This is a genomic window from Chitinophagales bacterium, assembly GCA_041392475.1.
In the GTDB taxonomy this organism is placed as follows: domain Bacteria; phylum Bacteroidota; class Bacteroidia; order Chitinophagales; family UBA2359; genus JAUHXA01.
In genome coordinates this window covers 726,541-784,211 of the sequence record JAWKLZ010000003.1, presented here as the reverse complement: position 1 = coordinate 784,211, position 57,671 = coordinate 726,541, and the positions used below count along the sequence as shown (strand labels likewise).

Annotated in this window: 43 protein-coding genes (2 of these 43 only partly in view); 22 read left to right on the top strand and 21 right to left on the bottom strand. The window is 39.5% G+C overall.

Annotation, left to right across the window (positions count from 1 at the left end):
* Together R3E32_25950 and R3E32_25945 are read right to left on the bottom strand one after the other, a co-directional pair.
* Positions 1–556, bottom strand: the 5' portion of a protein-coding gene (locus R3E32_25950) for an adenylate/guanylate cyclase domain-containing protein (protein MEZ4888199.1). Its footprint begins 533 nt before the window's first position; only the first 556 of its 1,089 coding nucleotides appear in the window; its start codon is at positions 554–556; the stop codon falls past the left edge of the window.
* Between the two features lie 67 nt (positions 557–623).
* Complete coding sequence (locus R3E32_25945; protein MEZ4888198.1) at positions 624–1,235, bottom strand: hypothetical protein; 612 nt, start codon at positions 1,233–1,235, stop codon at positions 624–626.
* Positions 1,236–1,348: 113 nt separating this feature from the next.
* Between R3E32_25945 and moaA the strand changes: the two genes are divergently transcribed.
* The 3 genes from moaA to R3E32_25930 all read left to right on the top strand — a co-directional run bounded on the left by moaA (position 1,349) and on the right by R3E32_25930 (position 4,676).
* Positions 1,349–2,347, top strand: a complete 999-nt coding sequence (moaA, locus tag R3E32_25940) for a GTP 3',8-cyclase MoaA (protein ID MEZ4888197.1) — start codon at positions 1,349–1,351, stop codon at positions 2,345–2,347.
* A 167-nt stretch (positions 2,348–2,514) separates the two neighbouring features.
* Complete coding sequence (locus R3E32_25935; protein ID MEZ4888196.1) at positions 2,515–3,192, top strand: DUF2461 domain-containing protein; 678 nt, start codon at positions 2,515–2,517, stop codon at positions 3,190–3,192.
* 554 nt (positions 3,193–3,746) lie between these two features.
* On the top strand, positions 3,747–4,676 hold the full coding sequence (locus R3E32_25930) for a fasciclin domain-containing protein (protein ID MEZ4888195.1): 930 nt from the start codon (positions 3,747–3,749) through the stop codon (positions 4,674–4,676).
* Positions 4,677–4,889: 213 nt separating this feature from the next.
* Here the strand turns inward: R3E32_25930 and R3E32_25925 are convergent, their stop codons facing one another.
* Both R3E32_25925 and R3E32_25920 read right to left on the bottom strand, forming a co-directional pair.
* The gene (locus R3E32_25925) at positions 4,890–5,618 is read right to left on the bottom strand and encodes an isoprenylcysteine carboxylmethyltransferase family protein (protein MEZ4888194.1); all 729 of its coding nucleotides are present in this window, start codon (positions 5,616–5,618) and stop codon (positions 4,890–4,892) included.
* A gap of 229 nt (positions 5,619–5,847) precedes the next feature.
* Complete coding sequence (locus tag R3E32_25920) at positions 5,848–8,697, bottom strand: S8 family serine peptidase (GenBank protein MEZ4888193.1); 2,850 nt, start codon at positions 8,695–8,697, stop codon at positions 5,848–5,850.
* 411 nt (positions 8,698–9,108) lie between these two features.
* Here R3E32_25920 and R3E32_25915 point away from each other — a divergent pair, with 411 nt between their 5' ends.
* The gene (locus tag R3E32_25915) at positions 9,109–9,624 is read left to right on the top strand and encodes a DUF1566 domain-containing protein (GenBank protein MEZ4888192.1); all 516 of its coding nucleotides are present in this window, start codon (positions 9,109–9,111) and stop codon (positions 9,622–9,624) included.
* 248 nt (positions 9,625–9,872) lie between these two features.
* Here the strand turns inward: R3E32_25915 and R3E32_25910 are convergent, their stop codons facing one another.
* The 3 genes from R3E32_25910 to R3E32_25900 all read right to left on the bottom strand — a co-directional run bounded on the left by R3E32_25910 (position 9,873) and on the right by R3E32_25900 (position 17,422).
* Positions 9,873–11,444: a hypothetical protein gene (locus R3E32_25910; protein MEZ4888191.1), complete on the bottom strand. Its 1,572-nt coding sequence runs from the start codon at positions 11,442–11,444 to the stop codon at positions 9,873–9,875.
* Positions 11,445–11,612: 168 nt separating this feature from the next.
* The gene (locus R3E32_25905; GenBank protein MEZ4888190.1) at positions 11,613–12,869 is read right to left on the bottom strand and encodes a transposase; all 1,257 of its coding nucleotides are present in this window, start codon (positions 12,867–12,869) and stop codon (positions 11,613–11,615) included.
* Between the two features lie 137 nt (positions 12,870–13,006).
* Entirely contained in the window at positions 13,007–17,422 is a 4,416-nt protein-coding gene (locus R3E32_25900) for a GEVED domain-containing protein (protein MEZ4888189.1), read from the bottom strand.
* 290 nt (positions 17,423–17,712) lie between these two features.
* On the opposite strand from R3E32_25900, the gene R3E32_25895 reads away from it, so the two are divergent.
* From R3E32_25895 to R3E32_25880, 4 genes are all read left to right on the top strand, one after another.
* Positions 17,713–18,756 (top strand): hypothetical protein, encoded by a 1,044-nt coding sequence (locus R3E32_25895; GenBank protein ID MEZ4888188.1) that lies wholly within the window; start codon positions 17,713–17,715, stop codon positions 18,754–18,756.
* Positions 18,757–18,776: 20 nt separating this feature from the next.
* Positions 18,777–20,264 carry a hypothetical protein gene (locus R3E32_25890; GenBank protein ID MEZ4888187.1) on the top strand — a complete coding sequence of 496 codons (1,488 nt, stop codon included), beginning with the start codon at positions 18,777–18,779 and terminating at the stop codon, positions 20,262–20,264.
* A complete protein-coding gene (locus R3E32_25885) occupies positions 20,261–21,601 on the top strand; it encodes a hypothetical protein (GenBank protein MEZ4888186.1) in 1,341 nt (446 codons plus the stop codon). Before R3E32_25890 ends, R3E32_25885 begins: the two co-directional genes overlap by 4 nt.
* Positions 21,602–21,662: 61 nt before the next feature.
* Positions 21,663–22,865 carry a ThiF family adenylyltransferase gene (locus tag R3E32_25880; GenBank protein ID MEZ4888185.1) on the top strand — a complete coding sequence of 401 codons (1,203 nt, stop codon included), beginning with the start codon at positions 21,663–21,665 and terminating at the stop codon, positions 22,863–22,865.
* 234 nt (positions 22,866–23,099) lie between these two features.
* Here R3E32_25880 and R3E32_25875 read toward each other — a convergent pair whose 3' ends face one another.
* Genes R3E32_25875 through R3E32_25865 form a run of 3 tightly spaced genes read right to left on the bottom strand, consistent with a single transcriptional unit; the run spans position 23,100 to position 26,723 of the window.
* A complete protein-coding gene (locus R3E32_25875; protein MEZ4888184.1) occupies positions 23,100–23,750 on the bottom strand; it encodes a hypothetical protein in 651 nt (216 codons plus the stop codon).
* Positions 23,751–23,780: 30 nt separating this feature from the next.
* A complete protein-coding gene (gene dcm / locus R3E32_25870; protein MEZ4888183.1) occupies positions 23,781–25,058 on the bottom strand; it encodes a DNA (cytosine-5-)-methyltransferase in 1,278 nt (425 codons plus the stop codon).
* A gap of 27 nt (positions 25,059–25,085) precedes the next feature.
* On the bottom strand, positions 25,086–26,723 hold the full coding sequence (locus R3E32_25865) for a DUF6029 family protein (GenBank protein MEZ4888182.1): 1,638 nt from the start codon (positions 26,721–26,723) through the stop codon (positions 25,086–25,088).
* Between the two features lie 89 nt (positions 26,724–26,812).
* Between R3E32_25865 and R3E32_25860 the strand changes: the two genes are divergently transcribed.
* The 4 genes from R3E32_25860 (at position 26,813) to R3E32_25845 (ending at position 29,823) form a co-directional block, all read left to right on the top strand.
* Positions 26,813–27,364 (top strand): TlpA disulfide reductase family protein, encoded by a 552-nt coding sequence (locus R3E32_25860; GenBank protein ID MEZ4888181.1) that lies wholly within the window; start codon positions 26,813–26,815, stop codon positions 27,362–27,364.
* Positions 27,365–27,496: 132 nt separating this feature from the next.
* A complete protein-coding gene (locus R3E32_25855) occupies positions 27,497–28,783 on the top strand; it encodes an acetyl-CoA C-acyltransferase (GenBank protein ID MEZ4888180.1) in 1,287 nt (428 codons plus the stop codon).
* Between the two features lie 50 nt (positions 28,784–28,833).
* On the top strand, positions 28,834–29,547 hold the full coding sequence (locus tag R3E32_25850; protein ID MEZ4888179.1) for a hypothetical protein: 714 nt from the start codon (positions 28,834–28,836) through the stop codon (positions 29,545–29,547).
* Between the two features lie 96 nt (positions 29,548–29,643).
* Positions 29,644–29,823, top strand: a complete 180-nt coding sequence (locus tag R3E32_25845) for a hypothetical protein (GenBank protein ID MEZ4888178.1) — start codon at positions 29,644–29,646, stop codon at positions 29,821–29,823.
* Positions 29,824–29,828: 5 nt separating this feature from the next.
* Here R3E32_25845 and R3E32_25840 read toward each other — a convergent pair whose 3' ends face one another.
* From R3E32_25840 to R3E32_25830, 3 genes are all read right to left on the bottom strand, one after another.
* Positions 29,829–30,239 carry a response regulator gene (locus R3E32_25840; protein MEZ4888177.1) on the bottom strand — a complete coding sequence of 137 codons (411 nt, stop codon included), beginning with the start codon at positions 30,237–30,239 and terminating at the stop codon, positions 29,829–29,831.
* A gap of 91 nt (positions 30,240–30,330) precedes the next feature.
* Positions 30,331–31,413, bottom strand: coding sequence for an ATP-binding protein (locus tag R3E32_25835; GenBank protein MEZ4888176.1), 1,083 nt, complete (start codon positions 31,411–31,413; stop codon positions 30,331–30,333).
* Positions 31,410–32,561 carry an FIST C-terminal domain-containing protein gene (locus R3E32_25830; protein ID MEZ4888175.1) on the bottom strand — a complete coding sequence of 384 codons (1,152 nt, stop codon included), beginning with the start codon at positions 32,559–32,561 and terminating at the stop codon, positions 31,410–31,412. Before R3E32_25830 ends, R3E32_25835 begins: the two co-directional genes overlap by 4 nt.
* A gap of 228 nt (positions 32,562–32,789) precedes the next feature.
* Between R3E32_25830 and R3E32_25825 the strand changes: the two genes are divergently transcribed.
* Positions 32,790–34,412 carry an ABC transporter substrate-binding protein gene (locus R3E32_25825; protein MEZ4888174.1) on the top strand — a complete coding sequence of 541 codons (1,623 nt, stop codon included), beginning with the start codon at positions 32,790–32,792 and terminating at the stop codon, positions 34,410–34,412.
* Between the two features lie 205 nt (positions 34,413–34,617).
* Here R3E32_25825 and R3E32_25820 read toward each other — a convergent pair whose 3' ends face one another.
* On the bottom strand, positions 34,618–36,294 hold the full coding sequence (locus R3E32_25820; GenBank protein ID MEZ4888173.1) for a M12 family metallopeptidase: 1,677 nt from the start codon (positions 36,292–36,294) through the stop codon (positions 34,618–34,620).
* Positions 36,295–36,552: 258 nt separating this feature from the next.
* On the opposite strand from R3E32_25820, the gene R3E32_25815 reads away from it, so the two are divergent.
* The gene (locus R3E32_25815; protein MEZ4888172.1) at positions 36,553–37,524 is read left to right on the top strand and encodes a T9SS type A sorting domain-containing protein; all 972 of its coding nucleotides are present in this window, start codon (positions 36,553–36,555) and stop codon (positions 37,522–37,524) included.
* 169 nt (positions 37,525–37,693) lie between these two features.
* On the opposite strand, the gene R3E32_25810 is transcribed toward R3E32_25815, so the two are convergent.
* Positions 37,694–38,263: a hypothetical protein gene (locus R3E32_25810; GenBank protein ID MEZ4888171.1), complete on the bottom strand. Its 570-nt coding sequence runs from the start codon at positions 38,261–38,263 to the stop codon at positions 37,694–37,696.
* A 1-nt stretch (position 38,264) separates the two neighbouring features.
* Positions 38,265–39,518 (bottom strand): AAA family ATPase, encoded by a 1,254-nt coding sequence (locus R3E32_25805; GenBank protein ID MEZ4888170.1) that lies wholly within the window; start codon positions 39,516–39,518, stop codon positions 38,265–38,267.
* Between the two features lie 186 nt (positions 39,519–39,704).
* On the opposite strand from R3E32_25805, the gene R3E32_25800 reads away from it, so the two are divergent.
* Positions 39,705–40,808 carry a transposase gene (locus R3E32_25800; GenBank protein ID MEZ4888169.1) on the top strand — a complete coding sequence of 368 codons (1,104 nt, stop codon included), beginning with the start codon at positions 39,705–39,707 and terminating at the stop codon, positions 40,806–40,808.
* 110 nt (positions 40,809–40,918) lie between these two features.
* On the opposite strand, the gene R3E32_25795 is transcribed toward R3E32_25800, so the two are convergent.
* The 3 genes from R3E32_25795 to R3E32_25785 all read right to left on the bottom strand — a co-directional run bounded on the left by R3E32_25795 (position 40,919) and on the right by R3E32_25785 (position 44,485).
* Entirely contained in the window at positions 40,919–41,110 is a 192-nt protein-coding gene (locus tag R3E32_25795) for an AAA family ATPase (protein ID MEZ4888168.1), read from the bottom strand.
* A gap of 139 nt (positions 41,111–41,249) precedes the next feature.
* Positions 41,250–42,545 (bottom strand): serine hydroxymethyltransferase, encoded by a 1,296-nt coding sequence (gene glyA / locus R3E32_25790; protein ID MEZ4888167.1) that lies wholly within the window; start codon positions 42,543–42,545, stop codon positions 41,250–41,252.
* Between the two features lie 173 nt (positions 42,546–42,718).
* Positions 42,719–44,485: a PDZ domain-containing protein gene (locus R3E32_25785; GenBank protein ID MEZ4888166.1), complete on the bottom strand. Its 1,767-nt coding sequence runs from the start codon at positions 44,483–44,485 to the stop codon at positions 42,719–42,721.
* Positions 44,486–44,712: 227 nt separating this feature from the next.
* Here R3E32_25785 and R3E32_25780 point away from each other — a divergent pair, with 227 nt between their 5' ends.
* From R3E32_25780 to R3E32_25770, 3 genes are all read left to right on the top strand, one after another.
* A complete protein-coding gene (locus R3E32_25780) occupies positions 44,713–47,298 on the top strand; it encodes a PDZ domain-containing protein (GenBank protein ID MEZ4888165.1) in 2,586 nt (861 codons plus the stop codon).
* A gap of 39 nt (positions 47,299–47,337) precedes the next feature.
* Positions 47,338–48,057 (top strand): response regulator transcription factor, encoded by a 720-nt coding sequence (locus tag R3E32_25775; protein ID MEZ4888164.1) that lies wholly within the window; start codon positions 47,338–47,340, stop codon positions 48,055–48,057.
* 91 nt (positions 48,058–48,148) lie between these two features.
* Positions 48,149–49,246, top strand: coding sequence for an AI-2E family transporter (locus R3E32_25770; GenBank protein MEZ4888163.1), 1,098 nt, complete (start codon positions 48,149–48,151; stop codon positions 49,244–49,246).
* On the opposite strand, the gene R3E32_25765 is transcribed toward R3E32_25770, so the two are convergent.
* Positions 49,243–50,235, bottom strand: a complete 993-nt coding sequence (locus tag R3E32_25765; GenBank protein ID MEZ4888162.1) for a glycosyltransferase — start codon at positions 50,233–50,235, stop codon at positions 49,243–49,245. The genes R3E32_25770 and R3E32_25765 overlap by 4 nt on opposite strands.
* 368 nt (positions 50,236–50,603) lie before the next feature.
* Here R3E32_25765 and R3E32_25760 point away from each other — a divergent pair, with 368 nt between their 5' ends.
* Complete coding sequence (locus tag R3E32_25760; GenBank protein MEZ4888161.1) at positions 50,604–51,875, top strand: DUF6569 family protein; 1,272 nt, start codon at positions 50,604–50,606, stop codon at positions 51,873–51,875.
* Between the two features lie 44 nt (positions 51,876–51,919).
* On the opposite strand, the gene dnaB is transcribed toward R3E32_25760, so the two are convergent.
* Positions 51,920–53,470, bottom strand: coding sequence for a replicative DNA helicase (dnaB, locus tag R3E32_25755; GenBank protein MEZ4888160.1), 1,551 nt, complete (start codon positions 53,468–53,470; stop codon positions 51,920–51,922).
* Positions 53,471–54,029: 559 nt separating this feature from the next.
* On the opposite strand from dnaB, the gene R3E32_25750 reads away from it, so the two are divergent.
* The 3 genes from R3E32_25750 to R3E32_25740 form a co-directional block, all read left to right on the top strand.
* Positions 54,030–54,836: a helix-turn-helix domain-containing protein gene (locus R3E32_25750; GenBank protein MEZ4888159.1), complete on the top strand. Its 807-nt coding sequence runs from the start codon at positions 54,030–54,032 to the stop codon at positions 54,834–54,836.
* Positions 54,837–55,044: 208 nt separating this feature from the next.
* Entirely contained in the window at positions 55,045–56,352 is a 1,308-nt protein-coding gene (locus R3E32_25745; GenBank protein ID MEZ4888158.1) for a trehalase family glycosidase, read from the top strand.
* Positions 56,349–57,671, top strand: partial view of a sodium/solute symporter gene (locus R3E32_25740; GenBank protein MEZ4888157.1) — the 5' portion only. It continues 243 nt past the right edge of the window; 1,323 of the gene's 1,566 nt are visible here — the first part of the coding sequence; it begins with the start codon at positions 56,349–56,351; the stop codon falls past the right edge of the window. Before R3E32_25745 ends, R3E32_25740 begins: the two co-directional genes overlap by 4 nt.

Sequence of the window (57,671 nt, the reverse complement as noted above, 5' to 3'; positions counted from 1 at the left end):
TATCACAAAACAGCACGGCAATATGACGCTGTTCTCCTTCAAACATGGTTTCCTCCGACTCAGACAAGGCCTTTTGGACAACAGGTTCTGGAACATACTTCATAAACAAGCGAAGTATCTTTTCCTGCTCTGCCACTTTGTGACGCAAAGCTTTTACCAACTGTTTGTTTTTTTGCTGCAATTCAAAGAGTTGCTTGGCATTTTCAATGGTCATTCGCAGCTCCGTTTCATTCCACGGCTTGGTCACATATCGAAAAACCTGACCTTTGTTGATAGCATCAATAATCGCCTCAACATCACTAAATCCAGTGAGAACCATTCGAATAGTTTCGGGATATTCGGGTAGGATATGTTCTAAAAACTGTACCCCAGTCATTTGAGGCATACGTTGGTCGCTAATGACCAAGTTTACCATATTGTCACGCATCTTCTCTATTCCTTCTTGTCCACTTTGTGCTGTTAATACATTGTATTCTCGCCGAAAAGCAGCTTTGAAGGAAACAAGATTATGGTACTCATCATCCACATACAGTATGGTAAAATCTTTTTTGCCCATGTAATTTGTAAATATTAAGTTATATCTATTACTTGAATAATAAAGATACAAGATATTATACAAAAAATTAAATCATCTTACTTTCTGCTGACACTACCGAATCATTTATGGATAGCTGTTTAGTAGCAAGTTGCGGACAGGCAAACACAAACCCAGGAGGAAGGTTCCATAAACAAAAACGGGTATCTACTTTCCCAAAATACTCTTCAAACTTCTTGTAAGTATTTCGTTTATAAGACAACTGAACAAATATACCTCCAGGCTTCAAACGTTTTTGTACGGCACGAAGAATTTTTTCATTCAGTTCATCACTAAGCCACACCAAAGGAAGCGCAGAAATCACATAATCAGCTTGTTCAAATCCATATTCATCCAAATAAGCCTCCAAATGCTCTGCCGAATCATGAATAGGATAAAGTCTGGAATCACCTATTTCTTTCATCAATTGGTAAAAACGGTCATTGATTTCAAATGAAAGCAATTTGGTATCTTTTCCCATATTATTGAGCAAGCCCTTTGTGATGCAAGCATTCCCTGCGCCTAACTCCACAATACATTTAGCAGTCGTAAAATCTATAGGAGCGATCATCTTTTTCACCAATGCTTTGGAACTAAATGTGACTGTGCCAACTGTTTTGATGTTTTTGAGGGCTTCAATGATTAACAGAATCTGATTCATATAAAAAAAATAAGTCGGTTAATGACAAAAGAACTGCAAGTTAGGAAAAAGCTATTGAGTTTAAACAATATTTCGACAAAGACTTTACAAATAGTATTATCTTGGCTAAAAATATGGATATGACAATTTATGATAATCACAAACGTCCAATCAATTATCTTCGATTGGCGGTAACAGACCGATGCAACTTGCGATGCTTCTACTGTATGCCCGAGGAAGGTATTGATTATGTGGAGCGAAAAGAACTAATGAGCTACGAAGAAATGCTAAGGTTGGTAAGTGTGATGACACAAATGGGTATTGATAAAGTGCGTATTACAGGCGGAGAACCTTTCCTCCGAAAAGATATGATGCCTTTCTTGTACTCCATTAGCCAATTGCAGGGATTGAAGAAAATCAACATTACCACTAACGGTACACTCACTGCCCCATTGATTCCAGAATTGAAGAAAATGGGTATTCATTCCATCAATTTAAGCTTAGATACCTTGAATCGGGAGCGTTTCTTCGAAATCACCCGACGAGATGCACTGCCGCAAGTGATGGAAACCTTTGAAGCACTCTTACAACATGAAATTACCACCAAAATCAATGCAGTGGTGATGGAAGGAAAAAATACAGATGATTTGATTGACATGGTAGAACTCACCAAAAATCATCCTGTTGGCGTTCGTTTTATCGAAGAAATGCCCTTCAATGGCACAGGCGCACACTACCAAACGCTTCAATGGAATCATATCAAAATTTTGCAACACCTTCAAGACCATTACCCTACCCTGCAAAAACTACCCGATCCGCCTTCATCAACGGCTGCCAACTATCAGATTCCCGGCTACAAAGGCACAGTTGGAATCATTGCCGCTTATAGCCGTACTTTTTGTGGTACCTGCAATCGGATTCGGGTCACACCACAAGGACTACTGCGTACATGCCTGTATGACAACGGTATATTTAACCTCAAAAATTTGATGCGAAGCGGAGCAACCGATTTACAAATTCAGACAGCACTCCTTGAAGCATTGGGTAATCGAGCCAAGAACGGTTTTGAAGCCGAACAGAGGCGTTTTGCAGGTGCGCCTGTGCAGGAAAGCATGGCAACGATTGGAGGATAGTAAAATTTTTCTTATTGATGCTCCTTTGGATGAAGGAGCAAAAATGCATGAGGTGAGAATTTAATTTATTGATAACCAATTATTTAAAATTATTCACATCAATTTCTTATATATCAAATCATACTTCCTACTTCTTTCGTCCAAAATCTAAAAATATTATAATCTCCATGCAAACAACTCATATTTCCCCTTCTACACTTCAATTCCTCTCTGACCTCTCCGAACACAACAATCGAGAGTGGTTCGCTGAAAACAAAAAACGCTTTGAAGCTGCAAAAGACAACATGAAAGCCTTTGGAGAAACCCTACTAAACAAAATGCAGCAACACGATAAAATCGAAAACATGAAGCTCTACCGCATTTACCGTGACGTGCGATTCTCCCAAGACAAAACACCCTACAAAAACTCCCTAAGCGGTAATTTCACCCGTGCAACAAAATGGCTAAGAGGAGGTTATTACTTCCACATCGAACCCAACAACCCTTTCATTGGTGGAGGTTTTTGGAATCCCAATACAAAAGACTTAAAGCGACTCCGACAAGAATTTGCAGCCGATCCCGAACCGCTTAGAGCAATTATTCAATCCAAAGACTTCAAAAAAGCATTTGGCACTTTGGAGGGTGAACAATTGAAGACTGCGCCCAGAGGCTACGACATAGACCATCCTTCGGTGGATCTTTTGCGCTACAAACAGTTTTTAGTCTCCCAAGCTTTCACAGACAAGGAATTACTTTCTTCCGATTTTGTAGAGAAATTGTCAGATGGTTTCAAAGCCATGCGACCGTTTTTTGACTACATGAGTGAGGTCTTGACAACAGATGAGAATGGGGTGCCGATTGAATAGTTTTGGTTCATCGAAGATTTTAGTGGAATGAGACTTTTGTAGTTTCCTTTTGAGAGCGTACTGATTTTCAAACATTCCATATCTTTAAGAATAAACTACAAAAGTCTTTAACTCCTCCACTAAAAATATCCATGAGTCATAGTTTTTCAAAGTGTCTTTTTTTTGAAAAAATGAATTTTTCCTAAAAATCTCATTTTCAAATCATTAAGCCATAAAGCAGATTTATTTTTTCACTTTTTTTCATTTAATCCGAAATTGCCATCCACTTGACTTGAACACCAGAATTTTTTCGGTTTTTGAAGAACAATGTTTTGATTCATCTGTTGGTAACTGGTTTGCCATTTATGAATCAAACAAATGAGCAAAATAAACATTCATTAATATTTGAATAAAAAATACAAACGAATGATGTTTCACCACATTCGTTTATCAAAAAACAAGGTGCAATAATCTTCATATCTCTATTCCCATGACAATCTACTTATTGCACATGAACTAATTTTAAAGGTTTCGGTTGTACTATCATTATTTTAACACAATCAAAACCACAAACAATGTTTAGATTATTTCCGAGCATAAAAATGCTATTAGTTCTATTTACCTTATCTTTCATGGCAGTATCTTGTGATGACGACGATGATATGCCTGAAGCGCAAGAAACCATTGTTGATATTGCATCTGGAGATGCACAGTTTAGTACCTTAGTAGCGGCATTGACCAAAGCCAACCTTGCAGGAACATTGGCAGGCAATGGCCCCTTCACTGTTTTCGCACCGACCAATGATGCTTTTGCAGCCTTATTGAGTGACTTGGGTGTCAATAGTTTGGATGATTTAACTGCTGAACAATTGACTCCAATTTTGTTGTACCACGTAGTGAGCGGCGATGTGCGTTCGAGTAGCTTGATGGATGGCTATGTCCCCACTCTGAGTGATGGGCCTAACGGCACAAAAGTAAGTCTATTGGTAGATACCAATGGAGGCGTTAGTTTGAACACTACTACCAATGTGACCACAGCAGATGTAGCAGCCTCAAATGGTGTGATTCACATTATTGACAAAGTATTGTTGCCTCCAAGTGTGGTCAGCACTGCCATCAACAACCCAGCATTCAGCACTTTGGTAGCAGCAGTAGTAAAAGCAGACCTCGTTGATGCTTTGAGTGCAACAGGTCCTTTCACCGTCTTTGCACCGACCAATGATGCTTTTGCAGCTTTGTTGAGCGATTTGGGCGTATCGAGTTTGGATGATTTGACAGCCGAACAATTGACTCCCATTTTGTTGTACCACGTTGTCAGTGGCAACAATGTTTCTACGGGCTTGAGTTCAGGCACAGTCCCTACTTTGAATACCAACGCTTCTTTGAGTATTGATGTAAGCAATGGTGTGGCAATCAATGGCGATACAAAAGTAATCATTCCAGATGTTCAGTCCACCAATGGTGTCGTTCATGCGATTGACAAAGTATTGGTCCCTGCTAAATAAAAAGAGCAATTATTAGTACAGTTAATATTTCATTTTAAGAATTGATTTTTTTTTTACGGCCCGTATGCACTTTGTATACGGGCTTTTCTCATTTATGAAAATTGGCGTACAAAATATAATGTGTTCATGTACTCCTTAACTGCTACAAAAAAGTAATCCGACACTTCAATTCGAAATGTCGGACTGCTCAATATATAAAATAACTAATGTCATTTATTTAATAAAGGGAATAATCATTGGCACCTTTTGAGCATACTTATGATAAGTCTCTCCAAAATATTGTTTTAAATCTTTTTCTTCAAATTTGATTCCTGTAAAAATATAAAAGGTCATACCTAATGCCATTGCCAAATGGGTAAGTGTCATGGAAGGAGTAGCCCAAAATGCAATAAGAAATCCAAGATACAAAGGATGTCGAACCACCTTGTAGAATAAAGGGGTTTTGAAGGTAGACGCAGTGTATTTTTTGCCTATCAATTGCTCAAGAACTTGTTGAAGTCCAAATAGTTCAAAATGATTGATTAAAAACGTACTGAGCAACAAAATCCCCCATCCTAAAAACGAAACTCCATGCAAAACATAGTAGAGAGTAGAATCTGCTTCAACTTCCCAGATAGTACCCCCCATTGGTTGCCAAAACCACATCACCACAGCAAGCATAATAGTAGAGATCAACACAAAGGTACTACGCTCAATGAATTGTGGAATATAGCGAGTAAGCCAGTTTTTAAAGCTTTGGCGTGCCATGCCACTGTGCTGAATGCCAAATAACAAAACCAAAATAACATTGATACAAAGTGCTTGAAAAAAGGGCAACTCGGGTGTTCCGTCAATCGTAGAAGGAACAATGAAATTTCCCATAAAGCAGATGAGATATAAAAATGTACCAAAGAAAAATAAATAAGAAAGAACACCGTACAAAAAAAAGAAAATGCGTTTCATGTTTTGAGATTTTTTAAGTGAAACAATGAATTGATTGCAATTTCTTTTGATGAACTAGGATAGAAAGTTTGGAAAAATAGAGTAGAATATAAAAATATTTTTTTCCAAAATAAAAAAAGCGAAGTTGATTTACCCAGAAATCAACTTCGCTTTTGAAGTAGAAAATCCATTCCAACACAATTATGAAACAGGCTTTGAATTTTCTATAGAGAGTATTGAAGTGTAAGTTCTACATCTTCAACACCTTCTTCGTCACCACCTGTTCACCTATCTGCAATTGCAGCAAATACGTACCCGCAGGAAGTTCATTTGACAAGCTCCAATCCAATTGATGCGAACCCGCTTTTTGAATCTCATTTTTCAATACTTCAATGCGCTGACCTTCAATGGTAAAAAGGCTGATACGCACTTGTTTTGTTTGCTTCAATTCGTAACTAAGCTGCAAATAATCGTGGAAAGGATTGGGAAACAACTGCAAAGCATCAAGCGTAGCAACAGGAATTTCTTCAATAGCAGAAATCACCCCAGCATGTTCCCAAACATACTGCGCCGTATCTGCTGCTGCTGCCAATTCTTCAAAACCATGTGCGCCAATCAAAGCAAAACCCACCTCTGCCGTTTCATTGGGCGCAATCTTGAAAGGCCCTGCCGAACTGTATGTCGAAATATCTGTGGCATCAATATCCTGTGTCTGAATCCCTTCTGTCATAAACTGCCATTTTTCGGAGTCGGTAAAATTGTTGTAGAGTTCCGTCGGATTGTTGAGCGTACGGTAGGAATAACCAACCTCCGAAGATAGCATTTTTGTTGCCCCAATATATGTTTTTCCGCCCACCGTATTGTAAGCATAGCCTAAGCGTCGGTCTTCATCCAAGCGTCCAAAGTCATTGAAGTCTGTGCCGATGTCCCAATCAAAAAACAGTGCAAGATGAAGATTGTCAATCGTATCAGGCGTTTCGTTTTTCATTGTGTATTTCAAAATCACATAGTTCTGTCTGCTCGAAATCGTGTCTGCAAAACTTTCTTGTAAAATAGACACGCCAATAGGATTGCTCGCCAAAGAATCCACAATCACAATCGAACTCTCTTGAAGGTAATTTTCGCCGGGACTAATCAATCTCAATACATTACCATCCAATGCCTTGAATTCTTTATTGGGCGTATTGGTCAAACCTCTGATACAATCCGAAATTTGGTTGGCACTCGTTGCCATCACCAAACCACCTTCAAACAACAAGTTTTGGTTGTTCCAAGAAAAGCCATCTCCAGGAGCCTGCCCCGAAAAACCTGCAAAACCCAAGTTGCCTTGATTGCTCACCGACATACGCAATGGGCCTGTATCGTGTGCGATAAACTTTGGAGGAGAAATGGTCAGTTTCAGCAAATCGTAGTCCACATAAACGCCATTGGTCAAGTCTATTTTGAACAAAACCTCCTGTCCACGAGGCGCATTCGCTGCAATGTTGAAAGTAAATGAAGTCGAAATCAACTGATTGGTTTCGATGATTGGAATCGCATCTGCATGGTTGATAAAGTTGATATTGGTATCATCAGTACTCAAAAAAACCGCCACACTGTTGGTCGGAGCCAAGCGGTTCACAAAGGTCAAAAACAAAGTAATAGACTCACCCGCATCCATTTCACCATCACCACCACTATCCAAAACAAAGTAACTATGCAAGCGAATGGCTGGCGATTCTTCCGAAACAGCCCTCTCTGCATTCACCCGTCCATTGCCGAGCAAACCCGCCAAATTCGATGAATTCGCTCCTTCAATAGGGTCGCACGTCACCCGAATCTGCTCGCCTACTTGTTGTGCCGTCCAATCGGGATGCGCTGCTTTCACCAAAGCCGCCAAACCTGCTACCACAGGAGAAGCCATCGAAGTACCTGTATTGAATCCATAAGTATTGTCTGGATAGGTACTTAAAATGCTAGAACCGGGGGCAAACACATTGACAGACAAACCATAATTGGAGTAACCTGCAATGTTGTCAGAAGCATCCTGAGTTGCGCCTACCGAAAGTGCATTGGTATAATTACATGGATAAAAAGGCGTTTCATCGTTGGAATCACCCACATTGTCTGACCCTCCATTTCCCGATGCGGCAACCACCAAAGAATTGTTGGCAGCTGCAAAGTCAACCACTTCTTCTTCAAACAAAGAAGGCGCACCACTTCGCCCCCAACTGCAATTGATGACATCTGCTTTTACTATAGTAGCATAGCCAATGCCCTCATAACCAAAGGAAATTCCCGAACTTGAACCGGGAGTCGACACATTCACACCAATCAATTGGGGATTCCAACTGATGCTTGCTACACCAATGCCATTGTTGGTCACTGCTGCTGCAATGCCCGATACGTGTGTACCGTGACTCGATCCTCCGGGCTTAGGATTGTTGTTGTTGCTCTGAAAATTCCATCCTCTGATGTCGTCCCTATAGCCATTGTTGTCGTCGTCTTTCAGGTTGTTCGGAATTTCGTTGGGATTCGACCATATATTGGCCAACAAATCCTCATGTTCCCAATCCGTACCACTGTCCACAATCGCTATCCGCACATCCCCATTTTCAGCTTTCGCAATGTCCCAAGCAGCCTCTGCCTTGAGCGCATTCTTCAAATAGCTCTGCGAAAGGTATTGAGGATCATCAGGCGTTTCCTGCAAATAAGACATGTATTTTGGTTCGGCATACGCAACGGTGCGAAGGTCTGCAAAATCCTTGGCAAGGCTTTGAGGTGTTGCACTATGCGTAAACTTCAAAAAATGCAATTTTGCCATTTCCTCCGCATTCACCAAACCCGATTCCCCCACTTTCGGAAACACGGCTTCTATGCTGCTAATTCGGTGTTTTTTGAGCAATTGATTGAACTGTGGATCAGAAGTTTCTGGGGTCTCATAGTTGGTTACAGCAATACTTTTTTGCAGTTTGACTACAATCACTCCTTCAATAACTTCTGCCTGATTCTCAGTTTGTTTTTTCTTGTAGTCGGGCAACAATTGAAGGTTTTGAAAGCCATAGAATACAAGACTCAAGAAAATGAATGCTACTAAAAAAGGGTAGAATTTTTTGTTCATGTTGGATTTGTGTTTTTATTGATGGATATTGAAGTGGGCAAAAATAACAAACAGATTTGGATTGTTTTGTCGTTTGTTTATCCAAAGGCTTTGAATGATATAGTAGAAAACAAAAATTTTGAAAATTTCTGTTTTCTTGCTTCAGGTCTAAAAAACACTTCCTGATAAAAAAACAAAGTCCAATTATCTTCAATGAAAAGATAAACCATTTTAGGTAAATTAAAAATTCAACTGCAACACTTGTCCCGTATTTTAATCGGGATTCAAACAATACTCTATAAGCGAGTGAATTAGATTTTAGAAATGCCTAATTTAATATTTTAGTTTGCCTTAGGTTTTTTCATTTTTTTTAAAAAAAATGAAAAAACCTTCAAACCGATGTACTCAAATCGTCTATTGAAAAATAAGAGGATGGGAATTCCATTCTATTTATTTTTAACCTGCCAAATACCAAGCCTTATTCAAAAACTGGTGAATGGCACATTTTTTAATCTTTTAATTATTTTTATCATGAAATACAAAATCGGTGATTTAGCCCATGGGGGAATCGTGTTTTATGTAGACGAAACTGGCGAGCACGGCAAAGTAGTAACTCCCAATGATTATGTCTATGAGAGTGAACTCTTTAGTATGGACTTTGATGATGGGGATGATACTTTTCTCTGGGAGGATGCAAAAGAATTGTGTGCAAAACTTAGAGAAGGTGGTTTTGATGACTGGAGGCTTCCGTCAAGAGAAGAATTGAATTTAATATATACCAATCTGTATAAAGCGGGTCTTGGTAACCTTACTGATTATATCTATTGGAGTTCAGAGACGAGCTACATCATGAACGGCGATTATGGGTGGTATCAGGACTTTGAAGATGGCAAACAGAACTACTTCCATAGAGCCATCGCCCATGTCCGTGCTGTTCGGGTTTTTTAAGCATTTATCAATATAAACGAAAAAGTCTGTCACCATATCAAACAGAAAACCGAAATCTTCGATATTTCGGTTTTCTAATGCTCATCTATGCACTCATTGCAAACGAGCGCAAGTAAGCAACTCTCCTTCTGATAGATTTTTAAATGAAACTACAAAAGTCGTACATTGGGAAGTTATTCTATTGGCGTTCCTAAAGGATGCGACTGAAATGTTAAGTAATTTCCTTTATACTGTACAATTCTATTTTTTCACCATTTCTGCACCTTCAAAACCTCACAATCCCATCTCCCTTCTCTACACATTTCCAAAAAATACATCCCGCTCACCCAATCTTTCACCTCCAAAACAAGCCGTTCAGGGCTGTATGCAGTCACTTCTACCTTCAATGGTTCTCCCAAAATGTTGTATAAAACAAAAGAATCACTTGCCCTAAAACGCTTTTCAGCATCCAAAACAAAAATCCGATTTCCTTCCATCGGATTCGGATATACCTTCAATGTCGCCTCTTTTACCTTTCCTTCTGCAATACCCGTACTGCCATCATCCACCTGCAAAATCCACGCCTTGTGACTACCGTGCTTTTTACCTCCTCCAATATCACCATCCGTCGAGTCGGTATGCCCTGCCAAACAAAAGTTCCCGTTTGCCGACAAAGCCAAGGCATTGCCAACATCATCCCCCGAACCACTGATCCCAAATTCCCAAATCACCGAACCATCTTCTGGAAATGCTTTGTAGAGCAACACATCACTCAATGTTGAAGATTGCGCCAAACTCACACTCGTTCCCAATACCAACAGTACGCCATCACCCGATTGCAGCAAATCATAAGCCGTTTCTACCACACTCGTTCCCAAAGTTTTCTGCCAAATAAGACTTCCATCCATTGCCGTTTTGATGAGCCATAAATCTCCCTGTCCTCGGTAGTCTGTCACTTGCCCATTGGAAGACAAGGTTTCGCCCAAAATCGCAATTTCTCCATTCTGCAACAACACAGCTGCAATCGCTTTGTCGGAAGAAGAACCACCATAGTTTGTTTCTTGCAATAATTCACCCGAATTGACTGCAATTTGCACACTCCAAAAATCGCTAAATCCTTTGTTATCGGTTATGTCGCCATCCTTTGATCGGGTGAAACCCACTGCAAGGATTCGGTTACTTTGGATTTCAAATTTTACTGCATTGAAGACTTCTTCTTCACTTCCGCCATAGGTTTTCGACCACATCAACTCCCCCATTTCGTCCACCACCAAAATACAGGCATCTCTATCTCCTCGATTTTGGGTAAAATCTCCATCCTCCGAAAAAGTATAACCCCCAATCGCATATTGCCCCTCTCCTATTGCAGTGAGGTCTATGCCGACATCTTTGCCGCTTCCTCCAAAGAGTTTCGACCAAAGCAGTTCGCCTTTCGCATTGATTTTGACCAACCAAATATCCGAATCTCCATGCGCTGCACCCAATTCGTTTTCAGTCGAAAAACTCGTACCCAATAACAAATAACCGCCATCTTCGGTCGCTTCAATAGCATTGAAAACATCTGTATCGTTTCCTCCAATGGCTACTTCCCACAGTAAATTACCTTCTCCATTCATCCGCAAAACCCATGCATCTTGTCCACCATTGTTGGCTGCAATGTCTCCATCTGAGGAAGTCGTAGAACCCACGGCCAAATAACCGCCATCATATAAGTTTAGAAAATCATTCATTCTGTCGTCACCTGTACCGCCGTATTGTTGCTGCCATGCGATTATAGGATATTGTTGGGCAGAGAGTAGAAATGGGAAAAAAGCGAGAAATAAATAAAATAAAAATTTCATGGTCTGTGTTTTTATTGAAGCAACAAATTTACAAACAAAAAAAGGGGAAACCTTGCGGTTTCCCCTTTACAAATGAATACTTTAATCCAAGTTTTCGGATGACTGCCACACCATCGCATGTAACTTAGTTATACACTACTTAAAAAGTCCTTGTGACTGCTCCCGCCACTAACCTAACGGTATAGTGGGGGCATCATAGGCATATAGCCCTAAACTCTCCAGTCCGAGAGTCAATATGTTTATGGCTGCATTGTGGTCACGGTTTGCCGTAAAACCACACTCATTGCAGCTATGTGTTCTAACTGATAAGGCTTTCTTTACTGTTGCGCCACAACCACTACACTTCTGACTTGTGTACTGTGGCGCAATAGCTACGACTACCTTTCCAAGTTCCTTAGCCTTATTTTCCAAGATTACACGAAAGGAGTACCAACCTGCATTTGCAATAGATTTACTAAGTCCCGATTTCGCTTTTCTGCCGTTGCGAGTAAAATTACCTTCTTCGTCTTGCTTAGGCTTGGCTTTGCGAATCATGTTTTTAATAGCCAAATCTTCAATAGCTATCAAATCATAGTGTTTTAACAACCAATTCGCTACTTGATGATGAAACTCTTGCCGTTGCATTTTGACACGGTAATGCGCTTTCTGAACCGCTTTAAGTAGTTTGTAATATCTTGCGCTTCGTTTCTTAGCCTTGGATAACTTGCGCTGCACCTTAGCCAAATGCTTTTCTCGTTTTCGGTAAAACTTGGGTAGTGGTTCTGATAAACCGCCACTGGTATAAACAAAATCATTCAAACCCATGTCTATTCCTACTGAATGTGTTAGCAAGTCCTGTTTAGGCACTTCTTTAACAGCTTTTTCAAACTGAAAGGTGAAACAGGTAAACCACTTGCATCCATCCTTGATGATGGACATGGTTTTCACGACTGCTCCTTTGGGGAGTTCTCGGTGCCGTTTTATTTTGACAAAGCCTATTTTTGGAACAGGGATATGGTTATTCGCTTTTTCTTTACCGATTTTGCGATTCATGGTAGAAAAGTAACTTGGCATATTTCTGCCGTAATCGGTATAGTTCAAGCTATTCCACTGTCCTTTTTTCTTGTATTTAGGAAATCCTGTATCGGTGTTTCCCTCTTTCTTGGATTTAAAAAATGTAATGAGTGCTTTGTGTAGTCTTCTATTGGCGTCTTGCAGCACCATGGAATAAACATTCTTAAACCACGGCTTTTCTTCCTTTAGTTTAGGCAGTAGGTTTTGTTGTTCAATCATCGAAGGAAAGGTTTTGCTATCCTTGTACTGCTTCATCATTCCGCCTAAATGCCAATTCCAAACATACCGACTCATATTCATGTGGTTAGTCATCCTACTTTCTTGTTTTTGGGTAGGATAAATTCGGTATTTGTATGTTTTGGTGATTAGCATAAGATGGTGTAAATTTACATAAAATAGATGTCATTAAAAAATACATCCAATCACAAGGTCAATAATGACGTAGCTAAATTCCTCCCTCCACTAACCTTCGGTATAGTGGGGGAATCCTTTAGCTGTTTTGTTGAGTTTTATCCTCCATTTTCACTTGAAGGTACGGTATTGTTGTTTCCCTCCTCTGCATCTTCTCCAAAAATATAGATAAATCCTTGATAATGTTGAGAACATCCACTTTGAGTACTGCTAATAGATAAGTTGAAGAAATATTCTCCAGACTCTTTGTAATGGTGTACAGGGCTTGTTTCCTCCGAAAATTCGCCATCACCAAAACTCCAAAAGAAGGTGTCGTATTTTCCCATTGAATAGTTGATAAAGTCTGCTTTTTCACCCGAAACAGTGTAATCAAAGGCTACATCAATATCACAATTGGGTTCGGTTGGATCTGCTTTCTGAATGTTGTCTCCTTCAGACGACATTTCCACCGTTGAAGTAAGATTGTTCACTAATACAACTGAATAATCTTCGACTTCGCCATAGGTATAAGCTCCGCAACTGTTTGGAATACCACCATTGTACTTCATTGCAACCCGCATGAGGGTGACACCATTCATGGCAGTTGCAGGTATTTTGATAGATCCTACTACTTTATTTTTGTTGCTAGCAGGTTCAAATACCAGTTCACCAGCATCGGTAAAATCACCATCTCGGTTGTAGTCTATCCATACTTTCCATGATTCGTTGTACGCTGCTCCTTTGAAGCCTGGAGTCAGTCCCAAAGAATAAGATTGATCGGCTATCAGTTCGGTAGATAAGTTGGTGAAATCACCATATCCATTGTTGCTAGCAGTCGCATTGCTAATGTCGCCGAGTTCAACTTTTGCAATCCATTCATAGCTGGCGTTTTGGCTTTGCATATCGCAGTAACCATCGGGCATTGGATTGGAATCTGAATTTCCTCCTCCATTGTTGCCACCTGCTCCCCGAATATTCAACTCATAATCCTCCACTTCTCCATAGTTGTAGTTTCCACAATCACTTGCAGTTCCGTTGTATTTCATGGTAATCCTCATACGTGTAGAGCCTATTGAAGCATCGGCAGGAATGGTAATTGCGGCTGTTACCGTATTTTTGCTTGGGCTACTCGAACTAAATGCCAATTCTGCAATATCACTAAAATCACCATCTCGATTGAAGTCAATCCATACTTGCCAAGATTCGTTGTAAGCTGCTCCTACATAGCCTGGTTGTAGGATAATTGTCTGGCTGCTTCCAGCATCTACATCTGTTGAAAGGTGTGTGTAATTTCCATATCCATTGTCATTTGAAGAGCTATTGTTGATACTTCCAATGCTTACCTTTTCAATCCATTCGTAATTTGAATTTTGAGACTGTGCATCGCAGTAGCCATCTGGAGCAGGGCCACCACCTGCCGAAGGTGTTGGTTCGGTTTGGCCTCCTCCGCTGATGATATTTACCGCATAATCTTCGACTTCGCCATAGGTGAAACTTTCACACATGTCTGCTGCTGCGTTGTATTTCATCGAGATACGTACTCTTGTCGTTCCTATTGAGGCATTCGTTGGAACTTTGATTCCTGCTGTCACAGGCGTATTGTTCAATCCTCCTGCATCAAAAGCCAATTCTCCATCATCGCCAAAATCACCATCTCGGTTGTAGTCTATCCAAACCTTCCAATATTCTCGGTAGGCCGAACCTGCATAACCTGCCTGTAAGGTGACGTTATAGCTTTGCCCTAGTTCAACGTCCGTACTTTTTGAAGTATAGTCTCCATAACCTCCATCGCTTCCCGAAGTATTGTTGATGCTTCCAAATACCACTTTTGCTATCCATTCATAGTTGGCATTGTAGCCCCTGCTTGTGCAATAGCCGTTAGGCATCAGTCCCCCTGTATTCTCTTCCTCTGGAGCTTGGCAACCAATGGTTTCAAACTTCTTGGTCATCGTAAAAGAACTTTCGGATAAATCACATACAGTGCGAATTTGAACTTCGTATTCGGTACAAGACTGCAAAGAAGGAATGGATACATTCGTACTACCGACACTGAGCGAACTCCAAACGGTACTGCTCGTTTTGCGGTAGTGGACTTGGTAATCTTCCTGACTACTACCACTCCATGAAATGGTCGCTTTTGCAGCTTCAATGTTGCTGACAATCAAATCAGTAGGCGTACTACAAACAGGAATACTGGTTGTAAAGGACTTGGTAGCAGAATAATCACTTGTGGTATTGCTCGCACATTTTGATTGTACTTCTACTTCATAATTTGAACCTGCGTCCAAACCCGTTAGGCTTTTGAAGTTAGAGGTGGCTACTGAATAGTTCCAGCCAGAACCTTGTTTGCGGTATCTAATATTGTAGCCAGTTGAACCACTTACATTTGACCAATTGATGGTTGCCGAACTTTCTGATATATTGGCAGCATTAACCGTTGTAGGTCTATTGCAGACAACTGGTGCTGCGCCTTGAGATACCACTAAGGTGTAGTCTTCTACTTCTCCAAACTCAAAGGTGCCGCAATGATTGGGCAATGCCGTATCGGATGCACCTGTCCATTTCATCGCAATTCTCATGCGTGTGCTTCCTGTGCTTGCGCTCGAAGGTATCGCAATATTAGGGGTTACGCTTCCACTTTGGCTGCTGCCTGCATCGTACACCAATTCGTTGGCATCGCTAAAATCGCCATCTCGATTGAAGTCTATCCATGCCCTCCAATAAACACCATAGGCTGCTCCTGCAAATCCTGGTGTCAATATAAGCGTATAATCGTCATTGGTTTCTACATTGAGATTGTAGCAAAGTGCTTCTTGACTGTAGCCTCCATTGGAGGAACTAGTAATGTTGACTGCTGCAAATGTCACCCCTGCAATCCATTCAAAGTTTGCGGTATTTCCTTCTGCGATGCAATAATTAGAAGGGCCATCGGGTAAGGTTGTAAAGGTTTGTATACTAGAAAAATTGCTGCTTTCACCACTGCAATTGCTTTTTACTTCAAACTCATAGCTTTCGCATGAATTAGCCGAATAGCTATAACTTGTATTTGGAGTATTGAAGGTAGTCCAGTTGCCTCCTGTTTGTCTGATTCTCACTGTATAACTTGCAGCATCTGTGTCTGCCCAAGTGAGGGTTGCGTTGGTGCTGCTGAGGTTGTTTACAGTCAAATTGTAGGGTGCAGAACAGCTTGCAGGTGCGGCACATAGCATGGCAGCATTGGCACTGATTCGACCTGCTCCTACATCGCTAGACCCTATAACAGGAACAGCGGTTGATGTCAAACAAGACAAAATATCTGCTGGCTGCAAAGTGGGTTCGTAAGACAATAGCAAGGCACAAAGTCCTGCGGTAACGGGAGATGCCATTGAAGTACCGCTTTTGTAGCCATAGGCGGTATTGGAGCTTGCGATACAACTTTTGAGTGAACTTCCTGGTGCTGCAACATCTACCCATGGGCCATAATTGGAAAAACTGGCTTTGGTGTCGGTTGAAGTGGTGGCGGCTACTGCAATGACATTGTTGTAGGCAGCGGGGTAAAACTGAGTGGAGGTACTCGAATTTCCTGCGGCAGCTACAATGGTAATGCCCGCATTGTAGGCTGCATTGATGAGTGCTTGGTAGGTATAGGAATACCCTGTGCCTCCCCAAGAAATATTAATGACATCCGCTCCATTGCTCATCGCATACTGAAATCCACTCCAACCATGTGAAATGATGGATGAATTGCTTGTATTGTTTTCCGTACATTTCACAGCCATGATGCTGACTCCTGCTCCAATGGCAGCCACACCTTTACCGTTGTTGGTTGTTGCGCCTATTAGTCCTGCTACGTGTGTTCCATGTGAAAAGGAACTAGCAGTAGCAGAAGAAGGAGGATTGGGGTTGTTGTCGTTATCTGCAACATCCCAGCCATTCACATCATCTACATATCCATTGTTGTCGTCGTCAATGCCGTTGCCTGCAATTTCACCTGCATTGACCCATACGCTGTTAACCAAATCTTCGTGTGTGATTTTGACCGCATCATCTACTACTGCAACGACTACACTTTCATCCCCCAAACTTAGATCCCAGGCTGCAAAGGCATCTATTACTCCCAAATGCCACTGTTCACCTGCATTTTCGGCAGGGTCATTGGGATTGAAGAACAGCCTTTCAACAGGAACTTTTTCGGCATACTCCACATTGGGGTCTGCTTGTAGGGTGGCGATGAGTTGGTCAATGTCGCTATCTGGGTCAATATTGACTTGATAGGTATTGACAAAGGCGCTGCTCTTAAGTTCGGGGAATGGACGGTAAATGGTCTTTACTTTGTATTCTTCAATAAGGTTTCCAAATACAGGATAATTGGGTACTTTTTGATCAACACTGTATTTTGGAAGCCGTAATCCTGCTTCTTCTTTGATTTTAAGGAAGATTTTGTCTTTGCAATACGATTCATCGCTGCTCGGATTGGGGCTTTGTGCTGCTAAAAAATTGGAGGATAATAAACATAAAATAACTACTAAAAGAATGTGTGTGCTGTTTGTTTTCATAACCTAATAATTTGGGCGAATAGTTGGGGTGGTCTGTGTTAGCTTCAATATGATATTAATATGACAAAACTCATTTTCTTGTACGATGGGGTTTAAAAAAGGTTATGAAAAAAATAGATATTTGTTAAAGTATGAGGCGGTATTTTGCTGAAGTAAATCTATTCAAAGGAGTTGAATGGGGCTTAGCTTGAATAGGGATAAATGGATATTTGTTCACTAAAAAGTAGGTGGTTACTTAAAATCTTGTTCATTTATAGTTTTATACCATCAATTCTTGCTACTTTAGAAGTATGAAAAAGATACTCTTCCTACTAATTATCTTACAATCCAATCTATCGATTCTCCATGCCCAAAACTTAGGCATCCGAGAAATACACCATTTTTTCCGACCGCATCTCACAGGACTTGGAGAATGGCAGGCGGATAGTCAATTGAAGGACTTGGATAGTCTTTCTTTTGGCAGCAATGCAATTGGTTTTCAGGCAAGTATTCCGATAAAAGGGCGAGTGGGATTGGATTTGAATCTGGGCAAATTGAAGAACATTTTCAAAGTGGCGACCAAAGGATTGAAGGGCTTGTTTGAAACCATTCCTTTGGATGTGAGTGCTTACCAGATTTTGTGGAATGTGGGCGGGGGTGTCCGCAATATGGATATGAGTTTTGACCAAGATGGGCATACGGCTTACTATTTCACGACGGGCATTGAAGGAGTGCATATTCGACCAGAATTGGGCATCATTTTCTACAATGCCAACCTATCTTTTTCGGAGGAAGGAGCAACTTTTAATCAGTTAAAAACACGCTTTACGGGTTTTATTGGTCGAGCAAAAATGAATAAATTGGCTTCGATAAATTATTATGGGCTCGCTATTCATTACCGCAACAACAAAGTTTTGCCTGTGCCGTTTGCAGGTACGAGTTTTAGCATTCCACCTGTTTTCCATTTGCAGTTGATTTTGCCGTATCAAGCGAAATTGGTGTATAAAAAGGACAAAAAAATTCGAGTAACGCTTGCCGCTACGATGAGTGGTTTTGAAACGGGATTTGAAAACCAACATTTCTTTTTTGAAGAAAATGTGCGGGATAGACTACATTTGTCGGCGACTTATCTACAAGCTACTTCAACGGTGCAGTACAAGCTGAGTGATAAGGCCCGTCTTCAAATGGAAATTGGTACTTTGCTCAATCAAAACATCACTTTTTGGGATGGGCGGCAAAAGGTGAATAGTTTTGACTTGAACAATGCTTTCTTTTATGGGGTTCGCTATGAAGTAGGTTTGGGCGATAAGTCTTTGGTAGGGAATTTGTTGCGGAAATTGGATGTGGATTTGTGAGAAATGAAAATCTAACTTCAATGCTTTATTGGGCAATTGGTTTTGCCCTATTTGTTTACCTCACCTTACGCAGCTATTTCATTCCGATAACACACGATGAAGCGGGTACTTTTTTGGAGTATGTGGTGGTGCCGCTTCAAAATACGCTGCTGTGTATTCCTGCTTCTGCAACCAACCATATTTTTCATACGCTTTTGGTGAAATGCAGTACTGGATTGTTTGGAAATCAAGTGTTTTTTATTCGACTTCCCGTTTTACTGTCCTATGGCTTGTACTTTTTCTTCTCCCTTCGATTGCTTCAAAAACTGACCACAAAACCTTTTTGGATAGTCATAGGCATTTCATTTCTAAACTTTCACCCTTATCTGTTGGAGTTTTTTTCTTTGAGTAGAGGATATGGTTTGGGAATTGCTTTTATGATGGGAAGTATTTACTATACATTTTTCTACTTCAATGATTATCAAAGCAAAAAAGTGATAGCCGCTTTGGGTTTTGCAGCTTTGGCAAGCTACAGCAATTTTGTTTTTGGGTTTTATTACATGAGCCTTGTTTTGTTGTTTGTGGTTCATTCTGTGGTATTAACGCATCGGGTGAAGTCTATGAAGTTGTGGGTGAAGCATGACATGGTTGTTCAAATCGTGGGCGGAGCGAGCTTGGTTTTGGCTTTGGTGACAATTGTTCCTTTGAAGAATCTGCTGGAAAACAAGGCTTTTTATATAGGTGGACAAACGGGATTTATTGCCGATACCCTAGGGAGTTTGATTCGATGGAATTTATATGGGGTTCAGTACTTTGGAAACTTTGACCTTCAAATCATTGCAGGTGTTCTGCTTCCAATTCTGCTTGCTGCTTTTTTATGGGCAATTATTGGAGGTTTTTTGTACCATAAGCCAAAATTAACTGGGGATTTGTATAAAAGAAGCGAGATTTCTCTGCTTCAAAATCTAAAGGCATTGCAGCTATTCAGTGCCTTGTTGGTTGGAGTAGTCGGTTTGCAGGTTTTGTATGTTGTTCTTTTTGAAGGAAAATATGCTGTTGGCAGAACGGCTTTGTATTTATTGCCTTTGGCAATGTGGCTGTTGTTTGCCTTTTTATGGTATGGAAGGCGATGGTTGTTGGTGAAAACAATTGCCGTTTTTTTTGCTGCAATGCTTACCTTTCACCTACTTCAAACTGTCAATATTCGCCAAAGTTATGAATGGGGTTTTGATGCCGACACGCCTGCTATGTTGGATTTTATGGCGCAACAATCAAGTGCTCAACATAAAACTTTATCTTTGGGCGTTCATTGGTTGATGTTTCCAAGTGTGGCATATTATCGGTATGTAGAAGGATTGCCGAATGTGGAAGTATTTAGTGATAAAAAATTGAAACCCAATGAATACAATTATTATTACATTCCCGAAATTGAGGCAAGTGATTATTTGAAAAACTATGCAATTGTCAAGCGTTTTGGGAATGGCCACATTTTGTTGTTGGGTATCGTAAAACAAAAAAAATCTGAATGACCCTTCTTGATGTATTTTTATTACCTCTTTTTATTGTGGTGATTTTGATAACGGCATTCATCATTCGTGAAACCGTTTACAAACACCATGTTGGGCGGAAGTATATCTTGGCGGGTTTGGGCTTCAAAATCCTTGGAGCTTTGTTTTTTTGTGCCATTTACGCTTTTTATTATGGTGGATTGGGCGATGCTTTTGTGTATCACGAATCAACGGTTGCGCTCTCCGAAGCCATTGAAGATTCGCCTAAATTGGGTTTGGAACTATGGGCTACTGAAGCGAATACCTACGATTTGCGGCTTTCTGAACTGTCGGATAAAATTCCGTATTACAGTGGTGAGAATACATATATGGTGGTGCGAATCGCTACGGTTTTGGGCTTTTTGTGTGGCAATAGTTTTTGGGTCTTGAATCTGTTGTTTGCCACTTTATCTTTTATGGGTTTGTGGTTGCTTTATACGGTGTTTGTGGATGTATATCCAAAGGCTAAGGATACGATGGCGATGGCGGTTTTCTTTGTTCCTTCTGTTTTCTTTTGGGGTTCTGGCTTGCTAAAAGATACGGTGACAATGGGTTGTGTGGGTGGATTCACCTATGGCGTTTACCATCTGCTCATCAAAAGAGATAGAATCCTTGTGTCTATTTTTCTGATATGGATTTGCAGTTTGTTGATTGATGCAATTAAGGGCTACATCTTATGGGCATTTTTCATTCCGACTGCTTATTGGCTATTTTTCCATTATCGGGAGGTGGCTCGTCGGCAAAATTTGAAGATTTTTTTTAATGTCTGTATGTTGTCGGCTGTTGCTTTGGGGGTGTATTTTTTGTCGGATAGGGTCGCTGATATAGGATATTATATGTTGGGAAAGTTTGTGGGAATGGCGATGGATTTTCAATCATGGCATGGCTATTTGAGCAATGAGGGTCAGACGGGCTATACTTTGGGAGAAATTGAATTTTCGATTCCAGGCATTTTATCCAAATTTCCTGCTTCGGTCAATGTTGCTTTGTTTCGACCTTATCTGTCTGAAGTGAACAATCCTGTGATGTTGATTGCAGCATTGGAAGGGACTGCTTTTATGGCGGTTACGCTGTACGTGTTTTTCAAAGTCGGTTTTTTTCGCAGCTTAAAAATTGCTTTTGGCACACCTTTTATCAGCTTTTGTTTGTTGTATGCGCTCTTTTTTGCCTTTGCAGTGGGCTTTGCGACCTACAATTTTGGGGCATTGGTGCGCTACAAAATTCCTTGCCTGCCGTTTTACATTGGGGCAGTTTTTATGGTTTTGGAGCAGTATCGAATTGAAAGTTCAAGTTCAAACACAAAATTCACTATACAATAAGACATTTAGACTTTGGACGAAAGATTTTAAATCATTGACAAAAAAGAAATTAAGTAATAATATGAGTAACCGCTACAAACGCATTGAGGAACTGGGATGGAGTATGGAACTGCTGCAAAACGCCACGGTAATGGTGGTAGGAGCAGGTGCATTGGGTAATGAGGTGTTGAAGAATTTGGCACTGTTGGGAGTAGGTACTATTTTGGTGACAGATATGGATACCATTGAAGACCATAACCTTACCCGCACTGTTTTGTTTCGAGAAGGCGATATTGGACGCTACAAGGTGGAAGTGGCTGCCGAAAAATTGAAGGAAATGAATCCTGATGTGCAGGTGATTCCCGTGATTGGTAAAGTGCAAGATGTGTTTGGAAGGGGTGTTTACCGTCATGTAGATGCGGTGTTTGGTTGTTTGGACAACATTCAGGGACGCATTGACATCAACCGTTATTGTTATCAAACCCAAACGCTCTTGATTGATGCAGGTTTGCGGAAATTGGATGGGGATGTGAAAATTTTTGCACCTCCCTTCAATGTGTGTTTGGATTGTACGCTGAACGAGCATTTGCGTGAGGAGGCTTGGCGGCGTTTTTCATGCCTCAAATTGCGGCAACGAAATGAGGATGGTAGGGCTACAATACCGACTTCACCTACTATTTCTTCCATTATGGCGGGATTGCAGGTGCAACTGGCTGTGAAATATTTGCATGGCGCAAAAATCCCGAAGGATTACCGAATGTCGGTCTATGGTTTTATTGACGAGCTGAGTGTGTCGAAAATGAGCTTCAATCCCGAATGTCCAACGCACAATCTCTATGATTCGATTGTGGAAGAAGATATTACGCAGTTGCCTTATCGCTCCGATGAATTGAGGGTTGGGGAGTTGCTGCAAATCATGAAAACGGATTTGGGCGAAACGGCTACTATTTCACTGGATTACGATTTGATTACTACTTTGGCCTGCAATACACACCGTAGCCGCCAAAATATTCTCTGCAAACGGGGTAATTTATATGTGGATGAGGCGGAATGTCCTGATTGTATGGCAGAGGGTATGCCCTCTGTTCATGCGTTGAGGCGTGAACATTTTGTGAATCAATTGGATGGTAAGGAGTCTGCACATATTTTGAACAGCACTTTGGAGGAAATTGGCACACCGCTTTACCAGATTTTTAAGATAAAGGCGATTGTGAATGGGGAGTTGGTGTATCGGTATTATGAGATAAGTGGGGATAAAGAGAGGGTGTTTGGGGAAATGGGTTAGTTTACTTTATCAACGAATTTAATTTCCTTTTTAGCTTTTCTCGTTCTATTTTACTCAGATTCTCAGTGTGTTCCAAAAACTTCAATGCAAATTTCCTAATGGCATTGTTGAACCATTTTTCATTCTGTTTAGCAGGCTCGCTTTTAACAATCTCCAACCATTCAGAGGCTAAATAATCTTGCCAATCCATCAAAAGTTTAATTTTAGCCTCGTTTAAACTACTTACACTTTCTACTAATAAAGGCCATCTTCTGTCTTTCTATATTTTCTATTCCAATCTTGTAAGGTATTGAAACCAATTTGAGGACGTGGGCTTCTATCTGGGAAAGGCAATTTTTCAGTAATACTATTGATATAATGACCTGTTGAAACCGTTACATTTCCTCCATTTCTTTTCACAAAAATAACCCACTCAAAAGGATTTACTTGCTGTACACTTGAACCAGAAATATTGTTACTTTTTGTTGATTTAAGTTCCAATGATTCAAAAAAGATATTCTCTCCATCCGTTATTTGCAAAAATAAATCTGGATTGGTATAGACTGATTTTTTTGAAGCTGCAATTTGTTGTTTTTGTTCATCTGAAAGTTGTTCAGGTAGCAGAACAGACATAATTTCAAAATTTTGCAGTGCTGCAACTTCTACACTAAATTTTTCTGAATCAACAATTAAAGATATATATTTCAAGATAGTACTTCGAATACTGTTGTTTGACAATAAATACTTTTGAAAATACCTTTTCAAATATTCATCCGTATTCGCTTCCTCAGACTGAAACTTAATCTTCCCCAAAGCATTTTCTCTACTATTCAAATCCTGTTCCAGAAGATAAAAATAGACGAGTAAAAATAGGTTTAGGCGAGTTGCTTCTATATTAGGATTCATTGAGATAAAATTTAGGGGATTTTAAATGTACTATAGCCCAAAATAGAACTCCCAATTCGATTCTATTTTCTTAGCAATGTGATAAGCCAAAAGCGGGGGAACAGCATTGCCGACCAACTTATACCCCTGTGAAGGACTCAAGGAGAATTTTTTCTTTTTCTCTGCAGAAAGCAAAACAAAATTAAAATCATCGGGAAATGTCTGAATCCTCGCACATTCCCTCAATGTCAATCGTCTTTCTTTTTTACCCATTTCTATTTCGTTGGCATAACTCCCTCCATTTTCGAGCGATAATCTTCTATATTCAATGTTGCCGTGATGTTCTGCACGTATAGTTGGAGCCAGTTTTTCGAGGTTTACTTCCTTTTGACCTTGGCAATGTATTCCCATAAACTTTGCCTTAGAAAAATGTTTCTGTGACAAATCACAGCTATTTTCAGGCTCTTTCAAATCCATTAACACATTCTTACTTTTAGTGAAATTCGTCATAAGGTGTTCAAACGATGAATAGTGCATTTCTCCATTTAGTCGGTGCGTTGGTGTCGGATAAGGGCTGGATTTTTCTGAAACTTCCTTTTTAGACAATTCTTTTAAAGCTTCGGAAGTCAAGGCTGATTTCTTGAAACCAATAAAGAAAATCCTTTCACGAGATTGTGGCACACCATAATTACCTGCATGTAAAACCTTTGGGTCTAAAACCAAATAGCCGTCGCCATCTATCTTAGAAAAATCAGCTTGAATCACCTCTTTAACTTTCCCTAAATTGGCCAAACCCTTGACATTTTCTGCAATAAAAATTTTTGGTAAAGTTATCTCAATGACTTCTTTCATCCACATATAAAGCTTTCCCCTTGTTTCTTCTGTCGGAATATCGTCTTCAATAATTTGTCCATTATGGTCTTTGTGGGAATGAAATCCTTTCCTTTTTCCTGATACGCTAAAATCTTGACAGGGAAAACCGCCCGTCACTATTTCGATGTTTTGGGGAAAGACTTTTTTATTTCCATCGTGGTATTCTTTTACAATATTAACAATACTCCCCACATTGTATGTTCCATTCAAATCATAACCTCGTTTTCTCGAAAAATAATCATTCCAAGCAATTCTAGCGTGACTGCTAATATCATTCGCAAATTTTGTTTCAAAGATGGTTTCCTTCAAATGGAAGTAAAAATCATCTTCCTCCACTACCCAATCTCTATGTATAGCATCATTTAATATCGTTTTGGGTATTTTGAAGCCTCCTTCAAAACCAATATCCATTCCTCCACATCCCGAAAATAGGGACAATAAATTCTTTTTCATCATATCTAATTGAATTTTAACGCCCTGCATCTAAAACTTAGTTGTCACATCCAACTTCAAACCACTAAACGCAGGCTCAAATCTGCAAATTCCTCCTGTACAGATGATCCCCGCAGGTTGTTTCGCATAGTTTAGTGCAAAACGAGTTGCATTTTGGTTATGAGCAACTAAGAAAGTCGGGAAAAAAAGATTGTCATGGAGATTGTACATCGTTCCCGCCGAAAAAGACCATTTTGGAACAATATTGTACTCTGCCAATCCCCATATCCAATTTCCTAAATCTTGTTTTTCTTCAGGTTTGTCTTCTCCAAACAATACCCTATTGCGCTCTGTCAGCATGTATTGCAGCTCAAGTCGCAGTGATTTTCGACGGGTAAATTTATAATCGTACTCAAAGAAAGGAGAAAAGGTTCGGACAAAATCAGCTCGCCCTGGTTTCGGTCCTTCAAAAGCGGTTTGGTTGTAATCCACCATTTGCAGTCCAGAAATAATGCGCCATTTTTTCTTTTTGTCTTGAGGCTTGATTTCTGCATCTAAATAAAATTCTCTAAACAACAAGTCGTTGTCAGAATTGGTAATACGTGAGTGATTCCCAGTAAAAGACAGTCCTTTCATAGGAGTATAGGTCAAATCCACTTGAAAGGCTTTTTCCCCCAACAACTGTGTGGCTGCATTGTAGCGTGACATCAATCGGTAACTATTGGCACGGGTCATTGGAGGCAAAAAGTTGATTGCTCCAAAATTACCTACTGCATTGGGGTGAACTCGTAGATCAAAATCTTTGGTGTATTTATACAAAAATGTGATGCCAAAACCTTTTTGAGAATAGGTAAGCGTATTATAAATTACGTTACCATATTTGGGATTGATGAGCAATCCATCCATATTTCTAATAGCATCCTCTGTTTTATAGGCATATTCGGTGTACCAACTAAACCTTCCTGCATACAATGTATTGTAGAACGTTCCAGCATAGACATTGTATTTTGGAGTAAAGCGGTTTTCCAAAGTATAACCATTGATTTCTTGTGCAATGGTGTTCATGGTTTCGGTATCAATCGTGCGGTTAACTACCCCAAAACCCGGTGTTAAATTCACCTTTTCACTCGCTTTGATATAGCCCGAAATATTTGCTCCTTTGACAACAGGTTTGTAGGTTTCAAAGCGGTTTCTTTGACGGCCTGTAAAGCCTGTAATGCGCCAATGGTCGCTGAGTTCATACTTCAATCGGATGCCTTGAATGGCTTGGTCAATTCCCAAAGGACGTGCTTCATAAGCTCTGAAAATAATACCCGAACCAAACTGCTCATAAAAATACCCTGCCGTTAAATCAAGTTTGTCTATTTTTTTGGAAATATACCAAAATCCCAACCCAAGTTCATTTACTTCACGAGTAGCATTGAAAATGTTGGAGTTATTGAACATATCAAAACGCACACCCATATTGTAGCCAGAAACCTGATAGTTCAGATTGAACCAAGCATCAGCACTGTATTTGAGGTAATCATAAAAGGGTGTATTCGTGGCATCTCGTGTACTATCCGACTCAAAAAAGCGGGTATTAAACTGCAAATCACCTGATAAAACACCTTGATTTTGGCCGTATAAGGTATGACTACACACCATCAAACTTAATAAAAACAATATTGTAGAATATATTCGCTGCATAATGAGTCGGATTTTTAAACGTTAAAGTATTTATTCTGTCGAAAGAGAAGGTTAACTTTGCAAATCTAAAAATAATTTAAATGATGTTTATGAACCTACTTAGAAGATGTAGTTTTTTGCTACTGTTTTTTGCTTTAGGAGTTGCTTTTGTTGCAGCTACCAATGGACCTGATGGCACACCTGATGCTCCTACCAAAACACTACCTAATTTGAATGTAAAAGCTTTAGGGGGTGATTTAGTTAATATTGTAGAGCATTACGGTGGCAATGGTAAAATTACCGTATTCAGTTTTTGGGCTACTTGGTGCGCACCCTGCAAAAAGGAACTTGGTAATATTGCGGACATTTATGAAGAATGGCAAGACCTCTACAATGTAGAAGTGGTGGCAGTCAGTACAGATGATGCTCAATCTGCTATGAAAGTACAGCAATATGTGGATGGGAAATTACTTCCCTTTGATGTATTGTTGGATAGTGACGAGTCATTAAAACAAGCACTGGGTATTCGTTTGATTCCTCATACGATTGTAACTGATCAAGAAGGAAACATCGTTTATGAACATACAGGTTACTCAGAAGGAGATGAATTTGAATTGGAAGACTTCATTAGTGAGTTGAACGGAGATGGTGACGGCGAGTAATTCATAATTATAGCTATGTTATTTTAACAAAAAGGTGCTGGAAATTTCTCCAGCACCTTTTTTATTGTCTATTTTCAAAACAAAAAACCTATTTTGGATATTAGATTAGCAAAACATCACCAAAACCAACACATGAACACCAATAGAAACATCGTCCTCGTTGCAGGTACACGCACTCCATTTTTGCGTTCAGGAACAGATTATATGGATTTAATGTCCTATCAATTAGGGCAATATGCCATTAAAGGTTTGCTGACCAAAACAGGTATTGACCCCAAACTGATTGATATGGTAACGATGGGAACCGTCATTTCCAATGTCAAAACCAGTAATGTCGCCAGAGAAGCAGCAATTACGGCCGGGATTCCCGAAAGCACGCCTTGTCATACAGTCACCCAAGCCTGTATTTCAGCCAACCGAGCCATTGCAGATGCCGTTCTTGCCATTGCAGTCGGTCATGCAGACATTGCCATTGCAGGAGGCGTGGACAATACTTCCGATTCTCCTATTGGATTCAGCAAAGAAATGCGTAAAAAACTCTTCAATGCTCAGAAATTGAAGACTGTAGGCGATAAGGTGAAATTTGCGGCAAGCCTTCGACCCAGCGATTTTATGCCTCAGCGTCCTGCAATTGCAGAATATACGACCAATCGAACAATGGGGGAAGATTGTGAAATCATGGCTGCAAGGTTCAATATCAGCCGAGAGGAACAAGATGAATACACTGTGCGTTCGCATCACCTCGCTGACAAAGCCTACAAAGACGGACACCTTCCCAACGAAATTACTCCAATTTCACTCCCTCCCAACTTCAAACGCATTGACCACGACAACGGCATCCGCCCGGATACAAATATGGAAAAACTCTCGAAATTGCGCCCAGCTTTCGATAGAAAACATGGAACATTGACCGCAGGAAATTCTTCTTTTTTGACAGATGGCGCATCTGCTGTATTGTTGATGAATGCTGCAAAAGCCCGTCAATTGGGTTTGACTCCAATAGCAAAAGTGGTAGATTTTACCTTTACGGGTCAAAGATTGGACGATGAATTGCTATTAGGACCAACTTATGCGACTTCCAAATTATTTGAACAAACAGGTTTGAGTTTTGACGATATGGATGTGATTGAATTCCATGAAGCCTTTGCAGCTCAGATACTTGCCAACCTAAAATGTTTGGCTTCCAATGAATTTGCACAAAAAAATCTGGGGCGTGAGAAAGCAGTAGGAACAGTACCAATGGATAAATTCAATCTTTGGGGCGGCTCACTTTCGATTGGACATCCTTTTGGTGCAACAGGCGCACGGTTGATGACCACAGTTGCAAATCGTTTGGTTGCAGAAGGTGGGAAATATGGTTTGTTGGCGGCTTGTGCTGCGGGAGCGCATGGTCATGCAATGATATTGGAGCGGATCTAATAAAATCTATGTATGCCTCATTAAAGCTTTTATCCTGAATTTTTGTTTAAATGAAAAAGTACCTACGCCTTTTCACTTCAATCAGTATTGGATTATTTTTATATTCTTGTTCTCCAATAATTTACAACGACCTTGATGCCAACTACAAAAAGGCAATCATTGATGCAATGTATGCCGATGAACATGAAATATCGAACAATCTCATCGTCATTTCTCCCAACAATACCTACCTTCAATGGCAGGGCGAAGGAGAAAATAAGCGTGTACTGGTGACTTCATGGATAAAGGAAGACATCAACTATTATTCTATTGGAGAAATGGTGGAACTCAAGTCGGATGAAATTTGGGTGACAGCTTGTCCTGAATTACAGGATTGGTATGCAAAGAATGAAAAAAAAGTGAAAGATATAGATTTACGACTTGAACAATTGTTGGGTTTACCGCCCAAAAGTGGTCAAACACATTTCATAGAATTTTGGGTCAAACCCTCGGACATGTTCCGCCCTACACCTGACAACGAAATTACCGACCAAACGACCAACTTACAACTCGCCGAAAATATAGATAGCACCTACAAAGCTTGGTATCAAGGCAATATACTATACAGTTATTACCCGCTGGCATATCCTTGGACTCGATTGGGTTATACATATGACTGGGGAAATAAGAAGTCGGAAGTGGGACTGAGTGAGTTTGTGATTCGCAAAAATGCGGAAGTAATCGTAAATTCGGTACAGACGACTGCGGAATACTTGAAGAATTAATAGTAAATTTGGCACTTCTTGAAAGAATGTTGTATAATTGAACCCTCAATACAATTACACAGCATTGATTTTTAACCAAAAAATTATCCATAAATCATGCAAAACAATCAAAGTCACCAGATTCCAGAATTGAAAACTCCTGATGGAAAACCCTACGACATTCCAGTTGAAGGCTCTTTAGGTCTTTTAGCACTCGGATATGTAGGGTTGATGACTTGGCGAGCAAAAAAGATTGAAGCAGCAAAACAAATGGCTATTCATCAAACAAAAGCATAACCAACCTAAGGCAGTTCACTGATGCTCCAATAAGAATTAATCATTCTTATCAACTCTACAAACTGTTGATAATGAACAGGCTTAACCATATAGCCAGCTACACCAAGATGGAAACTTTCATATCTATCCTGCTCCTCTTGCGATGTAGTAAGAATAACTATAGGGATAGTTCGGAAGGTCTTGTCTTGTTTTACAATCTTCAAAAACTCTATGCCGTTCATTCTCGGCATGTTGATATCCAAAAGAATAATGAAAGGTAAATCTTCTCTACAAGTTTCTAAATAACTGACTCCTTCTTCTCCATTGCGGGCAACAATCAAAGGATTGTTTATCTGAAGCTCTTTGACTGCTCTTTTTACAGTCATGATATCTACCATATCATCTTCTACCAATAAAATGGCTCGGTTAGTGGTCATAACAATTAATGATTTTTTGCTTCAATAAAGCTAAGTAAAATTAACACGATAATTGCAATATTAAAGCAACATTTTCAATTTAGCTAATTTTTTATGTATTAATAACTGCTCTATCTTCTTCACATTTGAGTGAATTAGGCAAATTGAAGTGGAAAACAGTTCCCTCATGTAGCGTTGAAGTTAACCAAATACGTCCATTATTACTCTCTATAATTTTTTTTACTACAGTCAACCCAACTCCTGTACTTTCAATATCATCCCGTGCATTTAAGGTCTGAAAAATTTCAAATATTTTTTCATGGTATTTCTCTTCAATACCTGGCCCATTGTCTGCTACATAAAAATGCATAGTTCCATCAACTTCATCATAACCAATGTCCAATATCCCCACGGGTTTGTCATTGTATTTGATAGCATTGCTAATCAAATTTTGAAAAACCTGATTGACCTTAGTAGGTTCACAAGCGACCGTAGGCAGTTCATTTTTGATATTTATTTGAAAATGTGGAGGTGGATTCAGCATAAAAAGCACTTCTTCAACAACCTTGTTCAAATCCATAGGCTTCAATTTAGACATTTTTTTCCCTGCCCTTGAATACTGCAAAATTCCTTCAATAAGGTTGTTCATCCTCACAATACGCATCTTGATTAAATCCAAATACTCCAGTCCCTCCTTATCCAATTTATCACCATAATCAGTTATCATCCAATCTGTCAAAGAACCAATAGCCCTCAAAGGGGCTTTCAAATCATGTGAAACAATATATGCAAAATTCTTCAATTCGTCATTAACATAAGATAACTCCTCCTCTACTTCTTTGATTCTCTTAGATTGTTTTTTGAGCATATCTGCAATCTCTAAAAGATCATTATCCTCTGCAATTTTCATCTCATGCCCATCATTATCCACCGACCAAAGAGTAGATAAAGTATCCTTTAGCTCTTCTAAAAGTTGCGCCTGCTTCTTGCTTTCAGCCCTCAACAAAACATTTGCTTCCTTCAATTCTTCGGAACTAATATCCATTGCTCGCTCCAACAAACGACGATCTTCTTCAAAATGCTCATAGGACTGATTGACTTTTTCGAGCAAAGGCACGATTTCAGGAGGGATATTGTCTATCCCTCCAAAAGTACGCTTGATTTGACGAGCCAATAAACGGTTGATTTTTTTCATAATTCACTAAGTAAAGTGATGGTCATGGTCTGATTGTGCAATTCACAATTGAGCGCTCCTGAAAAAGGAGCGATTTCCCCGTAAGAGTAAAACCCTGTTATACAAGTTGTATGTCCAATTGCTTCTGCAACACTTTCCACTTCTTCATCAATACGAGGACCTAAAAGCAGTTTTCGCCCCACACAACTGATCAAAATAGCCAATTCTGGTTGAATGTCATTGAAGGACACAATGCTCGCATTAGCAGCATTGTACGCACCATCAATCAACTTATCAAAATTTGCTTTCATTAATCGTGCGCTTGCCCCTTCTGGTACATCTCCTGCAAAAGTCATGCTCTGCGTTTCTTCGTCAATAGATAAAATAGTCCTAACCAAAGGTTTATCTTTATTTGTGATTCGGATACTCAACGGATAAAGCAATGCAGTGCCTGGCAATCCAGCCGCTTTTTCCCCCAAATAACGCTTGTACAGTTGAAGTGCAGACTTCCCATCCAATTCGTAGAGTACATTCTCTTTCGATTTGGTGATAATACGCTCTGGTCCAAAAGGATCCCATCCACCAATGGATCCATAACCAATAGTCAGTTTATCGCCATAAAATCCAACCCCAACAATATTTCCACTATTCGGTGCTGCATTGTAGCCCACTAAAGTTTTCTCAAACCTCGGCCCGTCTCCAGCCAAACCTCCAGTCACAACTACTTTTTCAGGCAAATATTCATTTAAACCTTTGACCAACTCACTCCCATTTACCAACTGTCCATCCGATAAGATGAATACCTGCTTGAGTTCTTCATGATTCCACGATAAAGCCATTTTTTTACCTACCTCATAACTGTCTTCACCAACTTCAATATGGGCTGTTACTACTTCAAAATCAGTATGTTCAAAATAAACAGCAGTGATAACAATCGAATCATCTATTACACTTTCTTCTACAATTTCACCTGCCGTTGAAGCAATTATTATATGACTATTTGGATAAAAAGTACGAATTTCGTCAAATCGTAAAGGATCGGCTAATTGAAATCTATTTCCAAATACAAAAACTAAATTTTCCTTTTCTTCAAAAGAAACAAAATTTGAAGTATTCGTCAAATGCTTCCATCCATCCTGAAGTGTCCATTTTTTTTGTTGTGTGTGCATTTCTAATTATTTAGAAAACATTAGTTAATATACATGAAAAATTCAAAAATAATACCAGAACTTCTCTATGAATTAAGTAGATTATGAGGAATGATTAAGCTATCACAAATTTCTAAAATCTATTGAGACTTCAATCACATTCATTCATTTTTTTTATAGCTTTGATTGAAGATAAGTTAGCTGTCTTTTTTACATTTCTGAAACATTCAAACCAATCACATAATCAAAATGAATATCATAAAAATTTCTTTTTATTTAATTTTTTTATGTTTTATCTTATACGCCTGCAATACCCAAGAAGGTTCAAAAGATAGACGCAAATTTTTTCGCTACAACCAACAAGAAGGCATCACCTCCCTCGACCCCGCTTTTGCCAAGAACTTAGCCAATATATGGGCGGTCAATCAACTCTACAATGGATTGGTACAAATTGACGATGGCCTAAATGTGCAGCCTGCAGTCGCCAAAAGTTGGGAAATCAGCGAAGATGGTTTGACCTATACCTTTCACCTCCGCAACGACGTACATTTCCATCAGCATGAACTATTTGGAGAAACTAAAAGTCCGATTGTCACTGCCTACGATGTTGAATACAGCCTTAACCGCATCATAGATACAGAAGTAGCTTCAACGGGTGCATGGTTGTTCAACAATCGAGTGGCAACGACCGAACCCTTCAAGGCCTTAAACGACACCACTTTCCAAATGACCTTATTGCAGCCCTTCCGCCCGATGTTGGGCATTTTGAGTATGCAATATTGTTCCATCGTGCCGAAAGTAATTGTAGAACATTTCGGCAAGGAGTTTCGCAAAAATCCAATTGGCACAGGGGCCTTCAAATTGAAGTCTTGGAGAGAAGGTGATGTCTTGGTGATGGAGAAAAACGAGGCGTATTTTGAAAAAGACAAAAATGGCACGCAACTCCCTTATATTGATGGGATTCGAGTCACCTTTATGGACAATTTACGGACGGCATTTTTGAAGTTCAAAGAAGGAGAATTGGATTTGTTGTCGGGCATTGATGCGACTTACAAAGACGATTTGCTGAGTAAGGAAGGGGAATTGCTGCCCGAATGGAAAGACAAAATCAACTTATTGCGTTCTCCTTACCTCAACACCGAATACTTGGGGATTTTGATGAAAACCGATAAGCAGAACAAAGCATTGAATGACAAACGAGTGCGACAGGCTATCAACTATGGTTTTGACCGAGAAAAAATGATCAAATTCTTGCGAAACAATGTGGGAGTTCCTGCTACTTCGGGCTTCGTTCCCAAGGGTTTGCCTTCCTTCAATGCGAATAAAGTCAAGGGCTACACCTACAATCCGCCCAAAGCACAGACTTTATTGAAGGAAGCGGGTTATGAGAACGGCAATGGCTTACCAACCATTAAATTAGAAACAACGAGTGCTTACAAAGACCTTTGCACTTTTATACAAAGTGAGTTGGCAGACATTGGCTTCAAAATCGAATTAGAGATACATCCTGGCTCTTTTTTGCGGGAGAAAATCACAAAAGGTGAGGCGCAATTTTTTAGGGCTTCGTGGATTGGCGACTATCCCGATGCCGAAACTTATTTGACAGTTTTGTACGGTGGAAACCCTGCTCCTCCAAACTATACGCAGTTCAACAATGCGGAATACAATGCGCTTTATGAGGCGGCTTTATTGGAAAATGATGATGCCAAACGCTACGAAATGTATCAGTCAATGGATAAAATTTTGATTGAAGAAGCTCCGATTGTGCCTTTGTATTACGATGAGGTGTTGCGGTTTACGCAGAAAAACATTGAAGGCATGGGCATCAATGCGTTTAATTGGTTGTATTTGAAGGAAGTTAGGATTGATTGAGGTTAGCGAAATAAAAGAAAAATACCAACTAAGTAGGAAGACAGATTAAAGAAGCGAGAAGTCAGACTTCAATACTTTGATTACAAAAGAGTTGAAAGTTCTTTTGTATAAAACTATTTTTGTCCCGCTACTTATAAAAAAAGCTCAATAAGGGCGGGTTTCGAAACCCGCCCTTATTGAGCTTTTTAATCTTACATCTAATTTCTTACTTCACCCATTTTGCAGCAAACCTATGGCTGTTACCAGAAGCATATCCTGTAATGAAATCCACTTTGTAGCCTTTACCCGACCATTCGTTGAATTCTTGCTGATAGCCTGAGTTTGACAAACCATGTTTTGCAGGGCCACCTTTTGCAGCTGATTGCCAAATGGCAGAAAAATAAGTCGTTCCAGAATGTTCGTAAGCACACAAGTAAGCCAGTTTTCGTCCTGCATTGCTGTTGGCAGTATATTCAGTTTGGTATTGAGCAGCAGTCAGTGAACTCTTTAGCATCCAGCTACCTACATTGTCTTTGGTATAAAAAGCGGTGTAGGATTTATTGCCGCCTATTGAAGCCACTGCCACATTGATTGGTTTGTAACCTTGTGCTTTGTAGTCGTCAAAACGCTGTTGGTGAGTAGCAGCCGATAAACCGTGATACGCTTTCCACGCAGCTCCACTTTCTTTGACCATAATGACAGCATATTTCAATTGGTTGCCACTTGTATATACTTCTACTTGATGCGGTCTGTAACCCATAGGCACATATTTGTCAAACACAGCTTGGTAGCCAGAAGAAGAAAGATTGTGACGTGCCAACCATGCACCAGATTTGGGTTTGAACAACACATTCACAAAAACATTTCCGTTCACTTCATAAAAGTCTGCCCAATCAATCATATAGCCCTGTCCTACGTGTTGGTCCACCAATGCTTGATAGCTGCTGATAGAAACCGCATGTTTGGCAATTTGACTGTACCCAGCGTTGGGTGTGCCATTGGAGTCGGTGTAGTAGAGTTTGTTGATGGCTGCAATGTCGCCTGCACTCAAACCTGTTCTTTGTCCGATGGTGACTCCCATTACTTTAGGTGTTATCGTAGCTTTGCCGTTTTTGCTGAAAGAGGTGCTGCCATAGTGCATAATGGAACCGTAGTCGTATTTGCCGACATCAAAACCGTCTTCAATGTGTTTGTCAAATGCAAATTTATAGTCGTCTTTGATGTTCTCCCAATTGACGGTGATATGGTTGTCACGGTCTTCTCTTGATTGTTCGTGAAATAAACCCAATGCGTGACCAATTTCGTGGATAATCGTTCCTTTGCCGCAGCCTCCAATTTCGAGCTTGATGGTTTGTCGTCCTCCTTGTCGTCCAATAGGCGACCAACAAGCCTCTCCGTCGTGTGTCGTGAACTCGATGTAATCGGCTTGATTGGTGCGTTTAACCATCTTTACATTGGTTTTTTCATTAACATGGGCAATGGCATCTTTTACGTTTTGTTCTTGGGTATCGCTCAAGTTGTTGTTGATGGTGTAAGGCACTACGCCATTTACCCATCGGCGAGCTTCATTGTCCACTACTACCGCCAAACTCAATCCTGTAAGGTCGGTCAGTTGATTTTCAGGGCCTAAATCAATATCGCCTTCCATCACTGCTGTTCCGTTGATGACTTCGTAGGTCACATCAATGGGTTGTTTGTGGAAAGGCAAAAGGAGTTTTTTGGTTTTGAATCTTGAAGAAGTTCTTTGCAGGTTTAGGTTTGCAGTTTGTGAAGTGGGCGTTTTTTGAACTGTTCTTCCAATTCTTGTATTCGTCCTTTGTGCTTGTATGTCATTGCTAAAGAAGAAAATAAACAAAAGCGTCAATAAAGACCATGTTGGGTTTTTGAATGTTAAGCGTTTCATAAGATTAAACTTTTGAGGTTAAAAAATTTACTTTTTGTGTTCGCTCAACATAGACGAAAGGGAAAGAGAATTTAGGACAAAAGGAAGAAGATTTTGTTGAAGAAACTTTATTTTTTGCGGAATTTCTTCAATGAAGGGTGGAGAGAATTGAAATTTTTCTTTTGAGAGAAAACGGAACGGGTGGTGGTAGGGAATTAGTTTATATTTTGTTATATTAGCAGAAGAAATTCATTTCATACCTCAAATTTTCTTAAAAATATGCATCCAAAACTACTCTTTACTACCTACTTTGTATCTATTCTATTTTTATTGTTTTTTTCTTCTATACTATATGCTCAAAAATATCAGCCGATGGCAATAGAGGGGGCGCATTGGATTATACAGCATGATCATGATAATACACTTTGGAGTCCTGATCAAACATTTAGTTTTACAATAAGAGGGGATAGTATATGGCAAGGAAAAACTTATAAAAAAGTCTTTGTTGAGTACTTTCGCAAAGAAGAAATGGCACATTTTCCTCGACCTTACGAAGTTACTAGTTCTTTATTATATGCTCTTATTAGAGATGAACCAATTGAACGCAAGGTGTATGTTATACATGAATACTCTGAATTTACCAACTGTACGCCTCATACTGAGGTAGTTTTATATGATTTTTCTTTAACCAAAGGAGAAGAGTTTACTGGATGTTCTGCCCAGCAATTTATATACCCTTTTGACCCCAAACCTATAATAATAGATTCAGTATCTGTAATTAATTATTTTGATGCTGAAAGAAGGGTGTTATTTTCAGAAGGAGCCTTGCCCATAGATGAACTCGCTATATTTTTGCCTCTTAATCTTGTAGAAGGAATAGGAATACAAGACTGGGGAATCTTTTTTCTTCCATTTTCTAGTGGCTTTGGTATTAGTGGACTTATAGATTATTGTATAGGTAGCGATGCAGATTGTGGTATTATTACAGCGATTGAAGACATGAACCATCAAAATCAAGTGACGATTTATCCGAATTTGATTGTGGATTCCTCTTTTTGGGTAGAAAACAAGTTGAACGATACGTCTTTGCGAATATACGATACATCAGGGCGAATAGTTGCTACTCACTACAATTTGTCAATAGGGAAGCAATTGATTGGTGTGGAGGCACATTGGGGAAAGGGAGTGTATTTTGTGCAGCTTTCTAACAAAGGTAGGGTGGTGAAAACGGAACGGGTGGTGGTGCATTGAAGGGATTAAATAATGATTTGTTATAAATGGATTTAACTTTCCAAAAAATTTGTTGCTTGGCTTGAAGGAATCTCAATACTGGGTTTATCTTCAAAAACTCCTGTTTTAATAATCGCCTTACAAAGCATGTCAATAATAGGAACAGACACACTGTTTCCAATTGCATTTTTTATCTTAAATATAATTCTAAGTCATGTTCTATGTTACAGGGTCTGTCTGCAAATTTGTATTTAAAAATCGGATGTTCTTCGTATTCAAAACGTTGGCTTTTAATCTTTTTCTTTTTCCTCATTCTGGAAGTTTCAGTACCTGTATGAAATAACAAACAACGGTATTCTACATTTTCGAAATGCTTTTTGAGATAACCTTTCAATATTCCTACCAAATATTCTGCAATAGCCAAACCTGCTTTTACCTGTCTGTGCCAATCGTCATTGTTATCCGACTTCAATTCTACTGCAATGACGTAAATCTTATCATCAATAGTGCGATTCTCACAGAAAATCAAGTAATCAGGGCATTTCTTCAATTTGGCGACTCCACTTTTAAGCATTGGATGAATTTCAAAACTGGGCAAATCTAATTCCAAAGTCAGTGTTTTTGTATTCCCTTTTTTGATGACAAAAGGTTTACATTTTGACTCATTTGTCTCTTGAAGGGTAATGTAAGTTCCCTTGTCATCTTCGCTGATATGCCTCTCATCAATGACATCTCTTAGTTTATCTATCAATGAAATCATATTATCCTACTTTCTCAAATAGCTGAAAATAAATGTCTTCTGTCGAAATGTTCATCTGTTCGATTACCTCATCTATCGTTTTTACCGTCAGTCCTGATTCATCTACTTCAATTTTGGTAGGTTTTCGGCTGTCTTTCGTAAACAAAAGAGCTTCAACTTGTTCAGGCTTCACCAATTGATTTTTTTGGTAGCCATATTTCTCCAACAACGCATCTCGGTTTTCATGTTCTTGACTCAACATAATCATATTGTTCAACTCTCGAACAATGTAATCACTGTGCGTACTCACAATCACCTTAAAACCTTCATTGACCAATCTCCCCAAAAATCGAGCAATGAGTCGCTGATTATCTGGATGTAAATTCAATTCAGGTTCGTCAATGATTATGGTGTCATAAGGCTGTGCCAAATGCCGAAGGTAAAAAACAATATTCGCCAAAGACTTCACAATAGAACCTGTTAAATGCAATTCCAAATGCAAAAATTCTTCATTATCGGGCAAATATTCTGCTTGTCCATGTTCTGAAATCACAATTTTTCCCTTCAATAAATCTCGTTCTAATTCTTCGGCGAGGTAAGCGAATTGACTTTTTTGTTTACTCAAATTCGCTAAATCTTCTGCAATTTCGAGATTGTCACGGATGGGTTTGGGGTAGCGGTTGACCCTACTTTTCAATAAATCCAACATTTCATTGCTGTTCCCATTTGCTTTCAAAACAGCATTCAAAGAGCGAGTTTTAACAAGAGAAAGTTCTTTACTAAAAATATTGATTGCAGAACGTTCTGCGGGGGCAATATAAGTAGGGAAGAAAATAAACCCATTAAAACTTATCCATAAAAAATTACTTATGAGTTCATTAATAGATTTTTCATCTATAACTACATTAGAAAAATCAACATAAAAATGTTCTCCTTGTGTTTTAAATCGAAAATCATACTCTACAGAATTAAGACTATAACCAGAACCCGTATCAGATTTGAATCTTTGTTTATAGGTTTTATTATAACTTACACTTACATCAAAAATAACCTTATTTAAAATATTATCTTTTGACGCAAAAATATCAGAAATATTCGATTTAACTTTATGTGAAAGATGAGACTCGATAGATTCTTTGTATATAGTTAATAGTTCTTCAAAATGAAAATCTAAAATCTTATTAGTATCTTTTATCTTATTGATAATACCTTTTTTTATTTCATCATCAATAGTTCGTGGTAAAACTACGTATAATCTATGCGTGTAATTTTTCAAAGAAAGGTAAAAGTCTTATATTAAATGATTACCAAACATAAAAAAAAGACTTTTACCTATGAGCTTCGAGAAACTCATCGATACAACATTAGAGCAAATGCCTGATTTAAACAAGTGGAAACGAGATTTTTTAGCCATAATTTCAAGCTACAGTGTCAGCTTCGAGGTCGTCATAATTTTCTAAATATGGCACGTTATGGCGGAAAAAATGAAAGCACTTATAGAAATAACTATTCTTATGATTTTGATTTTAGTTCGTTTAATACAGCATTGATAAAAGAGTATTTTTCAGAGGATTGTGCAGTTGCTTTTGACCCAAGTTACATTCGTAAATCGGGTAAACATACTCCTGGTGGAGGCTATTTTTGGTCAGGTTGTGCGAACCGTGCTATTTGGGGCTTAGAAATAGGAGGCTTTGCAGGTATAGATATAGACCAAAACACCGCTTTGCATTATCGGGCAGACCAAACTTTTTTTGATAAAGAACAGTATGGAAGCTTATTAGGATATTATGCGTATTTGGTTGTGAGTCACATATCAGAGATTTTGCAGATTTCCAAGTATTTAGTGGTGGATGCCTTTTTTTCACGAGAACCTTTTGTAAGTACAGTATATGATGCTGGTTTAGAGATAATTAGTCGTTTAAGGGATGATGCAGATTTGATATACCCTTATGTGAGACCACACCCTAAGAGACGAGGTCCGAAAACGAAGTGGGCAGGTAAATTTGACCCAAAAAATCTAAATGAGGCTTATTTTACTCGGTGTTTGGCACAACAAGACAAAGACAAGCAAGAAAACTATGAACTCTATGAAGGAGTCGTGTACTCTAAAGCACTTAAACGTTTCATAAAGGTAGTGGTACAGTATAAATTAGATGACCAAGGAGAAATGAAATCTTATAAACTTTTCTGTTCCACAGATTTGCAGTTATCAGGTGTAACGATTTTCCTTCTATACAAAATGAGATTTCAAATTGAGTTGCTTTATAGAGATGCCAAGCAGTTTACAGGATTGGAGCATTGTCAAAGCAGAGATGAAGATAAACTTGACTTTCATTTCAATACTTCTTTGACTACTGTTTCCTTAGCCAAAGCAGCCTTTCATCTCAACAAGCCCATTGAACAAAGAAAACCTTTCTCAATGAGGGATATTAAAACCCAGATGTTCAATGATTTGATGATGGATATAATAATTAAGGAGTGTGGGATTGCCCCGAACAGCCCAATAATTCAAAAGGCTCGTAAGAAGGTTAGAAATTTGGGCAAAATTTACCCCATGGTCGCATAACTTTGACCATTTTAGGGAAAATTCCCGAAGTTTAGAACTCTAATTAATCAAATAATTACTCGATTTTTCAAAAAATGATAATCGAAAGATAATTTTTATACATAAAATTATCACGAACTATTGTCATCATAACATTGTAATCCATTCAAGTTTGCCGCACCTAGCGAAGTAAATAGTCCATAAATAGCATAAGCCAAATAAGTTTTCCCTGTATTATTATGCCCTGTCAGCAGAATCAAATCCTTACCCAAATCCACTTCGGCTTCTTCAATAATGCCTAAATTTTTGACCTTGAAAATCATAGCAACTCCTTTTCGTTTTCTACAAATTTAAACAATTCCGCACAAACACCTCAAATTAAAAATGCGCTACCCCAAAGATAGCGCATTCCAAAGCACATACATTAACACTCTAAGACATTAACACACCAACAAAAAACTCTCACCAAGTAAACAATGGAAATTCCCCCATCATTTCATTCACTTCTCCCTTCACACGGGTATGAACAGCCGTATCATCAGGATTGCAAATCACTTGATCAATCCAATCCACCACCTGCAAACAATCAGCTTCCTTCAATCCACGAGTCGTAATCGCAGGCGTACCGAGGCGAATACCAGAAGTAATAAACGGTGAACGGGTGTCAAACGGAACGAGATTTTTATTGACCGTAATATCCGCTTCACCCAAAATGCGGTCAGCTTTTTTGCCCGAAATATTTTTGTTGCGGAGGTCAATCAACATCAAGTGATTGTCCGTTCCTTGCGAAATGATGTCGTAACCACGTTCCACCAGAGCATTGGCCATTGCCTGAGCGTTTTTGATGATTTGTTCGCAGTACGCTCCAAATTCATTGGTCAAAGCCTCACCATACGCAATTGCCTTTGCGCCAATGATGTGTTCCATAGGGCCGCCCTGCATGCCAGGAAAAACACCACTGTCCAAAATGCTGCTCAATTTGCGGACGATACCTTTGTTGGTTGTGATGCCCCAAGGATTGTCAATGTCTTCTCCAATCATAATCATTCCTCCACGAGGGCCACGAAGCGTTTTGTGCGTTGTAGTCGTCACGATGTGGCAATGAGGAAAAGGATGGTTCAACAAACCTTTGACAATCAAACCAGCAGGATGCGCCACATCTGCCATCAACAAAGCACCTACCTTATCTGCAATCGCTCTAAAACGGGCGTAATCCCAATCTCTTGCATACGCCGAAGCACCACAAACAATCAATTTGGGTTTGTTTTCGAGCGCAATCGCCTCCACTTTGTCCATGTCAATTCTACCTGTTTCTTGCTCTACGCCATAGAAAACAGGCTTGTACACCTTACCCGAATAATTGACGGGTGAACCATGCGATAGATGCCCGCCATGTGCCAAATTGAAGCCCATAAAAGTATCTCCAGGCTGCAATACTGCCAAAAATACAGCAGCATTCGCTTGTGCGCCTGAGTGCGGTTGCACATTTGCCCAAGCAGCGCCAAACAATGCTTTGGCTCGGTCAATGGCGATTTGCTCTACTTGGTCAATCACCTCACATCCACCATAATAGCGATTACCAGGCAAGCCTTCCGCATACTTGTGTGTGAGAGTACTGCTCATCGCCTTGCGGGTTTGTGGACTGATAAAATTCTCCGAAGCAATGAGTTCTACGCCTCTGATTTGGCGAGCTTCTTCTGCTTGAAATAGGTCAAAAAGCTGTACATCGTGTTCGATGATATGGTCTAAAGCAATCATATTGTTGGATTATTTGAAAGTTTTATTTGTTTTTTGGCTAAAGGGCAAAGATAGGTCAAGTATAGGAAGTTTGGAAACTTGTGCTAAATGAATATATAAAAAGCCCGACTGAAGTAACTTCAATCAGGCTTTTTGGAACTTGAATTTGTAATTTGAGTTTTACGTTTTAAAATTTACTGCACCACAATTTTCTTCATCATCACCTTCTCGCCTTGCTCAACTTGAAGGAAATAGACACCTTTAGGATTGGCAGAAATATCAATTTGTTTTTCGTAAGAGCCAGAGAAATCACCCAATTGGTCTTGGAAGACTACTTTGCCAGCCATGTCGACAACTTTCACCGCAGTTTTACCCTTTTCGGCAAGGTTAAAACTCAAGTCGAAACGACCGTCACTTGGATTGGGGTAAAATTGAAGGGCTTCAACGGTTAGTGAATTTTCAGCCGCTGCTTTTTTCAAAGAAGCGTTTTCGATTTTTTCAACGTCTGCTGTTTCCATATCTTTGATCCACACATTGAAGTGAATTTCTTTTTTGGTCACATTTCCATTTTCATCTTTGAAAACCCTCATTTTGTGTACGCCTTTTTCTTCACTCATGTCGTATTCCTCTACTTCAACTTCTTCTCCATTGATTTTTTTCTCAATGATGATTGTATGGTGGTCATCCGTTGTCCATCGAGGCATATTTGCTTTTAAGGTTGCCTCTGTTGAAGCTCTTTGACCATTGCGCTCATAACCAATCGTCACCTTATCGCCTGCTTCAAATTGACCAAGCTCACCTATGAGTTCTTGTGTATCAGCTAATTCTTTTTCATTTACAGATTTGAGAACATCCCCCACCTGCAATCCTGCCGCTTCTGCTGCACTCTCTTTTACCACTTCTTTCACCACAATGCCGCTATTGGTTTCCACGCCATTTTCATTTTTCACCTCTTGACTCAAAATCACACCCAAAGAAGCCTTGTTGCTGTTGTGGTGCATTTTTTCCATTCTTTGGGCATGGCAAGAAGCTCCACTTTTTCCTTTACACGATTCATCCATACTCTTGAAATTCATTGCTCCCGTGTTCGCATTTTCTTTCAAGGTTACATTCGCTGAAGCCTTTTTTCCATTGCGTTCATAGCCAATTTTCACTTTGTCTCCTGCTTCAAAAGAACTAAGTGCATCTATCAATTCTTGTGTTTCACCTACCTGTTTTCCGTCAATAGATTGAATCACATCCCCTACCTGCAATCCTGCTGCTTCTGCTGCGCTTTCCTTCATCACCTCTTTCACCACAATACCGCTGTTTGTTTCTACGCCATTTTCATTTTTCACCTCTTGACTCAACATCACGCCCAGAGAAGCCTTGTTACCATTGTATGTGGTCTTCTCCATTTTTTTATTGCAGCAACTATCATCACTTTTAAACATCATCACATTGCCTTCTTTACCATCTATTTTCACCTCATTGTCCAAGATTTCAATAACTTTCTCCTCGCCCCCTTTCTCTTTGATAATGATGATGTGTTTGCCATCTTTTTCGATAACCTCCACATTCTTGTCATCATCCGTATTGAAGTTGAGGTGTGTACCTTCCTCCAATTTCATGTTTTGGGTTTCACCATCCTCTCCAATGAAAATCATTTTTTTCATTTTTCGAGCCTCTGTACCATTGTCATTCATTTCGATATCAACATCTATGTCTATATCTTTTCCCTCTACATGGATACCTTCTATCTCTTTGTCCAGTCCTGTACGTTGAAGTGCATCTTCAAGGCTCTCACCCTTTTGCAGTTCAATCATGCGGTCAATCGTTGTTGTTTTACCATCTACCTCTTTCACAATTTTGATGGTCGCTTTGCGGTTTTCATCTGCCTGTTCTTGAGCCGAAGTAGCAAAAGTCACTCCTAACATCAGGGTACAGACGGCTAATAATTGAAAAGTTTGAAACATTCTCATATTAAAAATAAATTTGAAAAGTGAAGAAAAAATATAAAATCGCTTGCAGGTACAAATATATAAACCAATTGGCTTCTACAACGTTAAGAGGCAGTTAATCAAAGTTAAATACTGTTAAAAGTGAACTATAATCGGCCACGCAATGTAGTTTTGTAAACAATCGGGTCGAGTTTTGCGATTAAAATTAACAGTTTCTATCCGATTTAAAAAGCGACTAAAATAACAGAATGAAAAACTCCCACATACGCTTAATCATTGGATTGATGGCTTTTTCGATGTTGGGCTTGAGTTTTCTGCAATATCAGTGGATTCAAGAAACAAAAGCCACCAAACAAGCGCAGTTTGACCTCACTATCAACGATGTGATGGACAAGGTGGCTCAAAAGATTGAAAAATTGGAGGCAGCTTCAATGATTACCAAAAACTTTCCCAAACCCAAACGGGAATATATTGAAGCATTGGTACAACATCCAGAAGATGAAAAAAATAATCCACAACACTCAGCCACTTCAACACATAACAGCAACACTTCTACGGTCAAAAATAGGCTTGAAATCAACACAAAAATAGTTCGCCAATTTGACGATCCCACTCATTACACGCCTGAACAAAAAGTCTATCACGCCATCATTGGTTTGGAATTGAGCCTCGACAAAGCTCAAAAATCGGAGTATGGAACGGGCTTGTATGTCGAAAAAGTGGAAACAAATGGCATTGCAGCAACCGCAGGCATTGAAGAAGGAGATATTTTATTGGGGATCAATGGAACACCATTGTCAAATCACCTCGATTTGAAGCGACGTGTGAATCAATTGAGTGAAAAAGATGATGTATTTTTTACCTTTGCTCGAAATGGAATGGTCAAAACAACCCCTTCTGTCTTAGAAAGCGATAAGATAAAAGACCCAAATCACAACAGCAACCGCTTATTTCTGGGTGTTTACTGCAAAGATGCCAAAACGGACGAAAGTGATGTTTCTCAAAAAGGGGTGCTGGTAACAGACGTTATCAGCAACACTACTGCGGATGATGCGGGATTGCAGAAAGAGGACATATTGGTAGGCATTGGAAAAGAAAGCATCTATAGAGTCAAAGACATCAAAGAAGCTCTTAGCCATCACAATGAAGGCGATAAGGTTGCGATTACTTTTTGGCGATCAGGCAAAGAATACGTCAATTATGCCCAATTGAAGGCGACAGAGGAAGAAGATGCCAATGTGAATTGGAAGGTTTCGAGTGCGGCAGTGCGGATTCAGACTTACATTCAGGAGTTGAATAAACTGGATAAAAGCCTATCTGAGTTGGACGAAATGTATAAAGATGGCGGCAAAAACAAGGTCATTTTAGGTGTCCATTTGTCGGAGTTTGACAACCTTGAAGGAGGAGTGATGATCAATGATATCACGGAAGATGGCCCTGCTGACAAAGCGGGTTTGCTCAAAAACGATATTCTCACCTCGGTCAATAGTCAGCCCATACGCAATATTGCTGACCTACGAGAAGCATTGAAGGACTATGTTCCAGGGGATGAAATCAGTATTGGTTTTAAACGTAGAAAAGAAGAACAAAGCCACACGGAAAGTATTATCACCAGTGATTACCAAAAAATCATCATCGCAGGGAGCATAAAAACAGAAGTTGCCTCTGAAGCCAATGAGGTGGAAACCCTCGCCAAATTGATGAACAGAGAGGATATGTTGTGGGCGCACATCGAAAAACAACTCAACGATGTGTATAGCCTCATCATAGAAAAATGGATGGTGGACATTCCATTGCAGGAACGTGTCCGCCCTGAATTATTGGAAAACACGCTGGCTGCTTTTCTAGAAGATGCAGGAATTGACATTCCTTACGAATACTGTTTGGCCAGCAATGGTGAAGTAATCTATTCCAAAAGTGCAGATCAATTTGGCTGCACGCAACAACCTGATATTTACCGTAAAAAACTTTTTACCGATGCAGTTTACTCACAACCAGGTGAACTGCTGCTACATTTCCCAGAACAAGACAAATACATTCTGCGTTCTTCTGCTATGATGTTGGGTTCATCAATACTCTTCAATCTCATCATCATTTTCACTTTTGCCTATACAATCCACACAATTTTGAGGCAAAAGAAACTTTCTGAAATGAAGACGGACTTTATAAACAATATGACGCACGAACTCAAAACACCGATTTCTACCATCAAACTCGTGACGGAAATGCTGACAGACAAAACTTTGCCTAAAACCTCTAACAGCATTGACCGATATGCCAATATGATAAATGAAGAAAACGACCGATTGGAATCACATGTAGAGAAGGTACTCCAATATGCTCGTATCGAAAAAGATACAGTCAAACTTAACTTTGTAGCTGTCGAGATGCACGAAATCATCTTGGAAGCAATCCAAAAAATAGGCTTACAAGTCAGTAAAAAAGGGGGTACAATCAACTGCTCACTCGATGCACTTCAATCCGTTGTTCAAGGCGACCAGTTACACCTCACCAATGTGGTTTACAATCTATTGGACAACGCCAATAAATACTCAGAAGGTGCGCCCGACATTCATGTTTACACCCACACGACTTCAGAAGGGTTGGCAGTAGCAGTGACAGACAAAGGAATTGGGATGACCAAAGAAACCCTCAAGCGTATTTTTGATAAGTTCTACCGAGTACCTACGGGCAATATCCACAATGTGAAAGGTTTTGGCCTTGGACTCAGTTATGTCAAAAGTATGGTCGAAGCACACGGCGGGACAGTGACTGCAAGAAGTAAAATCAACAAAGGCAGCACTATTGAATTCACATTGCCGATTAAGGACTAATCCTAAATATAATCCATAAACAAATAAACGTTAAAGACAATGGCAGCACAAAATGCTAAAGCAACCAGATTATTACTCGTAGAAGACGACCCAAATTTAGGTGATATTTTACAAGAATATTTGACCTTAAAAGGCTTCAAAACTACCCTGTGTCACAATGGCTTGGAAGGTTATGAAGCATTCAAAAAGTCAGACAAAGATTTTGACATGGCCATATTGGATGTGATGATGCCTGTAATGGACGGCTTTACACTCGCAAAAAAAATACGTACTACTGATACCGATATTCCCATCATTTTCCTGACCGCCAAATCCATGAAAGAAGACAAAGTGGAAGGCTTCAAATTGGGCGGTGACGACTACATGACCAAACCTTTCAGTATGGAAGAATTGCAGTTGAGAATCAATGCTGTACTGCGAAGATCTCAACACAAAGAACCTGAGACTTTGAACATGGAAGAATTTGAAATTGGGGAATACTCCTTCAATCATGTGCAGCAATTGTTGTCCTTCAAAGGTGATTCTCAAAAACTAACCACCAAAGAAAGTGCGCTATTGAAGATGTTGGCAGAAACCAAAAATGATGTTTTATCCCGCAGCGAAGCCCTCGAAAAGATTTGGGGTGATGACAACTATTTCACCGCTCGCAGCATGGATGTGTTCATCACCAAACTCCGCAAATACCTCAAGGAAGACTCCAATGTTGAAATCATCAATGTGCATGGAAAAGGCTATAAGTTGGTGGATATGCCGAGGTAAAAAGAGCAATTAATTAAAATCACAAAGTATTTTTCTTATTTTGAGTACGCAAATACACAAACACCTAAAAACTCAACTACCATAGAAAATCATGCAGAAAAAGTTCATTCCCCAACTGTTTTTTCTATTGCTCTTATTGGGTGTAACCTTGCTGTTTTTCGGCTTGATACAGACCTTTTTATTAACCACATTTTGGGCAATTATTTTAGCACTTACTTTCCAAAAACCTTATGAGAAGATTAGAGCAAAACTGAATGGAAAAGACAATTTGGCAACTGTACTGATGTTGTTGATTATTTTATTGGTGGTTGTATTGCCATTGTTTTTTATTGGAGTCGCACTGGTCAATGAAAGTGTGCATTTTTATGAGCAACTGCAGTCAGGAGAATTACAGGTGGACACCATCATCAATTGGGTAAAAGAACGTATTCCAATGGCGCAAGACCTTTTGCAGCAAGTAGGTATGAGTTTTGAGCAGATACAAGAGTCCGTCAAAACGGCTGCTATTACTGCAACGAAAACACTGGCAAATAGCGCATTGGGGATTACTCAGAATATATTGACGATGGTGGTCAATTTCTTCTTGATGCTCTACCTTTTGTTTTTCTTTCTGAAAGATGGAAAAGAAATCATACGTCGGATTGTGGAGACACTTCCGATGGGTGATGAACGAGAGTATCAACTACTGCACCGTTTTGCGAATGTGGCACGTGCGACTTTGAAAGGCAGTTTAATTGTAGCTCTTGTTCAAGGTACGATTGGAGGCGTTTTGTTCTGGGCAGTGGGCATTGAAGGGTCGGTTTTCTGGGGTACGATAATGACTGTTCTCTCCCTTTTGCCCGCAGTTGGCAGTGCTTTAGTTTGGGGACCTGCCGCTATTGTTTTCTTCATCAATGGCAGCATTCTAAAAGGGGTAATTGTAGTCCTTGTGGGAGTGTTGGTGATTGGTTTGGTGGACAATATTTTGCGTCCGATTTTGGTGGGGCGTGACACCAAACTGCCTGATTATCTGATTTTAGTTTCTACTTTGGGAGGTATCACTTGGCTCGGACTTTCGGGTTTTGTGATTGGACCTTGCATTGCCGCTTTGTTCATTACCTGCTGGGATATTTTTGGGAAAGAACAACGAGAAGTGGCGGCTTTGGAACAAGAACCGCTAAATGAAGAGGAACACTCGGAGGAAAGTTAAAAAAAGAAATCCTTTAAAACCTTCCTCTCCTCTCCCTTCAATAGGTGAATCTTCACAAATCCTTTCAAAAAACCATATCCATACCCCAATAACTGAATGAAACTGGCAGGAACGGCCAAAACTGCAATGATTGGATTTTTGGTTTTGAGCAATGCCTCTGAAAATAAGAGCAAACTCAAAAACAATAAAGGAAGCAAGAATAACTTGCTAATAATCACCGATAATGCAATCAAGCCAATCGTTCCGATTAAAAACAGTGTGGGAAAAAGGTAAACGATTTTGAATTTATCAGGATGCCATTTCATGAGGATGGTTCTCACGACTCCAAATTTATAGACTTGCTTCAAAAACTTACCAAAATCTATACGCCTTTTGTGAAAAACCGATGCTGTTGGTACAAATCCAACTTTGAAGCCTGCGTCCATGATTCGATAACTCAAATCGGGGTCTTCGCCAGGGTGAATGTCTGAAAAGCCGCCTACTTTTTCATAGACTTTTCGCTTGATTCCCATGTTGAAGCTGCGGGGCTGAAAGCGGTCTAAATTGTTCTTTTTGCCTCTAATACCGCCTGTTGTGAGGAAAGAGGTCATCGAATAATTGATGGCTTTTTGGGTAATGCTGAATGAAGGATGTGAATCGTCTGCACCTCCATAAGCATCTAGGTTATGAACGGTCAAATGGGATTCTAAGGCTTCAAAATAATCGGGAGGAATCAAACAATCCGAATCAAAAAATAGCAACCATTCACCTTTTGCCCTCGCCATTCCGAAATTGCGGCTATCGCCTGGGCCTGTATTTTCCTTGTAGAAATACTGAATTTGAAGCTCATTTTTATATCGTTTCAATACCTCTTTGCAGTCCTGATGTGATCCATCTTCTACTATCAACACTTCAAAGTCTTTGCAGCTTTGCAGCACAAGGCTTTGAAGCAACTCTTCCACTTCTTGCGGACGGTTGAAAACAGGAACAATGACCGAATATTTTTTCATGAATTGGATTTATAGCTTCATCAAACAAACCCAAAAGTAAGGCATTTCGATTGAAGTTTATAAAAAACGAGAATACACTGAGGACAATACAATCGGTTTGATTTTTGCTGCAAAAAAGGAGTAATTCTTTACTTATTTTTCTTACTCCTCAAATTTTCTTCTTATCGGCAGACTATACTTTTAAAGCATTGTTAAGCAGTTTTTTACTGTCCAATAGCATTTTTTATTTTTCTTCAAAATCATCGAGTTTCTGCAAACACATCTACTAAAAAAATAATTAGAACGAATCTTATTTGTCATATTCTCGTAAAAAAATACAACAAATCACTATTCGTCTATCTCTCAAATCAACGACAAAAGTTAACACAATGACTAAGTCCACCCTTATTCTGTTATTGGCTTTTGTAAGTAGCACTGTGTTTGCCCAATACAAAGCCAACGATTTACATGTTGTTTCGCAAGATATAGGCAAGCCCTTTACTTACAAACACCTACAACTGTTTCCTATCTATGCGAATAATTCCTTTCAGGAAGCCAACCAGCATTTAGGAACGTATGTTAGCTTGCAAAAAGCCATCGAAAACAAGCAAGTGAGTATTAGTGAAATTGAAGTTTCTAGCACAGAGCAGGTTTACGATCTTTTTTCCAATTCTATGATTGTATCCCAAGAACTCACTTCGTATGAAGAAAATTTGAGTGCCATCAATCCTGAAAAATCTCATCGGGTCGAAAGCGAGGAAGAAGGTGCGGATGATGTATTTAGTATCTTTGATGACCGTCTGCTGCACCCCGATGCCCGTATGAATGTCAATGCTGTGGCTACCAAGTTATTTATTACCAATCATTCACAAGATACTATATTCCTAATGGCAGGTGAGGTATTGAAGGGAGGCAGGCAAGATAGGGTCATTGCTCAAGATATGATTGTACCTCCAAATAGCGACAAAGTACATTTGCCTGTTTTTTGTGCCGAAAAAGATAGGTGGTATTACCGCAGCAAAAGCAGCAAAGATTTTGATCAGTATTTTGCAGTGAGCAGTTTGAGGGTTCGCAAAGCAGTTTCTGAGCAAAATGATCAATTGGCAGTTTGGAATGCTATTGAAGACCTACAAGTGACCAACAATATTGACAGTAAAACAAAGGCTTACACCGACTTAAAGGCTTCTATGAACTTCAATACCGAATTGGAGGATTATGTGGCTTATTTCACCGAAAGTTTTGAGGGCAAAATGAGTGCTACCAAAGGTCAAAACAATCAAAATGAAAAAATGGTGGGTGTTATCGTTGCCACAGGCGGCAATATTGTGGGCTGTGATATTTTTGCAACACATGATTTGTTTGTCCAACAATACGAAGGTTTGATTCATTCTTATGCTACGGATGCAATTACTTATGGTCAGAAAATGGAAAACAATGCTATGTCTTTTGTGGTGGATATGGATGAAATAAAATTGAATCAATATTTGGAGGAAACACTGAAATTATCGGAAATATCGGATGATTGTGAGGCGAAAGAAGATATACTCAACACTTCAAACCCAATTAATCAAGAGGTAATGGCAGAAACTCTAGATGATAAAAAAGTTGCGGCAGATCTATTGAATTCTCGACAAAAAGTTCATTTTTCGAGCTTTGAATAAATATTTTTGGGGCCTATAAATGTTGCAGAAAAAATGAGCCTACTCTAAAACGGCAAAGGCTCATCACTATTCCCCCCCGTTTCTAGTCCCGTTCCATTCATCCTCGATTCACGGGTAATGATTTCGCCCAAAGGAGTCAAACCTTCAAGCGATTGATCCAGACTATTAAAGTCCTCAAATTTGGCAAACTGAGAAATAAAGCGCAGTTTCACCGTATCCAAAGCACCATTTCTATGCTTCGCCACAATCAACTCTGTCACACCTTTGGTCGGATTGCCATCTTCATCTTGATCCAATCCGTAATATTCAGGTCTATATATAAACATCACAATATCAGAGTCCTGTTCAATTGCTCCAGATTCCCTCAAATCCGACAACTGAGGCCGCTTATCTCCACCCCTCGTTTCCACCGCACGACTCAACTGCGACAAAGCAATCACAGGCACATCCAATTCCTTCGCAATACTCTTCAATGAGCGAGAAATCAACGAAATCTCTTGCTCTCGATTGCCGCCACTTTTTTTGTCACTACCTCCACCACTCATCAATTGAAGGTAATCAATGATAATCAGTTGAATATCATGCTGCATTTTCAAACGACGGCATTTAGCCCGCAGTTCAAAAATGTTGATAGCAGGCGTATCGTCAATAAAAATAGGAGCTTCCGCCAATTTATCCACTTTTGTAGTCAATTCCACCCATTCATGCGGCCGTAAATCCCCTTTCTTCAATTTTTCACTTGAAATACCCGTTTCCGACGAAATCAAACGATTCACCAACTGTAAGGACGACATCTCCAAAGAAAAAACAGCAACCGCTTTGTTGAAATCTACCGCCGCATTTCGAGCCACATTTAGTGTAAAAGCCGTCTTACCCATACCAGGACGAGCTGCAATAACCACCAAATCAGAGCGTTGCCAACCAGAAGTCAGCCTATCCAAACCCACATAACCCGTTGGAATCCCAACAATACCATCTTGGTGATCTTTGATAGATTCAAGCTGCTTGATGGCCTGTTGCACCAAATTGCTCATCGTATCATAATTACGGCGCAAGTTTTGTTCGGTGATGGTAAACAGATTTTGTTCTGCTCTATCCAAAAGATCAAACACATCCGTCGTTTCTTCATACGCATCCTTAATCACCATCGTAGAAGTGCGAATCAACTCCCTGAGAATGTATCTTTCCGAAATAATGCGTGCATGGTGCTCAATATTGGCAGTAGAACCTACCCGATTGGTGAGTTTGGTGACATAAAAAGCACCTCCCACTTCATCCAGTTTTCCAATTTTGCGAAGTTGCTCTGTGACGGTTAGAATATCAACAGGTTGTGATTTGCCGAACAAATCGTGAATGGCTTGATAGATGTGTTGATGCGCTTCAACATAAAAGCTTTCAGGCTTCAAAATATCAATGATTTCTGCCACCGCATCTTTATCGAGCATCATACCTCCCAATACAACCTCCTCCAATTCACGTGCTTGTGGCGGAAGTTTGTCAAAAACATAGTTGGATAAGTCCGCATCACGTTTGCGACTGCCTATCTTACCAATCACTTGTTTCAGAGAATTTGTAGTATTTAGGGCATCTGCCATTTTTCAATCATTTAGGTTTCCGTAAAAAAATATGGAGGTGGGCTGTGGAAAAACGAACAAAAATTCAACCAATAAAATAGATACGACCATTTTTTATTGAATTTGAATAGATAATTTGTCTTAGAGCTTCTCATAAGTGGCTAAGCAAAAGTAGCTTGAAAATCAATCAATAGTGAAGTTTTCTACAAATAAATATCCACACTCCTCAAATCCTTAGCTACAAAGGTTTTGGACTACTTTTCATACTTCAACAAATTGACTATCCACTTAGGTTCACGTTTATCCACATAGTTATCCACATTTTGGAGCTTTTGTGGACAACTTATATTTTGCAGTGGATAAATTGTGTGTAAAAATGATGTGTCAATGTTGTAAAACCCAAATTCTTTTTTTAGCAAAAAATAATCCTAACTATGTGAGTATAACTAAAAAAGACACCAATATAGTAGTTTTTCACCCAAATAATTAGTGAATTACCCTAAAATTTATGAAAAACTTTTGTAACAACTAATTTTTTTAGTATCTTGCAGGATAATTAATCTTATTTGTATAGGACACCATGGAAACACATCAAAATCTGAAAAAAAACATTCGGACTATCCGAAAATCAGCAGACCTAAATCAAGAAAAATTTGCCGAAAAAATAGGCATTAAACGTTCTCGGTTAGGATCTTATGAAGAAGGAAGAGCAACACCCAAGCCCGATATTCTGCAAAAAATTGCTACTTTTTATGGTTGCACAGTAGATAATTTGTTATATGCCGATCTTAGTCAAATACAACCTACTGTGTCTTCTCAAGACAGCATACAAACAGATGTATCAGGTCGCCGCTTACAATTGCGAACGCTCACCATTACTGCCGACGAAAAAGGCAAAGAAATGATTGAGTGGGTTCCCCACAAAGAAGCAAAAGCGGGTTATCTAAATGGTTATGCTGATCCTGATTACATCTCTACCTTACCCAAATTCCACCTTCCTTTTTTACCATCGGATGCCACTTATCGAGCTTTCGAGATAAAAGGAGATTCCATGCAGCCGCTTCCTTCAGGTTCGGTCGTTATTGGGGAATTTGTCCAAGACTGGGAACACTCTATCAAAACAGGTAAGACCTACATCATTGTTTCCAAAAATGACGGAGTAGTTTACAAACGAGTGGTGAACAACATTGGTAAAGATGGCACACTCTTCTTATATTCCGACAATGCCGAATACGAACCTTACCTCATTCATGCCAATGATATAAAAGAAGTTTGGGTTGCCAAACGTTTTATCATCAATGAAGCAATCGCAATGGACAGTCTTTGGGACAAAATGTTTGCTCAAATGGCTGCCATGCGGCAAGAATTGAAGAGTTTAAAAGATTGAAGATAAAGTATAGTAAAATTATTACACCAAAAATCTGTATCACTTTATTTTTTTAATTATCAATAGATTAGCACAAAAAATGCCTCCTTTGCGGTAAAGGAGGCATTTTTTATTTCCGAAAAATTCAATATATTGAAGTGAATTTAAAAAATTATCTATCATTCATTTTCTTTTGTTCCTTATTATTTCCCATCAATCATTTTTAACATTGAAAAGACTGCTCACCACCGCCCGTAGCATTTTAGAACAAAATTGGAAAGATGGATTCACTATCCCTACTAGTAAACTTTACCCTTTTCAGTGGAATTGGGATTCAGGATTTATCTGTTTGGGCCATCAATACATGGACTTAAATAAAGTCATTCGTGAACTCAATTCTCTTTTTTCGGGGCAGTGGGAAAATGGGCTTTTGCCGCACATCATTTTCCACAGCGAAAAAGAAAAAACTTACTTTCCCAACTTCGATTTTTGGGAATCCAATGTCAATGCTGGTGCACCCTTGACTCCAAAATCATCAGGCATTACCCAACCTGCCGTGCATGGTTTCATCTTGGAGCATTTGCTGCAACAACATCCAAACAATCAGAAATTGACTGCTTTTGCCAAAGCCATTTTTCCAAAAATAGTCAACTACCACCGCTTCTTGTACACCTACCGAGACCCTTTCAAAGAAAGATTGATGTTTATTTTTCATCCGTGGGAATCAGGCAGAGACAACTCACCACTTTGGGATGAATCGCTGGACAGAATTCATATTTCAAAAGGTGATTTGCCACACTACGAAAGAAGAGATACCAATATAGCCGACCCTTCGGAAAGGCCAACCTCTCAACAATACGACCGTTATGTATATTTGCTGCTTTTGGGCAAAAAATACCAATACGATGGACGAGAAATTGCAGAAGAAAGTCCATTTTTGGTGCAAGATGACATGATGAATGCCATTTTGATAAAATCCAATCAAAGCCTCATCCATATTGGGCTGCAATTGGGGATAGACGTAGGTGAATTGCAGGAATGGCAACAACAAAGTGTTAAAAGCTTCAATGAAAAATGTTGGAACGATGAACTCAAAATATACAACTCTTTTGATTTGAGGGGCAAAAGACAGATTGCAGAAAAAGAAATTGGAGGATTGATTCCACTTTTTGCAGGCATTCCTGATTCATCAAAAGCCGATTTATTAAACCGTTATTTAACCGATCTCCACCAACGAGATTTCTATTTATGTCCAAGTTTTGATGTGGACAGTCCCAAATTTGACTCCAAACGTTATTGGCGTGGTCCTATTTGGCCACACATGAACTGGATGATATACCAAGGATTGAAGAAATATGGCTACGACCAAACTGCCAACCTTATAAAAGTCGACACCTTAGAACTCGTCGAAAAATTTGGCTTTTACGAATACTTCGAACCACAAAAAAGTCTCGCTAAAACTTTGACCAAAGGATACGGCGGCGATACCTTTTCTTGGACAGCCTCTTCTATCATTGACCTAATACACGAAAAATGAATTATTTAGACTATTTGGTTATCTTATCCTACCTCATAGGTTTTCTCCTCTTGGGGCGTTTGTTTCAAGGCGCAAAATCGGGTGACGAATATTTCCTTGGCGGCAAAAGTTTTGGTTGGTTTCCCTTATCCCTCAGTACGGCAGCCACACAAATTTCTGCTATCAGTTTTATCTCAGCACCTGCTTTCGTAGGACTCAAAGAAGGTGGTGGCATGAAATGGCTTGCTTTTGAATTTGGTGTACCACTGGCAATGCTTTTTTTAGGCGTTTTCTTGATTCCTCCTATGTACAAAGCGGGTATTGTCAGCGTTTATGAGTTTTTAGAAAAACGCTTCAATGCCTCCACACGAACCCTGCTAAGTGCTGTTTTTCAAATAAGTCGTGCTTTTGCTACCGGTGTTATGGTTTATGCCATTGCACTCATTTTGACAAGTGTGATGAATATTCCGATGTGGATGACCATTGCCATTATCGGCATTGTCACCTTGATTTATTCCTACCAAGGTGGCATGAAAGCTGTCGTTTATGGCGATGCTATTCAGTTGGGAATTTTGTTTTTGGGGATCATCATTTGCTTTGTAGTTGGACTAAATATGCTTGGCGGCTGGACTTCTTTTGCAGCCCAAGTGGATCCAATGAGATTACAGGCGGTTAATTTTGAAGCGATGGGATTGGGAGAAGGAGATGATTTTGGGTTTTGGCCCATGTTACTGGGTGGTTTTTTCCTCTATGCTTCTTACTATGGCACCGACCAAAGTCAAGTGCAACGTTTGTTTTCGGCACAAGACATGAAAACGGTTCAAAAAACCTTACTCTGCAATGGTTTGATGCGTTTTCCTATCACTCTGACCTACTGTATTATGGGTTTGATTATTGGTACATTGGTTGCCACTAATCCAGACTTTAGGGCTTTGATTCCTCTCGATAAACCCGATTTGATGATTCCAATTTTCATCCGAGAATACCTTCCTCATGGCATCATTGGCATTTTGATGGTCGCCATTCTATCAGCAGCAATGTCTTCTTTAAGCTCCACTATCAATTCTTTGAGCGCCGCAACAGTAGAAGATTTCTTCAATCGAAAAAAGAAATTGAACGAAAAAGAATATGCTTCTTATTCACGTTATGCAGTGCTTTTTTGGGGGATTGTGTGTTTGGTTTTGGCGTTTTTTACGGGCGACATTGCCAAAACGGTCATTGAAGCCATCAACAAAATTGGCTCTGTCTTTTATGGCCCCATGATTGCCACCTTTGTTGCAGCCATTGGAATCAGAAAAATCAATGCTTTGGGTATCAATATTGGTATTCTCTCGGGAGTA

Excerpts from the sequence above, each read along its gene's own strand:
- R3E32_25945 (MEZ4888198.1), bottom strand. The coding sequence starts at position 1,235 with ATGAATCAGATTCTGTTAATCATTGAAGCCCTCAAAAACATCAAAACA.
- moaA (MEZ4888197.1), top strand. The coding sequence starts at position 1,349 with ATGGATATGACAATTTATGATAATCACAAACGTCCAATCAATTATCTT.
- R3E32_25935 (MEZ4888196.1), top strand. The coding sequence starts at position 2,515 with ATGCAAACAACTCATATTTCCCCTTCTACACTTCAATTCCTCTCTGAC.
- R3E32_25930 (MEZ4888195.1), top strand. The coding sequence starts at position 3,747 with ATGTTTAGATTATTTCCGAGCATAAAAATGCTATTAGTTCTATTTACC.
- R3E32_25925 (MEZ4888194.1), bottom strand. The coding sequence starts at position 5,618 with ATGAAACGCATTTTCTTTTTTTTGTACGGTGTTCTTTCTTATTTATTT.
- R3E32_25920 (MEZ4888193.1), bottom strand. The coding sequence starts at position 8,697 with ATGAACAAAAAATTCTACCCTTTTTTAGTAGCATTCATTTTCTTGAGT.
- R3E32_25915 (MEZ4888192.1), top strand. The coding sequence starts at position 9,109 with ATGGGAATTCCATTCTATTTATTTTTAACCTGCCAAATACCAAGCCTT.
- R3E32_25910 (MEZ4888191.1), bottom strand. The coding sequence starts at position 11,444 with ATGAAATTTTTATTTTATTTATTTCTCGCTTTTTTCCCATTTCTACTC.
- R3E32_25905 (MEZ4888190.1), bottom strand. The coding sequence starts at position 12,869 with ATGCTAATCACCAAAACATACAAATACCGAATTTATCCTACCCAAAAA.
- R3E32_25900 (MEZ4888189.1), bottom strand. The coding sequence starts at position 17,422 with ATGAAAACAAACAGCACACACATTCTTTTAGTAGTTATTTTATGTTTA.
- R3E32_25895 (MEZ4888188.1), top strand. The coding sequence starts at position 17,713 with ATGAAAAAGATACTCTTCCTACTAATTATCTTACAATCCAATCTATCG.
- R3E32_25890 (MEZ4888187.1), top strand. The coding sequence starts at position 18,777 with ATGCTTTATTGGGCAATTGGTTTTGCCCTATTTGTTTACCTCACCTTA.
- R3E32_25885 (MEZ4888186.1), top strand. The coding sequence starts at position 20,261 with ATGACCCTTCTTGATGTATTTTTATTACCTCTTTTTATTGTGGTGATT.
- R3E32_25880 (MEZ4888185.1), top strand. The coding sequence starts at position 21,663 with ATGAGTAACCGCTACAAACGCATTGAGGAACTGGGATGGAGTATGGAA.
- R3E32_25875 (MEZ4888184.1), bottom strand. The coding sequence starts at position 23,750 with ATGAATCCTAATATAGAAGCAACTCGCCTAAACCTATTTTTACTCGTC.
- dcm (MEZ4888183.1), bottom strand. The coding sequence starts at position 25,058 with ATGATGAAAAAGAATTTATTGTCCCTATTTTCGGGATGTGGAGGAATG.
- R3E32_25865 (MEZ4888182.1), bottom strand. The coding sequence starts at position 26,723 with ATGCAGCGAATATATTCTACAATATTGTTTTTATTAAGTTTGATGGTG.
- R3E32_25860 (MEZ4888181.1), top strand. The coding sequence starts at position 26,813 with ATGAACCTACTTAGAAGATGTAGTTTTTTGCTACTGTTTTTTGCTTTA.
- R3E32_25855 (MEZ4888180.1), top strand. The coding sequence starts at position 27,497 with ATGAACACCAATAGAAACATCGTCCTCGTTGCAGGTACACGCACTCCA.
- R3E32_25850 (MEZ4888179.1), top strand. The coding sequence starts at position 28,834 with ATGAAAAAGTACCTACGCCTTTTCACTTCAATCAGTATTGGATTATTT.
- R3E32_25845 (MEZ4888178.1), top strand. The coding sequence starts at position 29,644 with ATGCAAAACAATCAAAGTCACCAGATTCCAGAATTGAAAACTCCTGAT.
- R3E32_25840 (MEZ4888177.1), bottom strand. The coding sequence starts at position 30,239 with ATGACCACTAACCGAGCCATTTTATTGGTAGAAGATGATATGGTAGAT.
- R3E32_25835 (MEZ4888176.1), bottom strand. The coding sequence starts at position 31,413 with ATGAAAAAAATCAACCGTTTATTGGCTCGTCAAATCAAGCGTACTTTT.
- R3E32_25830 (MEZ4888175.1), bottom strand. The coding sequence starts at position 32,561 with ATGCACACACAACAAAAAAAATGGACACTTCAGGATGGATGGAAGCAT.
- R3E32_25825 (MEZ4888174.1), top strand. The coding sequence starts at position 32,790 with ATGAATATCATAAAAATTTCTTTTTATTTAATTTTTTTATGTTTTATC.
- R3E32_25820 (MEZ4888173.1), bottom strand. The coding sequence starts at position 36,294 with ATGAAACGCTTAACATTCAAAAACCCAACATGGTCTTTATTGACGCTT.
- R3E32_25815 (MEZ4888172.1), top strand. The coding sequence starts at position 36,553 with ATGCATCCAAAACTACTCTTTACTACCTACTTTGTATCTATTCTATTT.
- R3E32_25810 (MEZ4888171.1), bottom strand. The coding sequence starts at position 38,263 with ATGATTTCATTGATAGATAAACTAAGAGATGTCATTGATGAGAGGCAT.
- R3E32_25800 (MEZ4888169.1), top strand. The coding sequence starts at position 39,705 with ATGGCACGTTATGGCGGAAAAAATGAAAGCACTTATAGAAATAACTAT.
- R3E32_25795 (MEZ4888168.1), bottom strand. The coding sequence starts at position 41,110 with ATGATTTTCAAGGTCAAAAATTTAGGCATTATTGAAGAAGCCGAAGTG.
- glyA (MEZ4888167.1), bottom strand. The coding sequence starts at position 42,545 with ATGATTGCTTTAGACCATATCATCGAACACGATGTACAGCTTTTTGAC.
- R3E32_25785 (MEZ4888166.1), bottom strand. The coding sequence starts at position 44,485 with ATGAGAATGTTTCAAACTTTTCAATTATTAGCCGTCTGTACCCTGATG.
- R3E32_25780 (MEZ4888165.1), top strand. The coding sequence starts at position 44,713 with ATGAAAAACTCCCACATACGCTTAATCATTGGATTGATGGCTTTTTCG.
- R3E32_25775 (MEZ4888164.1), top strand. The coding sequence starts at position 47,338 with ATGGCAGCACAAAATGCTAAAGCAACCAGATTATTACTCGTAGAAGAC.
- R3E32_25770 (MEZ4888163.1), top strand. The coding sequence starts at position 48,149 with ATGCAGAAAAAGTTCATTCCCCAACTGTTTTTTCTATTGCTCTTATTG.
- R3E32_25765 (MEZ4888162.1), bottom strand. The coding sequence starts at position 50,235 with ATGAAAAAATATTCGGTCATTGTTCCTGTTTTCAACCGTCCGCAAGAA.
- R3E32_25760 (MEZ4888161.1), top strand. The coding sequence starts at position 50,604 with ATGACTAAGTCCACCCTTATTCTGTTATTGGCTTTTGTAAGTAGCACT.
- dnaB (MEZ4888160.1), bottom strand. The coding sequence starts at position 53,470 with ATGGCAGATGCCCTAAATACTACAAATTCTCTGAAACAAGTGATTGGT.
- R3E32_25750 (MEZ4888159.1), top strand. The coding sequence starts at position 54,030 with ATGGAAACACATCAAAATCTGAAAAAAAACATTCGGACTATCCGAAAA.